Below are 55291 nucleotides of genomic sequence, written 5' to 3' on the forward strand. Positions count from 1 at the left end.
GCCGAGGATGTAGGCGTGCAGGAACTCGATGGACACCGCCTGCCCGCGCCCGTCGTTGTAGAACTCGCGCTGCCCGGTGCACGAGAAGCACGCGTTGACGAACATGACCAGGTCCTCACGGGCGACCTGCTCGGCACGTGCTCCCACGATGTCCATCGAAGGTTCACCCTTCCTGAGGCGGGAGCGCCGCTCGGGGAGGGCGGACACGATTAGCTAGTCAAGCTCCAAAGGCCCGGTTCGGAAATCGCATCACAGTCCCGCGAGCGGCACCCGCCACCGTAGCATGACGCAGCAGACGTCCGCGGACTGACACGCGCGAGGAGCCGGGTGGAGGGGGCGTTCAGCCGCGAATGCGCTTGCCGAATGGAGCGAACGCGACCATTCCGAGCTTGAGGTGCTGCAGCGCGAACGGAATGCCGATGATCGTCAGCGCCAGGCCGACGCCGATGACGACGTTGGTGAGGAAGATCCAGATTCCAGCGAAGAGTGCCCAGACGATGTTGAGCCCGAAGCTCATCGCGCCTGCGCTGGGAAGGTCCTCGATGTCCTTGCCGAAGGGCATCAGCGCGAGGCCGGCCATCTTGAAGCACTGCACGCCGAACGGGATGCCGACGAGGGTGAGGCAGAGCACCAGTCCACCCAACAGGTACTCGAGGCAGAGCACCAGCCCTCCGCCGAAGATGATCCACACCAGGTTCAGAAGCAGGTTCATGATCGGCTTATACGTTGGAGTCGTCAGTCGATGACATGCGCCTGCCTGAATTTCGCCAGGCCTCGATTTCAGGAGCCGCGCGCGCTGCTATCGCTTGAGCCAGGGCGCGGGGTGTTTGTCCATCCCCGAGCCCCGTCGTGGAGGCGTCCCGCCAACCGGCGCCTACTCCTCCGCGGCCTCCTGCGGCTCCTGGAAGTCCACGTCGAAGTTGACGCGCTGGCCGGGCTCGATGGTGAAGGTCTTCTGCCAGTGCGACGGGCCCACGGTGACGTTGAGTCGGTGGTAGCCCTCGAAGACGTCCAGCTCCTCCACGGGGACCGTGCCCACGGGCTTGCCGTCCACGGAGACGTTGGCGCCGGCGGGACCGCGCACGTTGATGAAGGCCTTGTTGAGGAAGAACTGGTAGGCGGAGCGGCCCGTGGGGGCCACCGTCACGGTGCGCGATACGGAGATGCCGAGCGCGCCGTTGGTGAAGGTCAGCAGGTGCTTGCCCGGCGGCAGCGACGCGGACAGCGGCGTGCGGCCCAGCAGCGCGTTGTTGAGCGTAACCTCCACGCGGGGCTCCACGGTGAGGTCCAGGATGCCCATCACGGGGCCCGCGTCCACACCGGCGTCCACGCCCGCGTCCTCGATGCCCGCGTCGAAGGGCTCCGCCACGACGATGGGCAGACCCGCGTCGAACGTCTCCACCGTCATCGTGCCCTGGAGCTGGCGCTGGACGATCACCGCGCCTGCGCCGAGCGTCAGCACGAGACCGCCCACCACGAACGGCACCCAGGAGCGTGAAGGCTTCTGCGCGGCCACCGCCTGCACCGTGGGGCTCGCCGCGCCACCGAAGATGGGGCCCGCGGGCCGCGTCTCCGTGGATGCAGTCGGAGCAGGGGAGGGCGTTACGGTCTGTGCCGTGGCCGGGATCGCGGTGCTCGGGGCAGCGCTCTGCACCGGGGCCGCAACAGGAGTGCTCTGTGCGGTCTGCACAGGCGCCGGAGTCTGCGCCACCGTCGCCACGGGCTGCACAGGCGCGGAAGCCTGCGGCGCGGCGGCCACTGCCTGCACGGGCGCCGGCTTGCTGCTCTCCGCCGAGGAGAACTCCGGCACCTTGCTCTTCACGGGCTCCGCGAGCCCCGCGCCGTTCGCGATGATCTCCGCGATCTGCGGCGTCGGCATGCCCGCCTTCGCCAGTGCCTCCGCGATGCCCTTCTCAATCGTCGCCCGCCGCGCCGCGCGAGCCTCGGCCTCCGGCGGGAACAGCTTCGCCAGGTGCTCCGCGAACTCCTCGTGCGTCGGCAGCTTGCCAATCGCATCCACCAGCGCCTCGCGGAACGCGAGCGCCGACGAATAGCGCTCCAACGCCCGCTTCGTCGTCGCACGCCGCACGACGGCATCCAGCTTCAGCGGCACGTCCGCCGGCATCGGGGGCAGGGCGCGGTTGAGCACCGCCTTGTCCGGATCCGCCGACTCCTTGAACGGCATCTTCCCCGTGAGGCACTCGTGCAGCGTGAGGCCCAGCAGGAACACGTCCGACTGCACGTTCACGGCCTCGCGCCCGCCCAACAGCTGCTCCGGGGACGTGTACGCGCGGCGGTTCTTCACGCGCTTGCCACCGCGCTCACGCGGCGCCACGGACAGCGCGCCGTAGCCCGTCACCTTCGTGTAGCCGCTGAAGGACACCATCAGCGTCTCGGGCCGGATGTCTCCGTGCACCAGCGGCGAACCGTCGTCGTTGCCCGCCACGTGCGCGTAGTGCAGCCCCATGGCCGCGTCCGCCACCACCAGCGCCGCGAAGCCCGGCGTCATGCGCGGGTTCGCTTCCAGCACGCGCCGCAGCGGCTCACCGTCCGCGAACTCGGTGACGCGCGCCAGGCCTCCGTCCAGCTTCTCCAGGCCGTGCACGCGCAGGATGTTCGGGTGCTCGAAGACGATGGCGCGGTTCGTCTCGCGCTCCAGGCGCGCCACCAGCTCCGGGTTCTGCGCGATTTCAGGCGGTGCCCAGATGAGCACCACGGGGCGGGGCGTGGCGCCTTCCTCAATCGACAGTCCGAGGAAGGCACGCGAGCCCTCTCCGGCAAGGAGGGGGCCGAGTGACTGATAGCGAGGCGAACTCATGGGAACGGCATGCTAGTGCCCTTCCCGTCGATCCTGGAATCCCCGGGTCGCGCCTAGATTCGCTGCCCGGCGAAAGGCAGCGTCAGGTGGTAGCCGTAGCGCCCGCGCCGCACGAGCAACAGCACGCTACGTCCCCGTCGCGCTGTCAGCAGGGCTTCACGGAAAGTGTCACCCGTTGGGACAGGCTGATTGTTCATCCGCAACAGCACGTCCCCCGGCTCCAGCCCAATCTCCGAGGCAGCCGACCCCTGCCGCACGGACGCAATCGCCATCCCGCCCTTGCTCTCCTTCACTCGTAGTCCCAGCTTCTCCCACGCCAGGTTCTCAAGCAGGCGAGCTGGAAATTCGACCGGCGTCACCTGCACCGTGCGGTTGCCGCCTGCTCGGAAGAGCACCAAGGGGAAGACCGAGCGGGCAGGGTAGCCGCGCACGCGCGAGTCGAAATCCTCCGCGTCCTGGATGCGCGAACCGCCCAGCTCCGCGACCACGTCTCCGCGCTGCACACCGGCCTGCGCGGCGGGGCTGTCCGGATCCACGTTCGTCACGATGACGCCGTACGTGCGGTCCCACCCGAGCCGCGCGGCCACCTGCGAGGGCAGGTCCGCCGTGTCCATGCCCACCCACGCGGGGCGCACCTTCCCGAAGCGCGTGAGCTCCTCCACGATGCGCCGCACCTTGTCCGCGGGGATGGCGAAGCCGATGCCCTGCCCGTTGGCGTAGATGGCCGTGTTGATGCCGATGATCTCTCCGTCCACGTTGAGCAGCGGCCCGCCGGAGTTGCCCGGGTTGATGGCCGCGTCCGTCTGGAGGAAGTCGTTGTAGACGCGGTCGTCCGCACGGAAGGTGCGGCCCGTGGCGGACACCACGCCCGCGGTCACCGTCTTGCTCAGGCCGAACGGGCTGCCGATGGCGACCACCGTCTCGCCAATCATCAAGTCACTGCTGGTGCCCAGCTTCGCGGTGGGCAGGGGCTCCTTCGCGTTGACCTTGAGGACCGCCAGGTCGTTGTTCGCGTCACTGCCCACCACCTCCGCGTCGAAGGTGCGCCCGTCCGCGAGCACCACGTGGATGGCGGAGGCGCCCCGGATGACGTGGTCGTTGGTGACGATGATGCCGGACGGGTCGATGATGGCGCCGCTGCCCAGGCCGGTGATGCGCTGGCGCGTCTCCGGCTGCGCCATCCCCTGGCCGAAGAACTCCTCCAGCGGTGAGCGGGGCCGGCCCCGGAAGCGCGACTCCACCTCCTGTTCGGTGCCGATGTAGACGACCGCCGGGGAGACCTTCTGTACGACCTCCACCACGTCGCTGCGGCGCCGGGACAGGTCCGCGTGCGCCGGGAGCGCCAGCACGAGCCCCCACAGCAAGAGCCCCCACCGGATGTGTGCTGCCCTCATGCCTTCCTCCGTACGTCGCCGGGAATTGTCTCCCGGAAGACAGTCTGAATGTCGGGAAGGCCTCAGCCATTCCCTGGGTGTCTGGAAGCGGCGTCCCGCTCTTCATAGACCAGATGGTGCGGCCGTGATCGAACGCACTTTCAGGCAGAACGTCCTTGCCCTGGGCCGATTGCGGCGTTGGGGGAGCAAGGGCAGCCCTGGGAGTCCCGGCGCGGCGTGTTGCTGGCTGCCCGCGGGGGCCTTGGGAGCGGTTGCGCATGAGTCTCGTCCTGGTCGCGGATGACGAACCCGCGGTGCTGGAAGTCCTGAGCCAGGTGATTGAGGACCTGGGGCACGACGTGGTGCGCGCGAGGGATGGCGAGGAGGCCCTGGCGCTCGCGAGAGTCCACCGGCCGCGGCTGGTGGTGACGGACCACATGATGCCGCGCATGAGCGGCATGGAGCTGTGCAGCCGGCTGAAGCAGGAGCCGGGCCTGCGCGAGGTGCCCATCATCCTCCTGAGCGCCGTGCTCCAGCAGGGCTCGCCGGATGCGTCCGCGTTCCTCAACAAGCCCTTTGAAATCACCGACTTCGAGGCGCTGGTCCACGACGTGCTGGAGAAGGCCCCCGCCGTGCCCCCGGGGCCCGCCACGCCCGTGGAGGCGCTGAGCCGGTGGGTGGCGCAGTCGCTCCAGGGCCCGCTGGAGGCCGCGAGGGATCAGCTGCGCACGCTTCGTGATTTGCCTCCACCGGGCAAGAGCGCGGTGGAGGCGCTGGGCGCGCAGCTCCAGTCGCTGGAGCGGATGGGACGCTACCTCCAGGACGCCGCCCGTCTGAGCTCCGGCAGCGTGACGTTGCGGCCGGTGGAGGGAGATCTGCGCCAGCCCCTGGAGGCCTCCGTCGCGCGGTGCCGCACCACGGGGCCGGGCGTGCCGGTGGAGGTGACGGTGCCCCCGGAGGCGGTGGGCCTGCGCTTCGACCCGGAGCGCCTGGAGCAGGTGTTCGACGTGCTCCTGTCGAACGCGGCAAGGCAGGGCGGGGTGCGCGTGGAATTGAAGGCGTCCCCGGAGCAGGTGCTGGTGCGCGTGAGCGACCCGGGGCCGGGCATCCCCGAAGCGGAGCTGCCCCGGCTGTTCCAGCCCTTCCCGGAGGGCCCCGCGCAGGGAGAAGCGCTGGGGCTCTACGTGGCCTCGGAGCTGGCGAAGCTGCACGGCGGCGCGCTCTCCGCCGAGTCGCGCCCCGGGCAGGGCGCGACGTTCAGCGTGTCACTGCCGCGCGTGGCCTGATGCCTCAGGCCTTCTGCGACTTCAGCATCCAGCCGATCATCTTGTAGAGCAGGCGGGCGCCTACGTTGGCGTCCCACTCGCTGCCCTCCGGGTCGGGGGCCACTTCGGTGAGGTCGAAGCCGACGATGGTGCGGCCCGAGCGCACGACGCCCGCGACGAGCGCGGTGGCCTCCGGGAAGGACAGGCCACCGGGGACGGGGGTGCCGGTGTTCGGGCACAGCACGGGGTCCAGGCCGTCGATGTCGAAGGACAGGTAGACCTGCTGCGGCAGCTTGTCGACGATCTGCTTCACCTGCTGGTTCCAGGGCAGTCCGTCGAAGCGGTTCTGCTGGAGGACGGCGTCGTAGAAGGCGTGGATGCGGCCGCCGGAGTCCTCGATGTAGCGGTGCTCGTTCTCACTCATGTCGCGCAGGCCCACCTGGACCAGCGTCTTCACGCCCGGGATGCGCTCGCACACGTTGTAGAAGATGGACGCGTGCGACCAGGTGAAGCCCTCGTACGCGACGCGCAGGTCGGCGTGCGCGTCCAGGTGCAGCACGCCCATGCCGGGGTACTTCTCCGCGTGGGCCTGGACGATGCCGAAGGAGATGGCGTGATCGCCACCCACGGCGGCCACGAGCTTGCCCTGCTCAAGCCACTGCTTCGCGGTGCGGTAGACGTGGTCGTTGAGCTTCTCGCTGAAGCCATTCACGTCCTTCGCGGCGGCGAGCAACTCGGCCTCGCCGGACTCGATGCCGCCCGCTTCGATGACGAGCAGGGCACGCTCCTTGGCGCGCTCGTTCCACGTGTGCAGTTCGGCGGGAGCCTCCAGCATGGCGATGCCGCGCTCGTAGGGCCGGCCGGTCTCCACGTCGAAGAGGTCCACCTGCTTGCTGGCCTCCAGCAGGGCGGCGGGGCCGTCGGACGTGCCGCCGCCGTAGCTGGTGGTGGCCTCGAAGGGCACGGGGATGACGACGACGTGGGCCTCGTCGGGAGAGTGGGGGAGGCCGAAGATGCCGGAGCCCGGCTGCGCGGCGGCGGCGGGGTCGAAGTGGGTAGCCATGGCGGCGCAGGATACGGTTCCGCTCCCGGGGCGCAATGGCTTCGGTGGCGCCTGGCTGCCCTCAGGGGGGAAAGGCCTTCATGAACTTGCGCGCATGGTCCGAGTTGGGCCCCTGGATTCCCAACCGCATGTAGAGGTCGTACTCCTTCCGCGCCTCCTTCACCCGTCCCAGGTTCTCGTAGGTGTTGGCCAGCGCGAACCGGCACGCACCCCTGTCCGGCTCCGCCTCCACGCAATCGCGAAACGAGGACAGGGCGTCCGCGGGCCGCCCCAGTTCGAGGAAGGCCCTGCCCTTGGAATAGGCCGCGTCCGCCACATCGGAGGATTGCTTGTGCTGCTCGCCCGAGCGCATGACCCACGTCAGCACCAGCACGCCGAGCAAGGCACCGCCTCCCATGATGATGCCGTTGCGCCAGTGGTGACTCCAGCGGGGCCTGGCCAGGACTTCAGGCGGCACGGGGGGAGGATTCTCCTCGGGCGCGTCTTGGGGAACCCGGGGCGGGCTTGGGGGAACCAGCTCCGCGGGGAGCACGGGCCACTCGTGCATCGCGGACGACGGCGGGGTGGACTCGGCGTCCACGATGGCGCGACTGGCCAGCAGCCGTTCGTCGCGCCAGGTCTGGAGCTGCCGGAGGAAGGTCTCTGGAATGGAGACGGGCCGGTGCTGGGTGGCCAGCTGTTCCTGGAAGCACCACGCCATGAACAGCTTCCGGGCATGGGTGGGGAGGCGCGGCGCATGCGAGCCCAGCCAATCCGACAGGGATTGCTGCAGCGCCTCCGCGCTCCGGTAGCGCTCGTCCGCAGAGGGCATGAGGGCCCGCTTCAGGATGGAGAGCAGGTCCTCATCCAGGCCCGGGTTGAGGCTGCGCGCTGGCGTGTGCCGGCCCTCGGTGGCGCGCTGGAAGATCTCCAGCTCGTTGCCGGTGATGGGCCGCTCGCCACAAAGCAGTTCGAACAGGACGACGCCCACCGCGTAGACATCCGCGCGCGCGTCCGCGGGCCACTGTTTGAGCTGCTCCGGTGCCAGGTAGGAGTACTTGCCCTTGACGACCCCGACCTCCGTCTCCGGCCGCCCCGCGAGCCGCGCCTTGGCGATGCCGAAGTCGGAGACCTTCACCTCGCCCTCGTAGCTCACGAGGACGTTGTCGGGAGAGATGTCCCGGTGCACGAGCCCCAGGGACTCGCCCTGTTCATCCGTGCGGGTATGGGCATGGTGCAGGCCGCGGCACAGCTCGATGACGGTGCTCACCGCGAGCGGCGCGGGCATCCAGGGCATTCCCCGGGCCTTGAGCTGCTTGAGCACGCGGGACAGCGGCTGGCCGTCCACGAACTCCATGGCCAGGAAGTACTCGCCCTCCACCTGGCCGAAGTCGAAGACCTGGACGATGTTGCCGTGGTTGAGCCCCACGGAGATGCGCGCCTCGTTGAGGAACATCTCGACGAAGGCGGGGTTGTCCGCGTACTCGCCCAGGACGCGCTTGATGACGACGGTCTTGGTGATGCCGGGGCCCGCCGTGTATTTCCCCCGGTAGACCATGGCCATTCCCCCGGCGCCCAGGCGCTCCAGGAGCTCGTAACGGCCAAAGGGGAGAGGCTGCGTCGCGCTCACCCGGGTCACGGTAGCAAAGGGAGACGAAGGCCGGAAACTCCGGCATCCCCAGCAGTCCAGGTGTCAACGTGACGGAAAGGACACACATGGCAACCCGGAAGAAGACGGTGGCGAAGCGCAAGGGCGGGCTCACGGTGGACGACGTGCGCGAAATGGCGCTGGCGTTGCCTTCGACGGAGGAGCGCCCCTCCTACGGAACGCCCGGGTTCCGGGTGAGCGACAAGCTCTTCGCGCGGGTGCTGGATGACGACTCCATCGTCATCAAGGTGGATTTCGACCACCGCGAGGCCCTGCTGGATTCCAAACCAGACATGTTCAAGGTGACGCCGCACTACCAGGACTGGCCCATGGTCATCGTGCGTCTGAGGACCGTGAATCGGCGCCTGCTGCATGTCCTGCTCCAGGAGGCCTGGCGCCGGTGCGCCTCCGCCAAGGTGCTCAAGGCGCTGGAGCCCGCCGCGGCTGCTCCCAAGCGAGCGGTGAAGAAGGCTCCCGCCCGCAAGCGAAGCGTGTAGCGGCTTCAGTCCCAGCGAACGACGATCTTGCCCACGGTGCTGTTGCCCGCCATCCGCTCCAACCCGGAGCGGAGCTCCGTCATGGGCAGCACCGCGTCCACCACGGCCTTCAGCGCGCCGGAGTCGAACAGGGGCAACAGCTGCCGCTCCGCCACCTGCGTGAGCAGCATCTTCTCCTCCGCGGGCCGGCTGCGGAGCACGGTCCCCTTGATCGTGAGCCGCTTGCGCATCACCGGACCCAGGTCCAACTCCGCGCGCGCGCCCGCCACCGAGCCCACCTGCATCAGCCGCCCTCGGGGCGCCATGGCCTTCACCGACTCCGGCAGGTAGGTGCCGCCGACCAGGTCCAGGCACACGTCCGCGCCCCGGCCCTCGGTCGCCGCGAGCACCGCGTCCGCGAACACCGGCGGGTTGCTCTCACACAGCACCGTCTGGCTCACGCCCCACTCGTTGGCCCGAGCCAGCTTCTCAGCGCTCCGGCCCGTGCCCACCACCCGCACGCCCATGGCCCGGCAGAGCAGCGCCGCGGCGGAACCCACGCCGCTCGCCACCGCGTGCACCAACACCGTCTCCCCGGGCCTCAGGTCCGCCTGAAGCACCAGCGCGTCATACGCCGTGAGATACGCCTCCGGCAGCGCCGCCGCGTCCGCGAAGTCCAGCCCGCGAGGCATGCGCAGCGCCTCGCGCTCGTGCGTGGTGATCACCTCGCTCCACGCGCCGCCGCCCACCAGCCCCATCACCCGGTCGCCCGGCTGGAACTTGCGTGCGCGCGGACCCACCGCCACCACTTCACCCGCGTACTCCAGGCCCGGCACGTCCTGGGGCACGTCCGGCGGCGGTGGATAGGCCCCGCGCACCTGGAGCAGGTCCGCCCGGTTCAGCGCGCTCGCCCGCACCCGCACCTGCACGTCGTAGGGCCCCGGCACCGGCTCCGGCCGCTCGTCGAACGCGAGGACCTCCGGACCGCCTGGCTTCGTGATGCGCACGACCTTCATGACCCGCCTCCTTCCGCGTGAAGACCCGCCACCGCTACAACAACAACCGCGTCACCAATCCGAAGTACGCCAGCAGCGTCACGTTGTCGGACACCGCCAGCACCAGCGGCGCCGACGCCAGGTGCGGATCCACCTTCAGCTTCTTGAAGAGGAACGGCAGCACGCCGCCCAGGCACGACGCCAACGTGGCGGACACCGTCACCGCCACGAACAGCGCCAGGGGAAAGCCGAACCCCGGCGAATAGATGCGCCCCAGGAGCGCCACCACCGCCGCCGCCATCAACCCGGCCAGGCTCGCGGCCAGCACCTCGCGCGCCACCACCTTCCGGTCCACCTCGCCATGCGTCACCATCGACGCGGCCACCGCCGTCGTCTGCACGCCCAGGCTTTCCGACAGCACCAGCACCATGGGGATGAAGGCGCTCACCACCACCAGCTCCGCCACCGTGCGCTCGAACAGCCGCGTCGTCGTGGCCGCCAGGAACCCGCCGGCGATGTTCACGAGCAGCCACGGGAAGCGCTTGAGCGCCATGCGCCCGGGCCGCGTCTCTCGCGCCTCGCCCTTGGGCAGGCCCACGAAGCGGTAGACCTCGTCGCGCACGCGGCCCTCCACCTCGTCGAAGAGCGTGTCGGAGAACGCGTCCACGAACTGGTTCATCTCCACCACGCCCACGATGCGCCCCTCCGCGTCCACCACCGGGAAGGCCAGGAAGCGGTAGGTGACGAAGAAGTCCTCCACCAGCGCGTCGGAGGCGTCCAGCGGCAGCTTCACCACCCGCGTGAACATCAGCGACGCGATGCGCTCGTCGGGCGTCGCGCGGATCAGCTTGCGGATGGGCACCACGCCCACCAGCCGGCCAGCTGGGTCGCACGCGTAGCAGTAGAAGATCTCCCCCGTGCCGGGGTGGGCGCGCAGCTTCTCCAGCGCCTGGGCGACCGTGTCCTCCACGCCCACCGAGGTGAAGTCCCGGGACAGCCGGTCGCCCTGCAACAGCGTGTGAGCAGTCTCCGGGGGCATCTGCACGAGTCGGGGCACGAAACGTCCTGGCCCGCCGGAGCGTCAAGGCTTATCTAGGACTCCATCCGCCATGCCACTCACGCCGTGTCCCATCTGTCAGAAGCCCGTGCCTCCGCGGCCGGAGAACACCTCCCATCCCTTCTGCTCCCGCCGCTGCCGCGCCGTCGACCTGGGCCGCTGGCTGGGTGAGGAGTACCGCGTGCCCGACCGTCAGGCCGAGCAGCAGGAGGACGAGCTCCCCTCCGACGGCGAGCCGCGCCGCCACGACGCCTGAGCCGTTGCCGCCGTCCACCGCTGGAAGATTCCCGGACCGCTTGAACGACAGGGCAGGGGAGCGTGCCACCGGAAGGCCCGCGCCCGTGCGCCCCGGAGGGCAGGGGATGGGCGTGCCGCTGGAGTCGCGGGGAGAGTGACGCTATACCCGCCTGCCGTGAAACGCGCCGTCAACCTCATCGCCAGCCTGCTCGTCACAGTTGCCTTCATGTGGTGGGCCTTCCGGGACACGGATGTGTCCACGCAGCTCGCCAGCCTCAAGGCGGCCAACTACGCGTGGATCCTCCCGTACTTCGTGTGCCTGTGCTTCATCCACGTCTTCCGGGCGCTGCGCTGGGGAGCGTTGCTGTCGGGCCTGGAGCACATCCCCTTCCGCAAGCTGAACGAAGCGTCCGGCATCGGCTTCATGATGCTGCTGGTGCTGCCGTTCCGGCTGGGTGAGTTCGCGCGGCCCTTCCTCATCGCCCAGCGCAGCTCCATCCGCCGCAGCGCGGCCATGACATCCGTGGTGCTGGAGCGCATCGTGGACGGCCTCTTCGTCGCGGCGATGTTCCGCGTGTTGCTCTTCTTCGTCTCTACGGAGACCCCCGAGGTCCGGTACGTGAAGCTGGGCGCGTGGCTGATGTTCGCCGTGTTCGGCGGCGGCTTGATGTTCCTCCTGCTGGGCCTGTGGCAGCAGGAGCGCACGGTGCGGCTGGTGCGCGCCACCGTGGGCCGCTTCTCGCCGGGCGTCGCGGACAAGGTGGCGGACGTCGTGGACACCTTCGTGGGGGCCATGCGCCAGCTCCCCGACCGCAAGCACATCGCCCTCTTCTTCCTCTACACGTTCGGTTACTGGGGCCTGAACGGCCTGGGCATGGCGCTGCTCGCGCGCGCCTTCGACTGCTCCGGCGCGGCGGCGGGCACGGCCTGCGAGCCCATGCACCTGTCGCTGTTCCAGTCCTACATCGTGATGTGCGTGCTGGTGGTGGGCGTGATGATCCCCGCCGCGCCCGGGATGATGGGCACCTTCCAGGCCGCCACCAAGGTGGGCCTGGGGCTGTTCATGCCCGCCGCGATGGTGAACGCGCACGGGCTCGCCTACGCGAACGTGTTGTGGCTGTGCCAGACGCTGCAGCAGATCGTCATCGGCCTCGTCCTGCTGTCCATCAGCCACATGTCCTTCCGCGAGCTGGCGGGGAACATGAAGAAGGACGACGACACCTCGGTCACCCGCTCGTCGGCGGCCTGAGGCCTTTTCGTCGCTACGGGGCAGGCTGGGTGGCCTGCCCTCCGTCGGTCGCTGGCGGGGACGCGGGAGGCACCTGCTGGGCGCGCACGCTGTTCTTCACCTGTTCGGTGACGGCGGCGGGATCCACGGTGCCCTTGAACGTCCCGAAGGGCGTCTCGATGCGCTGCTCGTGCTTGCCGTCGGTGCCCGGCGGGCCGCACCAGGCCTTGGTGGAGTCCTTCAGCGAGGCCACGGGCGTGTGCACCGCGGTGCGCGTCTCCGTGGTGGACTTGGCCACGAGCACGTGGTCGCGCATCAGCACGCAGTGGTCCTCGTCGAAATACCAGGCCGCCGAACCGTCCGCGAACTCCTGCGCCCGCGCCGGTCCCCTGCCCATGGTGTCCGCCACCTGGGCGGCCGTCATGCCGGGGTAGAGCTTCTCGAAGCCGGGGGTGGCGCAGCCGGTGGTGGCCAGCGCGAGCATCGCGGACAGCAGGGAGGGACGCATCAAGGGGCGCGGCTCCTGGAAGGAGAGGCGATCCACCCTAGCGTGTTCCTCCCGGACCGCTCCAGGTGGGCCTGGAGGCGATGACGGGAGGATTACAGCTCCTGCTCCAGCCAGCGCCACAGCCGCTCACTCAGCAGGCGGGCACGGCGGCGGAGCAGGGGGCCGCTCACGACTCGCCCTCTGTCTTGGCGGGGATGCGGCCGTACTTGGACAGCAGGTCCTCCACGGCCTCACGCAGGTACTCGCTCTGGTGGATGCGGGTGCGCCGCGCCAGCTCGCGCAGCTTGTGCACCTGCTCCTCGGGAACGAGGACATGGGTGGAGACGATGTCGGCCTCGGGGCTTCGGACCTCACCGGGTTCCACCGCGGGCGGGGACGACGGAGCGTCGGGGCTCAGCGGGCTGGCGCTTCCATCCTGCATCGGGCTTCCTCCAGGAATGCTGCTACAGGCCGCTACCGACCTGGCGTGGGCATTAGGGGGTCGGCCTCTCGTGCCGTCAAAAAAAGGAACACGCGACGGGCCGGGTTGACTTGGAACCCGGTGCGCTGTTACTCGCGCATCTACGTAAGGGGAGTAGTTCCCGCCCGGCAGACAGGGGCGGAGGGGCGCTCGACACACTGGCTGGTGACAGCCCGGGCCCCCATCTCGTGAAGCGCGCGAGACGAACGAGACCTTCGGACAGGGATAACGCTCCCTGGCCGAGGTCCGTCGTGCGCGCTCCTCCCTGAAGCGCTCCACCCCACGACATCCTCCGCGCCAGGAACTGGGATGGGGTGCCATCGTGTCGTTGGAAGCAATCGTCGGTTCATTCGTGCTCGTCGCCGCCAGTGAGATGGGGGACAAGACCCAGCTGCTGGCGTTCTCGCTGGCGTCCAGGTTCCGCAAGCCGTGGGTGGTGCTGGGCGGCATCTTCGTGGCCACGGTGGCCAACCACGCGCTGGCGTCATCGGTGGGCACGTGGGTGTCCACGCACGTCCCCGCGCGGGTGATGGCGCTGGTCCTGGCGGTGTTGTTCCTGGGCTTCGGTCTGTGGACGCTCAAGCCCGACACGCTGGATGACGACGGCGGAAAGCCCCCTCGCTTCGGCGCCTTCCTCACCACGGTGGCGCTCTTCTTCATGGCGGAGATGGGGGACAAGACGCAGCTGGCCACCATGGCGGTGGCGGCGCGCTACCAGGCGCCGGTGCTGGTGACGCTGGGGACGACGGCGGGGATGCTGGTGTCGGACGGCCTCGCGGTGTTCCTGGGCGATCGGCTGTCCGGGCGGGTGAACATGAAGTACGTGCGGTGGGTGACCGCCGCGCTCTTCTTCCTCTTCGGCCTCGTGTCGCTCTGGACGGCCTGGCGCGGCTGAGGCTTCGCGAAGGGCCCCGGCGTGCAGGGACGCCGGGGCTTCGCGGTGAGGACTACTTCAGGCTCGCCGTGTCGATGACGAAGCGGTAGCGCACGTCGTTCTTGAGCATGCGCTCGTAGGCTTCGTTGATCTTCTGGATGGGGATGACCTCCACGTCGGAGGCGACCTGGTGCCTGGCGCAGAAGTCGAGCATCTCCTGCGTCTCACGGATGCCGCCAATCATCGAGCCGCCCAGCTTGAGCCGGCGGGGGATGAGCGAGAAGGCCGCCAGCGGCGTGGGAGTCTCCGGCGCGCCGACGATGATCATCGTGCCGTCCGTCTTCAGCAGGCTCAGGTAGGCGTTGTAGTCATGCTGCGCGGAGACGGTGTCCAGGATGAAGTCGAAGGACCGCCGCAGCTTCTTGAACGTCGCCTTGTCGGACGTGGCCTCGAAATGCGTGGCGCCCAGGGCGAGCGCGTCGTCGCGCTTGGAAGGCGAGGTGCTCAGCACCGTCACCTCCGCGCCCATCGCCTTGGCCAGCTTCACGGCCATGTGGCCCAGGCCGCCCAGACCCACGACGGCCAGCTTGCTGCCGGCCTTCACGCCGTAATAGCGCAGCGGCGAGTACGTGGTGATGCCCGCGCACAGGAGCGGCGCGGCGCGGTCCAGGGGGATGCCCTCCGGGATGCGCACCACGTACTTCGCGTCCACGGTGATGTGCGTGGAGTAGCCGCCGTAGGTGGGCTGGCCGTCGTATTCACGGCTGTTGTAGGTGTTCACCGCGCCGCGCTCGCAGTACTGCTCGTCGCCCGCGAGGCACTGGGGGCACTCGCGGCACGAGTCCACGAAGCAGCCCACGCCCACGGCGTCACCGACCTTGAACGTGGTGACGGCGCTGCCCACCTGGGACACCTTGCCGACAATTTCGTGGCCCGGGACCATGGGGAAGAGGGCGCCGCCCCACTCGTCGCGAGCCTGGTGGATGTCGGAGTGGCACACGCCGCAGTACTGGATGTCGATGAGCACATCCTGGGGACGCGGCTCGCGGCGCTCCACGGTGAAGGGGCCGAGCGCGGCCTTCGCGCTGGGTGCGGCATAGGCAGGGGTCGAGGGCAAGGAAGGCTCCTGATGGGAAACGAAGTAGGGGCGGCAATTTAGCGACGCCGGGTCCACCGTGCCGGGTGAACGTCAGGACAAGTGGACCTGCCCGGGGAGCGTCGGAGAGACTCCGCGCCCATGAGCCAGGAACGTCTGCAGCAATCCCTGTCCGCGGGTCCCCATCACCTCCTCTCCCGTCTGGTCGGCACGTGGGAGGGCGTCGCGCGCACGTGGTTCCAGCCCGACAAGGTGGAGGATGAGTCGCCCATCACCGGCACCTTCCGGAGCGTGCTCGACGGCCGCTTCGTGGTGTACGAGTACACGTCCTCCTTTGGGGGCAAGCCGCTGTCCGGCATCGCGACGCTGGGCCATCACCTGGACGGGAAGCAGTTCACCATGTCGTGGGTGGACACCTTCCACGTCGGCACGGACATCATGGGCCTGCAGGGAGAGGCCGGGGTGAGCGACCGCTTCTCCGTTACCGGCAGCTACTCCACCGGTGAGCAGTCGCCCCGCTGGGGCTGGCGCGTGGACATCGAGTGGACCGGTCCGGATGCGCTGGTCATCACGCACTTCAACATCGAGCCGGGTGAAGCACCGCAGAAAGCCATTGAACTTCAGTACAAGCGCCGGAGCTGAAGGGCGCCCGAGGTGTCTGGGATGGGCCGGGCGGCTGATGTATCACTGCCCGGCGCCGCGCGCTTTCCGCCGGTGCTCACCCAGCGCCCACCCCATGCACCTGAAGACACTCTTCGCCAGCCTCGCCATCGGTACCCTCCTCGCAGCCTGTGGCGGAGTGGAGACGGAGGAGGGGACGAGCGAGCCGACGCCGTCGCTGGCCACCTCCGAGCAGGGACTCTGTGAGGGCTATGACGCCGGCGCGCGCCGCTGTTCCGTGCGGTGCACCGCCAACGGTCCCTGGTTCCTCTACGAGCCCGGCATCCTCTACTACGGCGAGTGCCAGGCGCATGGCGCGTCCTACTGCGGCCGCACGCCGTCCGCGACGTGCTGGAGCTTCTGAGCCAGAAGCCGCGCCTCGTGACGTCCGGCGTCCGTCCAGTCCTCGGTGGATGAGAGGGATTGGAGCCCCTGGAGCAGGGTGGGCAGTTCGCCCTCCTCCAGGAGGAAGCGCGCGGACGGGTGCGGATGGCGTTGCAGGTTGCGCCGGGTGGGCTGGGCGAAGACGAACAGCCCGCCCGGTGAGAGGATCTTCGGCACGGCGGCGAAGAGTGGCCGCCAGAGGTAGTTCAAGCACACGACCAGGTCGAACGGACCGGGCGGCAGTGCTTCGGTCTCCAGGTCCAAACGCAGGCGCGTGAGTGTCACGCCCGCGTCGCGCGCCAGTGCTTCCGCCTGCTCCAGCGCCACGTCGGAGATGTCCACCAGGGTGACGTCCAGCCCGCGCTTCGCGAGCCAGCACGCGTCGTGTCCCGCACCTCCGGCCAGGTCGAGCGCCCGGCCCGCGTGAGGCAGCCGGTCCTCGAGCGAGCGGAGGAAGGCGGATGGTTCCCGCTGCGCGGTGGCCTGCTGGTACTTGTCGTTCCAGCGCTGGCGATCCTCCTGGGACATGGCGCGGCTCCTACTTCCCGGTCATCAGCCCGTTGAGGGACGGGTAGCTGGCGGCGGCTTCGAACAGGCTCGCGGAGTGTCCCTCGCGGAGGAAGGTGGAGGCGAGCGCCCCGGCCCGGCCCCAGATGGCCTCCGGGATGGCGGAGCCCGCGCTGAGCCGCCGCACACCCAGCCGCTGCAGCTCCGCCGGAGCGGGGAGGTCCTGCCGCGCGAGCACGTTCACGGGCAGCGAGGTGCCCCGGGTGATGGCCTGGATCTCGGCCGCGTCCGTGACGCCTGCGGCGAAGAGGCCGTCCGCGCCGGCCTGCTGGTAGCGAGCGGCACGGGCCAGGGTCTCCTCGACGCGGCGCTCGGGCGACACGAGCTTGCGCAGGTAGACGTCCGTGCGCGCGTTGACGAAGACATCCACGCCCAGGCGCGCGCCGACCTGCTTCACGCGTTCAATCTTCGCGGCGAGCAGCTCCGGAGGACCGCTGCCGTCCTCCAGGTTGCAGCCCACGGCGCCCTCGGACAGGAGGCGGGCCACGTTCTCCGCGGCGGTGGCCGGATCGTCCGAGTAGCCCGCTTCGGCGTCCACGGTGAGGGGGACCTGGATGGCGCGGGCGATGGTGCGAACCGTGTGGATGAGCGCGTCCACGGGCAGCGCGTTGCCGTCCGGGTAGCCCAGCGCCCAGGCGATGCCGGCGCTGGTGGTGGCGATGGCCTTCGCACCCAGGCTCTCGAAGAGGCGGGCGCTGCCGGCGTCCCAGACGTTCGGAAGCACGAGCAGATCAGCGCCCTGGTGCAGTGCGCGGAACGTGGCGGCGGTGGCTGGACGGGTGGTCATGCGTGGGAGCTCCGGTGACGGGGTGAGAGGGATTCAGGCGTGGGTCTGCTCATGGTCGAGCAGCCAGCGTTTGCGTTCCAGGCCTCCTGCATAACCAGTGAGCGAGGCATTGGCACCGACAACGCGATGGCACGGGACGACGATGCTGATGGGATTTGCGCCATTGGCCAGGCCCACGGCGCGGATGGCCTTGGGGCGTCCGATGCGTTCGGCGAGCCGGCCGTAGGTGGTCGTCGTTCCCGCGGGAATCTCCCGGAGGGCGCGCCAGACCTCGCGCTGGAAGGGCGTGCCGCCGGTCTCCACGGGGAGGGCCGCGATGGCGCTCAGGTCTCCGCGCAGGTACGCCTGGAGCGCGGAGGTGCGGCCGGAAGGGTCGCGCGCGGGTTCGAGGACGCAGCCGTTCTCGCCGTAGTGCAGGCGCAGGAGCCGGTGCATACGGGCCTCGTAGCCCTCCCAGTCCAGCGCGCGCAGGCGGCCTTCCTCATCACAGACGAGGAGCGCCACGCCGGCGGGAGTGGGCGAGGAATCGATGAAGAAGCGCGGACGGTCAGGCATGGGCTTTCCGGCGGGGAGGAGCGGTGGGAAGGCGCCGCGCTCGGGTGTTGGTTCGAGAATCCGGCTTGGGCTCACGGGCCTGGAGGGCCACCGAGGTCCAGAGATGCTGGGCCGCGTATGCGCGCCAGGGGCTCCAGGCTTCGGCGCGTTGGAGGAGCGCTTCGGGCGTGGGGCGTGGGCCCCCTGCTTCCGTCGCGGCTCGAAGCAGGGCGACGTCGGAGGCGGGAAAGGCGTCCGTCTCCCGGACGGCACGGAGCGCGATGTACTGGGCGGTCCATTCGCCGATGCCGGGCAGGCGCGTGAAGCGGGCGACGGTGTCCGCGAGCGACGGGCCGGGCTGGAACAACGTCGGATCCGCCGCGACCGCCGCGGCGAACTGGGAGATCGCCCGGGCTCGCGCGGCCGGCATGCCCATGCCGGTGAGGTCCGCCGCGGCGAGGACTTCGGGCCGGGGGAAGGCGCGCTGGAGGCGGGTATCGCCGGTGAGTGCCGGGTCCAGGCTTTCGCCATGCGCGGCCATGAGCCGCTGTCCCAGCTGCCGCGCGGCGGTGGTTGTCACCTGCTGACCCAGGATGGCGCGGACCGCCAGCTCGAAGCCGTCCCAGCCACCCGGGGCGCGAAGGCCGGGACGCGCGGCGAGGAGCGGTGCGAGCAGGGCATCCGTCGACAGGTGCGCGCGGATGGCCTCCACGTCCGCGCCCACGTCGAAGACGCGCCGGACCTGGGCGACGACGGAGGGCAGCATCCGCACGTCGCTGACACGCAGGGTGGCGCGCAGGGCGTCGAGCCCCGGTGCGGGCGACACCTCCACGGCTCCCTGGCCCCAGGCGTTCGTGAACGTCCGCAGATAGCGGCCGGGCTCGACGTGCTCCATGCCAGTGAAGGCGCGGGCCGTCAGCCAGGCCACCATGGCGTCCCAGTCGTAGGGTGGCCGGTAGGGGATGAGGAGTGTCACCTCGGGGCCGGCGGATGGCACTGGAGCGGCCCGGGAACGGCGGAGGGCGCCTGGAGGCCGGCCGTAGAGCGACTGGAAGACGGCGTTGAAGCGCCGGACGCTGCCGAAGCCGGACGCGAGGGCAACCTCCGCCATGGGCAGGGCGGTCTCGTGGATGAGCTGACGGGCGAAGAGCACTCGGCGCGTCTGGGCCACGGCGACTGGTGAGGCGCCCAGGTGTTGGTGGAACAGCCGTCGCAGCTGCCGGTCCCCGACGCCGAGCCGGTCCGCCAGCACCTCGACGCTGGCCTCGTCGGCATCCAGCAGTCCGTCCGCGATGAGCGCCAGTGCGCGCGAGACGGTGACGGAGGTTCCCCGCCAGGGCGCCAGTGAGGGCGAGGTCTCGGGCCGGCAGCGGAGGCACGGCCGGAAGCCCGCTTCCTGGGCCGCGGCGGCGGTGGGGTAGAAGGTGCAGTTCTCGAAGCGGGGCGCGCGGGCCGGGCAGATGGGGCGGCAGTAGATGCGCGTCGTCTTCACGGCGGTGAAGAACCGCCCGTCGAAGCGGGAGTCCCGCGTCGTCAGCGCGCGGTAGCAGGCGGTGGGGTCCAGGCCGTCCATGAGGGGAACGTCCCACGGCGGGCCCTGGATGTCTGGCCGTTTTCGGACGTGGACGTTTCGCCCCTGGGACAGGCCTGCCGGCGGCCCGCCTACCACCTCACCGTCAGCGCGGTCGTCCCCCCTGAGTCGATGGTCGCGGTCGTCTCGTGGCGGCCCAGCGCGGCGTGCTCCAGCAGGACCTGGACCTTCGTTCCGTCGATGCGGACCGCCGGTGTCGGGGACATGCCTACGAATGCGCCGTTGATCCACACGCGGGCGCGCGGAATGGCGATGACCTTCACGCGCGTGGGTGTCTCCTCGAGCTCCCGCCATCCACCGCCGCCGCCTCCTCCTCCTCCTCCACCGTGGCAGTGATAGCCCCCCGTGGCCCGTACGTTGTGACAGCCGGAGCTGTTGGTCCGCCCCGGATGGGCCCACGCGAGATGTGAACACACCAACCCCGCGACGACACCCAGGCCCAGCGCCACCTTCCTGCCGAGTCTCATGGCTCCACCCGTCCCATCTGTGCTTCGACCAGCGTGTCGTCGTGCCATCCCAGCAGGGCCGTGTGCCGGCCCAGGCGCACCGTCACATGGGCCACGCCCTTGCCCGCATGCACGAGGTCCTTCGCGGCGAACTCCTGGCCCGTGAATCGCTTCGCGGCAATCTGGAGCGCCGCGGGCGACAGCCCCGCCTGACCATGGTCCGGCGCGGTGACATAGAGGCCACGGGTCATGCCCTGAGCAACGAACAGGTACGTGAGCGTCCCCGGGGGCGCGTCCACCACACGAAACACGTCCGAGCGCTGCATCTCCAGTCCGGAGGGGCCAAGCTGTGCCTGGGCGACCTCCACGGGTTCACCGAGGGGAAAGCGATTGCTCAGCAACGCCTCCCTGCGGCCGAGGATCGCGGCCCTCGCGGCGGTCATCTCAGCGTCGCTTCCGAGCACCGAGAGCAGGGCGCCCGCATCCTCGTCCGCGGTTCGCAGCTCGCGCAGCGAAGCGCCGAGCCCTCCTGAGTGGGCCGTGGCCGTTGCCATCCGGGTGAGCTCCGCGCCTCGGAAGGAGGCAAGGGCCGTCCGCGCCGTTTCACCCGTGTCGACCGCCACCGCGGCGTGGAGGGCCGTGGCGCGGCAGCGAACATCGCGGGCAGGGCATGCGTGTTCCTGCCGCAGGTGAGCCTGGGTGATCAGCGGCTCGGGACGTTCGGAGACGAGCGTCCGGGCCTGGATGCGTGACAGGACCTGGATGGCCTCGGCCAGGTCTCCCTTCTCCAGCGCGGCCTTGCCCTTCGCGATGCGGAAGTCCTCCAGCTTCGCGCGAAGTCCGTCCATGACGGAGGCTGGAGCACGCTCGGAGGACAGGGCCGTCAGCTCCGCCTCCACCGGTGCCTCCTCGCCTCGCTCCAGCGCGGAGCGCGCCCAGGCCTCGCGCAGCTTCACGCGTTCGGCCTCCAGCGGCCCGGTGCCTTGACCGGAGCCCGCGTAGTGGCGGATGAGCTTCACGGCGTCGCGATTGTCCATGCCCTGGAGGCGCGCGAGCACGAACGCGTTCCGTGCCCCGATGTACTCGGGGCTGGATTCACCGCGGGCCTCCAGCAGGTCGGCATGCAGCTCGGCTTGACGGAGCTGGCCAGTGGCCGTCAGGCGGACCAGCTCCGGGACCGAAGGACGGATGAAGAGGAAGCATCCGGCGAGGACGAGCGCGCAGAGTCCTGTCAGCCCGATGCCAATCCGGTCGTGCCATCGCGCGGGGGACTTCGCGCCACTGGCGCGTCGACGGCGCAGCGCGGTCGCGGCCCACCACCAGGTCCCGGGCCAGAGTCCGAAGATCGCCAACATGGCGAGCGCGCTCTGATCCGGCTCCGCGTAGAACGCGTGCCGTCCGATGAAGGCGGAGACCAGGAAGGGCATGCCGAAGAAGCCCGCCATGGCCACGCCCATCAGGGCCCCGACGCGCCGGTGGAAGGCGGAGGTGTCGCGGGCCTTGGTGGGTTGGAGGTCGCGTCCCAGCAGGTGGATGAAACCCGGCCTGCCCGCGAATTCGAAACAGACGGTCGCGGACGGCGCTTCAAAGACATCCAATGACTGGGAAAGGATTCTCCCGCGCAGTGGTTCGAACTCGGGCTCCAGCGAGGAGCGCGCGGCGATGAAGCCCGCGGACCGGGCCTCATCTCCCAGCGCGGAGCCGGGCAGGGGGCCTGCGTGCTCCGCGGAAGCCAGGGCACGCGCTCCCGGCCATTGGAGTGCTCGCTTCGAATCCTCCAACAGGCCCTTGTGCGCGGAGACGGCCTTCGCATCCGGCCACGCGCGCACCTGGGTGCGTTCGACGGTCGAGACCTTCAGCCACCGGCGGAGCGTCCCCGAGCCCCGGCAGGTGTGGCAGCCCACCATGCCCTTCGTGCAGCGGACGCACTTCTTCGTGCCCTTTCCCCGGCACTCCGTGCAGTTCACCATCCGGTAGCTCTTGCGCGCCCGGCTCATCCGCCGGCCGGATCCGCCGCAGCCGGAGCAGCTCGCGCGAAGGGAGCCACTGCACGTGGGGCACGTCACCGCTCCGGCGCCGTGGCAGTCCCCGCACACGGCAAGGTGGGATGACTTTTCGGCCAATGCCTCCGGAGACGCACTCCACAGGTCCAGTGTGTCGAGTGAGACTTGGGGCGTGGAGCGGGAGCTCCGGGCTGTGTTCGTGCCGCCCGCATAGGCCTCTTCTGCCCAGGTGCCGGTGCGGACGGCATACCGGGTGACGAGCCGCCCGTAGCGGAGCACGGACGCGTCAACCCGGGTGATGAGGTCCGCGAAACCAAGGGGGCCCAGCCGCCAGCGCGCCCAGCGGACGGCCGCGGCCCGGGCCTTCGAGTGGATTTCCTCGTCCAGCATCGTGCGGACTCCCCCCGGAGCGTGGGTGCTGCGCGTCGGGACAGGGGGAATCGGACCGTGCCGGGAGGGGCCCTGGCAATCCCCCGGAAGGGGGACGGGCGGGCATGGGGCATGAAAAAAGCCCCGAAATCACTTGGGAAAGTGACTTCGGGGCTGCTTGATGGCCAGGGTCAGACTTGAACTGACTACCTGCGGATTATGAGACCGCCGCTCTAACCAGGTGAGCTACCTGGCCGTGAAGCCCCGCCCGTATACCGGGCCAGGGCCGTGACCGCAAGAACTTCGGACGGGGGAGGAGGGACGTCCTGACAGCACGAGGTCTCCCTCCCAGCCCTGGCGCCGGCGCCTGCCCGGCCGAGGGGCGGCAGGCCCTGGCCCGGCGGCTCAAATGTCGTCGTCGCGCAGGGCCATAGAGGCGTCGTACTCGTTCTGCCAGACCTGCTCGGTGGGGAAGCGCTCCTCGAACTTGGTGGCGAACGCGTTGTCGCCACCGTTGATGGTCACCATTCCATCTGAGGCCCCTCGAACGAGTCACCGCTACTGGTAGCGCGCGACCCAGAGGTTGTCGCCATCCGCGGCGGTCTCAATCCACACCGCCGTTGCATGTCCATTCAGCTCCATGGCCCCCGTGATGGCGCCCACGACAGCTCCCGGCGCGGACCGCAGGGGTTCCGGCGGGCGGAAGTTGCCAGGGGCATATTGGTAGCTCGCCCAGGCTGTGTGGTCGGACTGTGCCCAGAGAGCGACCTGGTCACCGGCCGGGTCGGAGGCGAGCACTGGATATCCGCCAGTCACGGTGCCTCCGAGCCGAGGGTTGTTCGGGTCGACGCTGCGGTCGAAGCGCGGACGGATGTCCCAGGCCTCGTTCGCCGCGATGTACACGCGCCCCTCGGCGGCCCCGGTGAGGGGCGGAGGGTGGGGGATGTACAGCCAGCCGGCCAGTGCGTCGCCCGTGTTCGTCGCGACGACGATGGACGGGTTGAACATGCCTCCGTAGTCGGAGATGTGCGAATCGATGCGCTCGGCGGGCTGCCATGCGTTGCTCTTGCGGTCGTAGCGGCGTGCGTCGATTCCCTGCATCAGTTCGCCGCTCAGCGTCGAGAAGTGCTGTGGCCAGACGGCGAGCGCGTTGCCCGCCGCGTCCATGGCGATGGCGGGCGTCGTGGCCGCGCCGTAGTTCGTCCGGCTCAGGATGGCATCGCCACACCACTGGAACGTGTCGGCGTTGTACGTGCTGCCATGAATGGCCTGGGTCCCGCGGGTGTCCGCCTGCTGCCACTGCACGAGCGCGTTAGCGTTCGCGTCGAGGGCGGCGGCGGGCCAGAGAGACGGGGTGTCACGCGCCGAATTGAGGGGCACCGGCGGCTGGACCCACCGGTTGCTGGCCACCCCATAGCGCATGGCCATCACTCGGTGCTCGGCGGGCTTGCACAGCGTTTTGCAGAGGGTTGTCCAGACGAAGACTGCATCGCCCGTGGGAGACATGGCCAGGCGCATGGTGGGTGTGTCGTCAACGGGGAACGTGAGCTGTAGCGCGAGGCTCCATTGGCCTGTCGCCGCCGAAAAGTGGCTTGCGAAGAAGGTGTTGCCAGCCGGGGTCTGCTGAAGCCAGACAGCGAGCGCATTTCCCTGCTCATCCGCGGCCAGACTGCTCCGCAGAAGGTTGCCGGGTTGGGATTGGAGCGGCTGCTCGGGCGTCCATGTGTCGGACGTGGCGTCATAACGGCTGGCGTAGATCGCCGTGTAGTCGTGGGGCGCGTTCTGGGTCGTGACATGCGCGAAGACGGCGAAGGCGCTCCCGGAGGGGCCCGCCGCCACGCGCGTGTGCTCCCACGAAAGCGACGGCCCGGCGGAGAGCCGCTGGGGCTTGCTCCAGCGCATGATGCTCGAAGCCCCCGCGATCGGATTCCGCGGGGAGGGGGCCACCCCCAGGGGGCAGACCGCGCAGCCGAACTCACACAGGGCCAGTCCCATCACGAACAGCGAGGCGCAACGGAAATAGAATCTCATCTGGACAGCGCCTGGATCTACTCCCTGTCCCCCTGACGGGTCAGTGCCCGCGAGTCCCTTCCGTGAGAGCAGAATGCAACGGTTGACGCGGTGACCCGGTAGAGTCGGGGTGGTGGCTCCGTCCCCCCTCGGCTGGCCCGAGTCTTCTTTCTGACCCTCTGGAGATGAAGTGACGCTCGTACCTCTTCTTGTCGTCGTCCTCGCATCGACCGCGCCCGCGGGTGACGTGCCGCGCTCAGGCTATTTCGGTGCGGGAGTCAACCTGGAGCCCCTCTCACTGGGGCCCGTTCAGGCGTTCTCGGGCGGCCGGGTCGCGGTAGGCGTCAGCCTCCAGGCCGCGTTCCAGGTGGATCTCGGTTCCCGGTGGGCGTTCCGTCTGCCGCTGGAGGTGGGGGTCGGCGGCTCCGGGGATTCCACCTTCTCCGAGCTGGGCGTCACCCCGGGGCTGCTCTACCGCTGGCGCGGCGATGCGGACCAGCGATGGGTTCCGTACCTCGGTGCCGGGCTGAAGCTCGGAGCCGCGGGAGCGGGCAGGGAGTTTCTGGGGCTCCCTCTCGTCACCACCGTGCAATCGCTCGACCTCGACTTCGATGACGATGACGGGGAGTCGGATCCCAACTTCGAGTCGCGCCTGGGCGCTTTCCCGGAGGTCTGGGCCGGGGTGGAGTGGCACCCCAACCGATGGTTCTCGCTCAATGTGGCCGCTGCCTATACCTACGTGCGGGTGCTCGGCACGAGCGTTCATCTGCTGCATGAACGGGTGGGCGTGAGGTTCTCCCTTTAACGGGACTCTGACGGGGACGGGTGCCCCTGCTGTGGGGTGCCGCTTCCGCTCATGCAGCGCTGCATCCCTTCCGCCATGCGCTGGACCTCCTCGACCTGGCCGGGGTTCTTCGCGGTGAGCCGCAGAAGGGCCCCGGTCCGCGTCTGCTCCACCTTCACGTCCGCCATTCCGTGCATGGGGCAGTGCATTCCCGCTCCGCCCATGCCATGGCCCATCATCCCGCCGCCCATCATTCCGCAGGGACAGCCAGATTGCTGCTGCGCGGGCGCGTTCGTCTGTCGCTCCGGGTTGGGTGCCTGCCCAGTGCCTTGGGCTCCGGCGAGCGGTCCAAAGAGCAGTCCCGTGGTGAGGTGGTGAACCTCATGGACCGCGGGACATCGACACGGGTCCTCTTCCTGGCTGCCATCACAGCATGGCCACGAGGTCCCCCATGAGCACCCGAACGACTGAGTCCGCGCACGCTCCGGTTCGCGAGGAGGACGTCCCCGGAACCTCGGAGCGCAGGGCACCCCCTGGAAGCCTTCCTGAGGCGGGAGGAATGGGAACCCTGACCCGGCGAAGCATGCTGGCGACAGCGGGCGCTACCCTCACGGGTGGCGCGATGCTGCTGAGCGGCTCCGAGGCTCGCGCCCGGCCGGAAGCCCAGGGGACTCGCGGGCCGCGCCCCGGGATGCCCGGCCGGGACTACCAGCCCGTGGTGGTGCCCAATGGCTCCAAGCTGCCGTGGAAGGTGGTGGACGGCGTGAAGGTCTTCCACCTGGTGGCCGAGGAGGTGGAGCATGAGTTCGCGCCCGGGCTGAAGGCCTTCTGCTGGGGTTACAACGGCCGGGTCCATGGTCCCACCATCGAGGCGGTGGAGGGGGACCGGGTGCGCATCTACGTCACCAACCGGCTGCCCACGCCCACCACCGTGCACTGGCACGGCATCCTGTTGCCCAACGGCATGGACGGCGTGGGCGGCCTCAACCAGAAGTCCATCGCCCCCGGTGAGACGTTCCAGTACGAGTTCTCCCTGCGCCAGTCAGGGACGAACATGTATCACTCGCACCATGACGAGATGACGCAGATCGGCCTCGGCATGACGGGCATGTTCGTCATCCACCCGCGTCGGCCCATGGGGCCCCGCATCGACCGGGACTTCGTCATCCTGCTGCACGAGTGGCGCATCGACGTCGGCACCCGCCGGCCCAATCCGAATGAGATGACGGACTTCAACGTGCTCACCATGAACGCGAAGGCGTTCCCGGGCACGGAGCCGCTCGTCGTACGCCAGGGAGAGCGGGTGCGCATCCGGCTCGGCAACCTGAGCCCGCAGAACCACCACCCCATCCATCTGCATGGCTATCACTTCCGCATCACCGAGACGGACGGCGGGCCTGTTCCAGAGTCCGCGCGGCAGCCGGAGACGACGGTGCTCGTCCCAGTGGGCAGCGCACGCGCCATCGAGTTCGTGGCGGACGCGCCCGGCGACTGGGCCCTGCATTGCCATATGACGCACCACCTGATGAACCAGATGGGCCATGCCTTCCCCAACATGATTGGCGTGAAACCGGGTGGGCTGGACGCGAAGGTGCGCGCGCTGCTGCCCGGCTACATGACGATGGGCCAGACGGGCATGGCGGGGATGGGCGAGATGGGGATGCCTGTCCCGCCCAATTCCATCCCCATGGTGGGGCGCCAGGGCAAGCACGACTTCATCACCATGGGCGGCATGTTCACCGTGCTCAAGGTCCGTGCGCGACTGGACGGCTACAAGGACCCGGGTTGGTATGACAACCCGCCAGGCACGCTGGCCGAGGCGGCGGGCGCGGAGTCGCTGCGCCGGGACGGCATCGACGTGGATGCCCCGGCACCGGTGGAGCCCGGCTCACCGGCTTGACTGTTCAGCCGCTCAAGGATCGCTGTAGCGGTACTTCGAGGATGATCCCCGCCGGTCCCATCCGCCCGCTTGCGGAGAGGTCGACTATTCCCTCTGCAGGGAGCGCTCCTGGTGCTCGGTCTCCCCGGCCCCCTCCTTGCCAGCCTGCGCTTCGTACCGCTCATGCGCCGCGTTGCAGGCTTTGGACAGCCCGGCCCGCGCACCCAACTCCTCACGCTTCTCGATGCACTGGAAGAGGGTAACTCCTCGCCGGCCTCCGTCGTGACGGCAGACGGATGACGTGCGGAGGTGAGCGCTCGAATCGAAGCAGGAGGAGCGCGTGGACATGGAGTTGAAGGAGCTGGCAGCGAAGCTGAAGCAGGAGGTGGAGGCTGCGGTGGCGCAGGTCGGCGCGGTGCTGGGGCAGGTGCTCCTCGCAGGTGCTGTAGAGGCCCGCGCCACGCCGGGCGTGCGACCGCTGCCCCAACGGCTCCGGACTGCGATCCGCTTGGCCGACTCCGCTACGAACAGCTTGGGTGACCCGACTGCGATCCATTACCCCGGCCCGTCACAGCCGCTGCCTGGGCTGTAGTGCAGCGCGTCGGCGAGGCCGTCCTTGTTGGCGTCGGTGAAGGTGACGTGCAGCCCCTGGATGGAGGCGAGCTGTTGCCATTGAAACATTGAAACCGTGATGACCAGCCGAGGGTGGCTGACTCAGCAGGTCGGAGGAGGGTGCTAAGTCATTCCAAGCAGGCCGATTCGCTCATCAATTCTGGCGCGGCACACGGCGGAGCAGGGATAAATGGCGAGTGAACCTGCCCGACTTGCAAGGTTGGGGTTGAGGTACGGCCCCAATCAAGACGTTGCCAGAAATGAGAAGAGGGGCTGATGGAAGATCCCCATCAACCCCCCTCTGATAATCTGAAACGAGGAACGACCGGCCTCGACAGCTGGCCTCAAAATGCCTTACGACTAACGCGCCTTCGGGCCGCCGCGAACGTGGATCTTGATCTTCATGTCGTGCCTCCTTTCAAATTGAACGCTACGTGTACTCAAAGCTGGATGTCAAATCGAACCAAGGATTAATGTGCAACGCATTGCGGCGATGCGGACGAAGTCCCGCGTCGCATCGTGGCGCCTGTATTCATCCAATGGGGGCGTGAATCACAAAGCAGGGGCCGAGGTGTTGACACGGCGCGACCATTAAGGCGACTTTGGTTCGCGGACCATGGCATATCCCTTCGAGCGGACCCTTCGTTCCCTGAACTACGAGTCGGACACGCGCCTCGTGTTCGTCGCTCTGATGGTGTTGTGCGCTGGCGGGCTCATCGCCTGGTCGCTGTTCGCCAAGGTTCCGCTCGTCAAGGCCAGCTCACAGGCCCGGATCGAGCCACACAACGCCGTCCATCGCATCGAGCCGCCCAGCGCGGGCAGGGTCGTGCTCTCGCTGCTCAAACTCGACCAGGAGGTCAAGGAAGGCGACCTTCTCATCGAGTTCGACGCACGGGTCGAGCGCCTCGAGCTCGAGCGGAGTAAGGCGACGCTCTCCGCGACCGAGAAGGAGCTCGCCATCATCCGCCAGCAGATCACCAACAAGCGCGAAGAGGCGGCTTTGACGGCACGGGTGGACGAGGTCGCGGTCAAGGAGGCGCTGGGGAGGGAGCAGGAGCTCGCGCCCAGGCACCGGCTCGCGGTGGAACGCGAGCAGCTGGCCCTCAAGAGCCCGACGGGCTCGGTCTCGGAGATGGAGAAGCTCGAGCGCACGACCGATGTCGACGCGCTCCGCTTCGCTCAGACGGCGCAGGGCCTGGCGCTCACCCGACTGCGGCACGAGCAGAACGTGCGCCGTCAAGCCCTCGCCGCGCAGCTGCTGGCACTCGAGCGCGAGGAGCTGGGCGCCGAGGGGCGGATCCGGGACCTCCAGGGCACCATCGACCGCCTTGAGTACCAGATCGAGCGGAAGCTGTATCGGGCGCCGGCCACGGGCCACCTGGTCGACGTGGCGGAGCTCGGCGCGGGAGCGTTCATCGCCGACGGGCAGCGGGTCGGCACCATCGTCGCGAGCGATGCCGAGGTGCGGGTGCGCGCCCGTTTCCCGAAGGAGGTCGTCGGATTGATCCAGCCCGGTCAAACGGCGCGCCTCAAGCTCGACGGCTACCCGATGACCATCTACGGGACGGTCCCCGCCAGGGTGACGGCCGTCGGGACCGAGCCCGGCCAGACCGCCACGCCCGAGGCCATCCCCGGTACGGTGCGCGTCGAGCTCAAGTTCGCACCGCCGGACGATCCGCGCATCCAGCTGCGCCACGGCATGACCCTGGTGGTGGAGGTCGAGGTCGCGCGGGCGTCGCCTGTCGCGCTGCTGATGCGGGCGGTCGGCGAATGGAATCCGCAGCCTGAAGAACAGCCCACGACCGTGTTTCGGCCCGAAGCCGAGGCCCGCTGACCATGACTCCTCCCAGGCGCCGGCGCTCGATCATTCCCGAGGTGATCCAGATCTCGGCGACGGATTGCGGCCCCGCTTCACTCAAGAGCCTGTTCGCGGGGATGGGCGCCGAGCTCAACTATCGCGTCCTTCGCGAAGTGTGTCAGACGGACGTCGATGGCACCTCGATCGTCACCTTGGATGAAGTCGCGAACCAGCTCGGGCTCGACTCCGAGCAGGTGATGCTTCCGCTCGATCACGTGGTGGTCCCCGAAGCCAAGGCGCTTCCCGCCATCATCGTCACGCTCAGCGCGGGAGGACGGCCGCACTTCGTGGTGCTGTGGAATCGCGTCGGCCCGTTCATCCAGGTCATGGACCCGGCGGCGGGCCGTCACTGGACCCGGATTTCGACGCTGCTGAGCCACCTGTACCAGCACACCACGTCCGTCCCGGCGACCGGCTGGCGCGAATGGGCTGGGTCCGAGGAGGCGGTCGCGACGTTCGAGCGCCGCCTGCTGGAGCTGGGTGAGACGCAGGCGCGGGCGCTGGTTGCCCGGGCACTCGAGGACCCCGGGCATCTGTCGATCGCCAGGCTCGACGCCGCGTGCCGGGCGTCCGAAGCGATGATCCGCGCGGGCGCCGTCCGGCGAGGCCGGACGGCGGCGGGTCTGCTGCAATCCATGATGGCGAAGGACGATTCCGGCGAAGTGCCCATTCCCGCTGCCTATTGGTCCGTTCGCCCCAACCCCGAGGTGGAGGGCGAGCTGTCGATGACCGGCGCGGTGCTGATGCGGGTTCGCGGTTGGCGCGAGGCTTCGCGCGCAGGCGAAGACGCGCCGAGAGCCGTGCTCGCGAGCGACCTGGCGACGGAGCTCGTCGCCAAGCAGGTGAGCCCGGCGCGAACGCTGCTCCGCCTGCGAGGCGAAGATTCGTGGGTCGTTCCGGGCCTGATTGCGGTGGGACTGGTGTTCGCCACCTTCGGGCGGATCCTGCAAGCGCTGATGCTCCGTGGCGTGCTCGACCTGGGGCGCGACCTCGGCACGTTCGCGCAGCGTGCGACGGGCATGGCCGTTCTCGCGGGCGTCGCGCTCTGCTTCATGCTCATCCAAATCCCCATTTCATTGGGATTGCTCGGCATCGGCCGCCGGCTCGAGGTGCGGCTGCGGAAGGCGTATTTCGAGAAGCTCCCCGAGATGGAGGACCGCTATTTCCAGAGCCGGCTCGCCTCCGACATGGCGTCTCGCACGCACAACATCCAGGCGATGCGGTCGCTGCCGCTCCTGCTCTCGCAAGCCCTGGTCCTGTCGCTCGAAGTCGCGAGCATCACTGCCGCGCTCATCTGGGCCGCACCGCACGCATGGCACATCGTGCTCGCGCTCGCGGCGGTCACGCTGCTCGTGCCCCTGGTCGCGCAGAAGCTGCTCTTCGAGCCCGACCTGCGCGTGCAGATGCACTCAGGCGCGCTCAGCGGATTCACCCTGAACGCGCTCGTCGGGCTCACGCCGATCCGGATCCACGGCGCCGAGCGGTCGCTGCGCCGCGCGCAGGAGACCTTGCTCGTCAGCTGGAGCAAGGCGCGCTATTGGCTCCAGACGCTGTCGGTCGGGTTCGAAGGCGGGCTGATGCTGGTGAGCTACGGCCTCGTCATGCTGCTCGTCTATTCGTACCTCGAGGGCACCGATCGGGCTTCGCTGGTGTTGTTGGTCGTCTATTGGGCGCTGCGCTTCCCCATCCTCGGCCAGCGGCTGATGATGCTGAGCCGCGCGTTCCCGAATGCGATGAACCGGGTTCGCCGGCTCCTCGACGTCATCGGCGACATCAAGGATCCGCAGGCCCGGCCCGAGGCGCCAGTGCAGGAGCCTGTCGCGCCCGCGGGCGCCGCGAGCGGCGTTTCGATCGCGATGGAGAAGGTCCGCGTGAAAGGCGGCGGTCACACCATCCTCGACAAGGTTTCCTTGAGCATCGCCCCCGGCGAGCACGTGGCCGTGGTCGGTGTCTCTGGAGCAGGCAAGTCGACGCTGGTCGGCCTTTTGCTCGGCTGGCTCCGGCCGGCGCGCGGCGAGATCAAGATCGACGGGCAGGTGCTCGATCAGGCCGCTGTCGAGCGGCTGCGGCGCACCACGGCCTGGGTGGATCCGGCGATCAGTCTCTGGAACCAGAGCCTCATCGACAACCTCCGGTATGGCAACGACGGCGCGCACGGCTGGTCACTGTCGGGGGCGCTCAAGGGCGCCGAGATGCTCGACATCCTCGAGGCGCTTCCAGACGGGCTGCAGACGTCGTTGGGCGAAGGTGGAGGGCTGGTCTCGGGCGGCCAGGGTCAGCGCGTGCGCCTGGCGCGCGCGATGCTTCGCTCCGGCGTGCGCCTGGCCATCCTCGACGAGCCCTTTCGCGGTCTCGATCGCGACCGGCGCGCGCGGCTCCTCGCCGAGTCCCGGCGGCTCTGGGCAGACATCACGCTCCTCTGTGTCACCCACGACGTCGAGCACACCCAGGAGTTCGATCGCGTGCTCGTGATCGAGAACGGTCGGATCCTCGAGAACGGGCCGCCGAAGGAGCTGCTCGCGAACAAAGATTCGCGGTACGCCGTGCTCCTTCGCGCCGACCAGGAGAATCGCACGCTGCTCTGGGGCGGTGGGAGCTGGCGCCATTGGTGGCTTTCGCACGGCCAGCTGGTGGAGAGGCCGGCGCCGAAGCCGGTGGAGACGCCGGTCGCGGAGCCCGTCGCAGGCAAGTTGGAGCTGGCGGGATGACGCGCTCGCACTCCGACCTGTTGTGGCCGGTCGAGCGACTGCCCGACGCGCTGGAGCAGCTGGCGCAGAGGCAAGGCTATGGCAGGGCCGCGGGCGAGATCGCTCCGCCCGCGGCGGCCGTCGAGCCGAGCCGGGTCTGGATGTTCGCGCTCGGAGATCGACTCGGCGTGGAGCTCGAGCCGATCACGCCGCTCTACCACGAGCTGCCCGACGTCCTCGAACGCGCCGCGCCCTGCATCCTCCAGGTCCGGCGAGACGGCGTCCCGTCCTATCTCGTGCTGCTGGGGACGCGGCGCGGGAAACTGCGCCTGCTCGCGCGCGACGCCACGGCGGTTTCGGTCCAGACGAAGAGCGTGCTCGCGCTCCTGCGCGAAGAGCAGGAAGCCACCGTCGCCGAGGTGGACCAGCTGCTCGGCGGCGTGGAGATGTCGCCCCGTGCGCGCGAGCACGCCCGCTCACAGATGCTGCTGCAGCGGCTCGGCCAGGCGCAGCTGCGCACCGGCTGGATCATGCGCCCCAGGCGCACTGCGAGCCGGCGGACGCTGCTCGGCGACATCCCGTCGCTCGCCGCCGGCATCCTCGTGAGCCACACGCTCCTCTCGCTGGTGCTGGCTGGCTCGTTCTGGTTGCTCGGTCGCGCCGCGCTCCAGGCCCACCTCGAGACCGGCTGGTTCCTGGGGTGGATCGCCGTGATCGCGTGCGCGATTCCGTTGCGCATGCTCGAGGTGTGGTGGCAGGGCGTGTTCTCGATCCGGCTCGGAACGCTGCTGAAGCAGCAGCTCCTCGCGGGAACCCTCAAGCTGACCCCCGACGAGGTGCGGCTCGACGGCATCGGCCGCCATTTCGGCCGCGTCGCCGAGGCCGAGGTCGTCGAGCAGCTTGCGGTCGGCGGCGCCCTGCTCGCGGTGTTGTCGCTCGTCGACTTGATCCTGGCGGGCGTCATCCTTGTGCTCGGGGCGGGAGGGTGGCCCCAGGCGATGGTGCTCGTCCTGTGGGTCGTGGTCGCGTTCGTCCTCGCGCGCCGCCACTACGGCGTCCAGCGGGCGTGGTCGAGCGCGCGCGTCGAGATCACCCACGACCTGCTCGAGCGCATGCTCGGCCATCGAACGCGGCTGGCGCAGCTTCCACTCGAGCGCTGGCATGATGGCGAAGACGTCCGCTTGAGCTCCTACTCCGAGATCTCGAAGGTCATGGATCGCCGGACCATGCAGCTGACCGCGCTCCTGCGCGACGGCTGGTTGGTGCTCGCCCTGCTGACCTTGCTGCCGGCGTTCAGCAGCGGTACGGCCAATCCCAGCGCGCTGGCGGTGTCCGTGGGCGGCATCTTGCTCGCGCTGCGAGCCTTCGACGAGGTCGCCGTCTACTTCCAGCAGGTCTCCCAGGCGGCGGTGTCGTTCGAGCAGATCCGCGACTTGTTGCTCGCGGTGGGCCGCCCCGAGCTCGAATCGAAAGTCCCTCTCGAAATGGAGGGAGGCAAGCCCACCGACGCCGCCGGTGGAACCCTCATCGAGGCACGGGGCGTGACCTTCCGGCACGACGCGCGCACCCGGCCGGTGCTCGAGAACTGCTCGTTCCAGATCGCGCAGGGCGACCGCATCCTGCTGGAGGGCCCATCGGGCGGTGGCAAGTCGACGCTGGTGTCGCTGTTGACGGGCCTGAGGACGCCGCAGGGCGGTGTGATGCTGCTGCACGCGTTGGACCGCGCGACGTTCGGCTCCTCGGGCTGGCGCAAGCGCATCACCGCCGCGCCGCAGTTCCACGAGAACCACGTCCTGTCCGGCAGCTTCGCGTACAATCTCCTGCTCGGGCGCGAGTGGCCGACCTCGCCCGAGCTGCGGACCAAGGCCGCCGCGCTGTGCAAGGAGCTCGGGCTGGACGAGCTGATCGCCAAGATGCCCGCCGGCCTCGAGGAGATGATCGGCGAGACCGGCTGGCAACTCTCGCACGGCGAGAAGAGCCGGCTCTACATCGCGCGCACGCTGCTGCAGGGGGTCGAGCTGGTCATCCTCGACGAGAGCTTCGCCTCCCTCGATCCCGAGACCATGCGGGTCGCGCAGCGCTGCGTCCTCAACCACGCGAAAGCCCTCGTGGTCGTCAGCCACCCATGAGACTTCGATTCACGCTCGCCCTCCTCGCGACGCTCTGCTCCGGTTGCGAGCTGATCCGTCCCGTCGTCGTCGAACCGCCTCTAGCGCCGAGCAGCTACTCGACCGCCGTCGATCCGCGCACCGAGCCGCCCCAACCGTCCAGCGCACCCGAGGGCGGGGTTCCAAGCCCGCAGCCGTCGGAGGAGGGCGTGCCCGCGCAGCCAGCCGAGCCCGTTACCCAGGACTCAGTCTGGTGGACGGCGTTCGCCGATCCGGCTCTCGACACGGCCATCCAGGAGTGCTTCGGCGACAACCTGGCCCTGCGCGACGCGCGGGAGCTGATCTACGAGAACCAGCTCGACCCCGCCGTGCCGCAAGGTTGGTGGTACCCGCTCCAGATCGGCATCCTGAACCCGGCGGGGCTGAGTCATGTCGTCGCCAACGTTCCGCCCGCGCCGCCAACCCGGACCGAGTACAGCGTCGCCACCGTCGGTGTCGGCGTGGCCTACCAGGTCGACCTGTTTGGAGCCCTCGATGCGCAGCGGCGCGCGGGATTGAACTTCGCCGAGCAGCAGCGGCAGCTCACCGAGGGCCGCGTCCAGGACCTCGCGGTGCGGATCACCCAGATCTGGTTCGACATCCTCGAGGCCCGCGCGCTCCGGGACCTCACGCTGCGGCAGATCGACTACAACAAGGAGCTGCTCCAGCTGATTCGAGCGCGGTTCGAGCAGCACCTCACGCCCCGGCTCGTGGTGCTGCAGCAGGAGCAGCTGCTGTTGAACCTCGAATCGCAGGTGCCGCTGATCGCCACCCGGAACGCGCTCTTGAATTCGGAGCTGAAGGCGCTGCTGGGCCGGGTACCCAGCCCCGCCGACGACGTCATTCCACTCGATCGACAGCTTCCCGATCTCCCGCCCCCACCGAAACTCGGAACGCCGGGCGACCTGAACGTGAACACGCCCGAGATGCGGCTCGCGGAGCTGCGCGTCGCCGAGGTCGAGCACCGCATCAACGCGAACCTGGCGAGCTGGCTTCCGACGATCCAACTGGTGGGCAACGTGGGCGCTTCGAAGTACGGCCTCTCGGAGCCGGTCCTGGGCGAGTCCGTCGTCGGGGTGGGCCTGACCTGGGCCCTGTTCGATGGAAGGCGAGTCACCGAGTACTTGCGACTGCCGATCCAGCTCCAGCGTCGCCACGTCCAATACCAGCTCGCGCTGCACACCGCGATCGGACGGGTGCAAGATGCCGTGGTCCAGGAGGAGAACGAGGCGACGAGCCTGCGCAGCCTGCGCGCGCAGGTCCAGCTCGGGCGGCAGCTCCTGGACGAGGCGAGGCGGATCTTCGAGCAGGGGCAATCGGACTATCTGACGGTGCTCTCCGCCCTGACGAATCTGGTCGGGCTCGAGCGCGCAAGTCTGCAAGCGCAACGGCTGCTGCTCAACCATCGCGTCGAGGTCTATCGCTCGCTCGGCGGCACCTGGTCGCGCGACGTCACACTGGAGCGGGAGTGAGAAGCCATGGCACAGCTGCAAGCGGATGAGATGCTCTACATTCCCAATCGAAAGCGGCTCACGCACGACCGGCTCGACGCAGGGAATGGCCAGCAGGTCCTGCACCTCTTCTATGGCGAGGTGGAGCTCATCTTCGACGAGCCGGACATCGCGCCCCTGGGCGAGAAGCTGCTCCAGGTCGAGCAATTTCAAGCCTCCGACGCCATGGCGTGGTCGGACGGCGCGCCCCATTCCTGGGACAAGATCCGGGACCTGCTCGAAGCATTGATCGAACAGCGGGTGTTGAGGCGGGTCTCGGATGCGCCCACGGGCCGCACCGCGGTGTCCTACCCTGAGCGGTTGGGTGAGGTGCCAGCCGGGCGTGAGCCGCTCACGTTCAGCGCCCGCGACAATCGTTGCCCCTTTCTGACCGAACAGGCGTTCGGACGGGCGTTCGAGCTCTCGAACCTCGAGGTGGTCGTGCCGGTCTACCGCGTGGCGCATCCGGCGCTCGACGGTGACGGCCGGCAAGTGGGCGAGAACAACGTCGCACCGCGCACCTTGTTCCTCGATCTCCCCACCGTGCGCAAGCAGTGCCAATACGCCGGGAGCCGGTACCAGAACGAACTCCCGATGAACGTGACCGCGATGAAGGCCATGGCGCGTCAGTGGCCGGACCTGCTCTCGCTGACCGAGCAGTTCCGCAAGGCCTTCCTCGCGCGCATGCCGCCCCGGACCCCGGGCGTGCTCACTGCGGGCGAGCTCCACATGATGGTCGTCTGCACGCTCGCGTCGGTCGGGTACGTGCTGGTGCGGGGCACCCATCCGGTGCCGAACGGAGAGCTCGACAGCGGGCTCGCTGCCATGTTCCGGCTGATCGACGGAGTCCGACTGGTCACCAACGACCTGGTGCGCGACGCCCCCGAGCAGCCCGTCACCGCGCAAACGATCGTGGACTATGCCGAGCGTCACGCGGTCTTCCATGGTCCGCACGGCGTGTGCGCCGGGCCGCCGGCGCTGATCAACGAATATCTGCAGGTGTTGACCGGCTCGGCCCCGGCACCCATCGAGGCCCAGCCCGACATCGCAGCGCGCCTCGGCGATCTCGACGCCGCGATCGATTACGGCCTGCTCGGGCAGCGCGTCGAATCGGTGGTCCGCTTCCTCGGCGCGACCCAGGGGCTGCTCCACGAACGGCTCCGGGCGGCGTTCGCCGGACACCTCCCGCGCACCGCGCTGCAAGAGTGCGTGGAGGCGCCCATCGATGTCGCGCATTACCCGTTGCTCCGGGACGATTTCCCACTCGCCGAGACATACCAGCGCGAGATCAAGCTCAGCCGCTGGTTGTTCGCGCGCATCGGCGAGGCGTTCCCCGGCACGCCACAGGGCACCTCGCTGGACGAGCTGGCGAAGCTGGATCCCGCCGAGCAGGCCACGAGCCAGCGGCGACTGGCCGAGCTCTTCGCGCATGGGCTGCCGGGAGACAAGGTCGTGGCGGAGCCCCTCTGCGGTGAGCTCGCTGGCGTCGCTGCCAGCGCGTTCGCCCTCGAGCGCCGGTGCCTGCGCGTCGTCGAGCGCGAGCAAGCGATGCTGAACCAGCGGCTCCGGCGCCCGGATCACCCCCTGACCGGCACGGACCTGGCTGTGTTCACGCGGCCGCGCAATGGCCCCCCGTTGGCGGAGACCCTCGCGCGCGGCCTGGGCGTCTCGGTCGCCAGCGACTCTGCCTCGACCGTGCTGGGCTACGGTGAGAGCAGCCTCACGTTGAAGGACTAGAGGGTCCGATGCATCCAGAGCTCGTCCGCCGCTTCCACGAACCGATTCGCGATGAGGCTGCGCGCCGGTATGGCCTGTCGCCCGAGCAGCTCACCGAACTCACGGCCTTCGAGAACTTCGTCTACGAGGCGGAGAACGACGACGGCGAGGGCCTGATCTTGCGCATCTCGCACAGTACGCGGCGAACGATCGACTACACGCTGGGTGAGGTCGAGTTCGTTCGCTATCTGGCCGCCGCGCGCATTCCCATCGCCTCGCCGGTCCTCTCCGATTCGGGGCAGTTCGTGGAGCGGATTGAAGACCGCGAGCCCGGCAGCTACTTCGTCGCCACCGCGTTCGAGCGCGCGCCGGGCATCGTCTTCGACGACGCGCCTCCGCTCAAGGAGCGCTACTGGAAGCCCCCCCTGTTCCGCGACCTGGGCCGGCTGTTCGCGCGGCTCCATAACCGCGCCCAGACCTACGCGCCTTCGAGCCCCAGACTCAAGCGCCAGGAATGGCATGAGTACGACGTGGTCGACATCGACCGGTTCGCGCCTCCCGAGGAGAAGCTCGTTCGCGAGCGCACCGCGGCGATCATCGCGCGATTGAACCAGCTACCGCGAACACCGGAGAGCTACGGGCTGATCCACGCCGATCTCCACATGCACAACTTCTGCTTCGCCGAAGGGAAGATCACCGCGTTCGACTTCGACAACTGCGAGTACGCGTGGTTCGTCAAGGACATCGCGGTACTCCTCTTCTACATCGCGCGAGGCGAGGCTCGAGAGGCGCGCGACGAAGCGGCCACTGCGTTCCTGGGGCCGTTCCTCGAAGGGTATCGGGAGCTCCGACGGATGGAGCGCGAGTGGCTCGCGGCCGTGCCGGACCTGCTCGCGCTCCAGCGCTCGATGAATTACGCGCTGTTCCACCAGTATCGCGACCCGGCCGTGCTCGACGAGAGCACGCTCGACCGGTGGGGGCGGTTCCGGCGCGACATCGAAGCGGACACACCCGTCCTGCAGATTGATTTCACGAGCTTCTAGCGCATGAGCTGCGCGTGCGGTGGCTGCGGCCCCACTGCCGCCATCGCCTGCGGCTACAGTGGATGAAATGACGCTGAGCGTCACCCGCTTCCGTGGACACCCCCAATGTGATGGAAGGGTGTTCGATGTCGGAGAGCAAGAAGCCGCAGAGGCGGCATGCGCCGCAGTGGTTCCGAGGACTCGAAGCTGCTCCGCTGCTCCGTCCGGGGGCTCAGCGTGAACCCTCCGTGGCCTCGCGGTCACGCTGGCGGAGCAGGGCCGCGGCCCGGGTCCGGACGCTGGCCATGGGGTGCTCTCGGGCAGCCTCCTCCAGTGAGGGCACCGCGGCCTCGCCCAGGTCCTTGCGGAGGAAGTCCTGGCAGGTGCCGTGGAACCGGTCACTGACGAGGCAACCAATGGCGTTCTGGATGACGATCGGCGCGTTGCGGTACGCGGCGTCATTGCGCAGCGCCGCCCGGTAGGCCGCCACGCCATCCACCCAGCGGAGGTTGTCGAAGTCGACGTTCCCCTCCAGGTAGCGGACATAGGCGCTTGTCGGGTACTTCGCCGCCAGCTTCTTCAACGCCGCCAGGGCCGCGTCCCGTCGCTGTGCCTTGATCAGCCGGTGGACCTCGTCGATGCCCGGGAGCTGCTCCACGACGGGCTGCCAGGCCGTGGCGCCCGTCGGAGCCTCCGCCGGTGCTTCCTCACTCGCGGGGGGCTTGGGCGACGGGCTTTCAGCGGACACAGGCGCCGGGCTCGCGGACCTCGAGGCCAACGCCCATCCGCCAAGGCCCACCGCGGCCAGGGAGAGCACGACCGCGCCTCCCACCACCCGGCGCGAGCGGCTCCGGGCGGGCGGGGGCGTCGTGGGGCCAGACCGGATCGTGGCCTCGGACTCCGCGGGAGCCACCGGCAGGGGCTCCGGAGCGCGGGCTTCGGCCTGAAGGTCCACCGGCGTCGCGCGGGGCTGCGCCCGGCCGTTCCGGGTCGCGAGCACTTCCTCCCTGGGACGTGACGGCGTGGGCGCGGAGGAGCGTGGCTCCCCCGAGGCATCGCCTGCCACGGGAGCCACGGACCGCACCGCCGGACCGGCCCCGGCCCCTTCGAGCGCGGCCAGGAACTCCGTGGCGGACTGGAAGCGAGCCCCCGGGGCCTTCTCCATCGCTTTCGCCAGCGTCGCTTCGAGCTCCGCGGAGAAGCCCGCGTCAGGTGCGGCGTCGCGCAACCAGGGCGGAGTCACCTCGCGCTGCATGCGCAGCAGCTCCGCGTTGCTGGTGGCGTTGAAGGGTTTCTTCCCGGTGAGAAGCTCGTAGAGCAGCACGCCGGTGGCGTACAGGTCCGTGGGCGGACCCACCGGCTCGCCGTGGATCTGCTCTGGGGCCATGTAGGACGGAGTCCCGAGCATCATCCCCGACGTGATGCCCGTCACCTCGTCGCGCAGCTTGGCGAGCCCGAAGTCGAGGATGCGCACCTGCTCCCCGAGTCCGACGGCGTGGGTGACGATGATGTTCTCGGGCTTGATGTCGCGGTGGATGATGCCCTGGTCGTGCGCATGGGCCAGCCCCGCGAGCACCTGCCGCACGGCGCTCAGGGCCCGGGCCGGCTGCAGTGGGCCGTCGCGCAGCAGCGCCCGCAGCGTCTCGCCGGTGACGAAGTCCATCACCATGTACGGCGACTCCTGATCCACGCCGAAGTCGATGACCGACACGCAGCACGGATGGGTGAGGCGGCTCATCGCGCGCGCCTCCACCTGGAAGCGCTTGCGGAAGTCGTCATCCCGCGCCGCCCACGCGTGCAGGAACTTGATGGCGACGGACTTGCCCACCTCCAGCCGTTCGCCCCGGTACACCATGCCCATGCCACCGGCGGCGAGCCGCTCGATGATGCGGTAGCGCTCCTGCAACACCGAGCCGATGCGAGGATCCGTCACGGCCGTGGGCTCATTCATGGGCGCGCAAGATAACAAGTAGCGGCGCGAATCTTCAGCTGACCTGTCGTCGGTTCCTTCACGCACGCGCGGTGGAACGCCCGGGCTACTCGAAGGCGGTGAAGGAGAAGGTCGTCTGGAAATCGACGTCGGCTCCCTTGCTCATGAACGTGGGGGCCGCGGAGCCGCGCAGCACCACGTTGAACTTGCCATCGAGGAAGCGGGTGTAGTCGGCATCCGGAAGCGCTTCGGAGTTGAACTCCACCTCCATCGCTACAGGGCCGCTTCCGCTCGGCTCCGCAAGGTGGCCAGCGGCATAGGTGTTTTTGGACTCATTCATGAGGAAGAGCACCTCCACCCGGCCGTTGAACACCTCGGAGAGCGAGGTCACGCCTACGCTCCCGGCACCCAGCGTCAGGGTGAGGCTCTTCAACTCAACGCGCGAGGGCGACTGGCCATCCAGTTCCCGGCGAGCATCATCCACAAAGACCTTGAAGGGGTTGCCGGACTCGCTCTCGATACTCTTCTGCGAGGTGACGGTGCCGCTGGCGGTGTCCGAGGACTTGGCCTTGAGGTTGATGCCAACGGGGGCCGAAATGGACACCGGATCCCCGCAGCCAATCAGCGGGAGGGTGCACAGCATCAGCAGGAGAAAGCGGTTCACTTCGAGGGCTCTCTTTCAACGGCACGAGCGCTCCCGGCCCAGAGCGCCACGGGTTGCCGATTGTGTAGAGAGGACCCTCTGGCGGAGTCGCCGGCCACATGCGCGGGTGGAGAGTTCTCCGAACCAGTGGCTTGGACAGCCCAATCGGGTTCGCTCCCCTCTAGGATGTTGGACATGCCCTCCATCACCTTCCGCAACGCCCGTGCCACGGACCTGCCCACGATCATCCAGCTGCTCGCGAATGACGACATCGCGCGCTCGCGCACCGGCTACGCCGAGGAGGTCACTCCCGCCGTCGATGCCGCGTTCAAGGAGATCACCGCCGACCCGAACAATGAGATCCTCGTGGGCGAGCAGGACGGGCAGGTCGTCGCCACGCTTCAGGTGACATACATCCCGGGCCTGGGCCGAGGCGGTATCCGGCGCGCACTGGTGGAGGAGGTGCGCGTGCGCTCGGACCTGCGAGGGCAGCGCATTGGAGAGGCGCTGATGAACGAAGCGATGGAGCACGCTCGGGCCAGAGGGTGCGCCCTGATGCAGCTCACCACCGACAAGCGGCGCCACGAAGCCCAGCGCTTCTATGCGCGGCTGGGATTCGTGGCGAGCCACGAGGGCATGAAGCGCACGCTCTGAACGACTACTTCAAGGCGGCGGGGTCCATCCAGAAGGACTCCCACTGGTGGCCGTCCAGGTCCTCGAAGCTGCGCTGGTACATGAAGCCCTGGTCCATCTTCTCCTTGGTCTCCTTCGCGCCCGCCGCCAGCGCCTTCTCCAGCAGCGCGTCGACCGCGGCACGGCTCTCCGCCGTCAGGGCGATGATGGCCGCGGTGGACGTCTTCGTGTCCGCGATCTCCTTCTTGATGAAGCCCTTGAAGAACGGCTTCACCAGCAGCATCGCGTAGATGTCCTCGCTGATGATCATGCAGGTGGCGTTGGCGTCGGTGAACTGGGGGTTGAACGTGTAGCCCAGCTTCGTGAAGAAACCGACCGCGCGGTCCAGCGACTCGACGGGGAGGTTGACGAAGATCTTGGTGCCCATGGTGCGTCTCCTGGCGGAAGAAAGTGGATGAGGTGAACGTCGCCTTCATCCACGCGACGAACCTGCTCCGGTGGGATCGACACCGGATTTATTATTTCCCCGCGCCGCCGCCAACCCGCTGGAATCACAGCACTTTGCCGGGGTTGAGCAGTCCCAGCGGGTCGAGCGCGCTCTTGATCGCCTGGTGCAGGCGCAGTGTCTCCGGCCCCAGCTGCGCGCCCAGGAAACCGCGCTTGAGGGACCCCACGCCGTGCTCGCCCGTGATGGTGCCTCCCAGGGCCAGCGCCGCGTGTAGGATGTCGTCGAACGCTTCCTTCGCCCGGGCCAGCGCCTCCGGATCCTTCCGGTCGAAGACGACGGTGGGGTGCATGTTCCCGTCGCCCGCGTGCCCGAACGTCCCGATGAGCACCCCATGCTTTTCCGCGATGCGCTCCACCGCCGCGAGCAGCTCCGGGATGCGCACGACGGGCACGCCCACGTCATCCAGCAGCGTGGCACCGCGCTGCTCCAGCGCCGGGAAGGCGAAGCGCCGTGCACCCATGAGCAGCTCGCCCTCGGCCTCGTCGGCGGTGCTCAGCACGGAGGTCGCTCCGGCCCGCTCGCAGGCCGCGACCATCAGCGCCAGCTCCTCTTCCCCCTGCACGCCTCCGGCGTCGGAGCGCGCAATGAGCAGGGCCTCGGCCTCGACGTCCAGGCCCATGGGCTTCCAGGACTCCACGGCGCGCACGGTGGTGCGGTCCATCAGCTCCAGCACGGACGGGCGTGAACGCTCCATGATGTCGCAGACGGCCGTGCCCGCGCTCACGAGCGTGGGGAACGCGGCCACCAGCGTCGTCGCCTTCGACGGTCGGGGCCGCAGCCGCAGCGTCGCCTCGGTGAGGACGCCCAGCGTGCCCTCCGAGCCGACGAAGAGCCGCGTCAGGTCGTAGCCCGCCACGTTCTTCACCGTCCGCCCGCCAGTGCGCACCACGGTGCCGTCCGCGAGCACCGCTTCCAGTCCCAGCACCGCGTCACCCGTCACGCCGTACTTCACGCAGCACAGGCCTCCCGCGTTGGTGGCCAGGTTGCCGCCGATGGAGGAGAACTCCCAGCTCGCGGGATCCGGCGCGTACCAGAGGCCCTGCTCCGCGGCGGCCGCCTTCACCGCGCCGTTGAGCGCACCGGGCTGGACGACGGCCAGCATGCCGCGCCGGTCCACCTCCAGGATGCGGTTCATCCGCATGAGCGAAAGGACGATGCAGCCGTCGCTCGCGTTCGCGCCACCCGACAGGCCCGAGCCCGCGCCCCGAGGCACCACCGGCACGCGCAGCGCCGTGGCCACGCGGAGCACGGCCTGCACTTCGGACGTGGACGCGGGCCGCACCAGCACCCTCGGCATGCCCGAAGGCGCCCACTCCGCCTGGTCGCGCCGGTGCGCCGCGAGCACATCCGGATCCGTGATGACCGCCTCCGCTGGCAACACCTCCGCCAGCGCTCGCTCCACATCGACCGTCATGAAGGCCTCCCAGGCTCTGGAACGTGAACGTCGGGCCGGCCACCCGTCATCCGTTCCCTGGCTCCCCAGCTTGCCTTGGAGCCGGAGCCGCTTCACCCACAAGGTCCCCCGTAACGGATGGATTCAGGGGAAGATGGGGCCTGGATGACGACCCGAACAGCCGAGGCGGACCTCATCCAGACCCTGAAGTCCTTCGAAGGCCCGCTGCCCACGCGGCTGGCGAATCCCTTCCATCCAGCGCCTCCCGGCCCCTGGGGGCTGCGTGCGGCGGAGATGCTCCAGCAGCGGCTGCGACAGGAACCCGCGTACACCGAAGCCTTGTGGCGGCCGAGCGGCGGCAAGATGTTCGGCGTGCTGGTGGTCGCGGCGCCCGACGGACGGGTGGGGTTCCTCAGCGCATTCTCCGGGATGCCGAAAGGTGCGTGGAACGTGGAGGGTTTCGTGCCGCCGCTGTTCGACCCGGTGGCCCGCGACGCGTTCTGGCCCGAGGGAGAGGCGGATCTGGCCGCGCTGGGACATCAGCATGCTGCGCTGTCCCGGGAGGCCGAGATGCTGCGCGCGCAGGGGCACGCTCCTTCGCTGCGCGACGTGGAGGCGCTCCTGGCGGAAGTGGAGCACGTGCGCGCCGAACGTTCGCGGGCCCTGTGGCGGCAGGTGACCCAGGGATATGTCATTCCCAATGCGCGCGGTGAAACACAGACATTGGCCTCGCTGTTCCTGCCCAAGCCTCCACCCGGTGGCGCCGGTGACTGCGCGGCGCCCAAGTTGCTGGCGTATGCCTTTCGCAACGGATTGAAGCCCCTGGAGCTCGCGGAGTTCTGGTGGGGCGCGCCACCGCTCGATGGCCGCAGGGAGTCCGGTGCGTATTACCCGGCGTGTGACAACAAATGCGGCACGGTGCTGCCGTACATGTTGCAGGGATTGGACGTGGAGCTGCCGCCTCCCACCGCACCAGCGGTACCCGAACCGTGCGTCCTCCATGAGGACCCCTGGCTCCTCGTGGTGGACAAGCCCGAGGGACTGCCCACGCTCCCCGGACGCCATGCGCCCGCGCGCGACTCGGTGCTCGTCCGCCTCCAGCCCCGGCTCCCGGAACTGACCTCCGCCAACTTCCTCCACGAACTGGACCCCGAGTCCTCTGGCCTCCTCGTCATCGCCCGGGACGCGGAGACCCGCGCCTCGCTCCAGCGCCAGTTCTCCCAGCGCGAGGCGGAGCACCGCCACGTCGCCTGGGTGGACGGCCGCGTGGAGGGAGACTCGGGCGTCATCGACCTGCCGCTGCGCCCGGTGGCCCACGCTTCCGTGGAGGCCTGCGTGGACGCCCGCCACGGCAAGCGGACCCGGAGCGCGTGGAAGGTCCTCCAGCGCGAGGCGGCCCGGACCCGGGTGGAATTCGTTCCCACGACCCATCCGCTCCACACGTTGCGTATCCATGCAGCGCATCGCCTGGGGCTGGGACTGCCCATCGCCGGGGACGCGCGCTTTGGACGAGAGGACGTGCGGCTGATGCTCCATGCCGACGCGCTGGCCTTCGTGCATCCACGCACGGGAGAGCGTCTGTCATTCACCTCGCCCGCGCCGTTTTGAAGTCTGGCGGCGTGAATTGTTTGATCAATTCAAAGGCTTGCGGCGACCAAGGGAACGGGAAGGGCGGGAAGGCCCTTCATGAACAGACACCCCTACCTTGGAGAGGAATCCCATGACCTACGCACGCAAGAACTCCGGCTCGAAGTCCATCATCGCGGGCCTGCTGCTGGCCGCGACGGCGCTCACCGGCTGCGGAGAGGACGACATCCAGCGCAAGTACCAGGGGACGTACGAACTGGACCTCCAGCTCGACACCGGCGCGAAGGTGGCCGAGGGCGACCTGGACGTGGGCTTCAACGTCTACAACGACGATGAAGCCATCATCTCGATGAACAAGCTGCTGTGCACCCTCTCAGCCACCTACAACGGCAAGGTCGCTGGGCCCGGTGCGGAAGGCGGCGAGGTGGAGTTCGAGCTGCTGCGCGACGTGCGCCCGGATCAGATCCTCGCGTGCCCCGTGCCCGCGGAGTTGGGAGAGAACCTCTGGCTGCAGTTCCGCTTGGGCACGGGTCGCGTGGAGAACCAGCAGCTGACCATCGGCTACTCCGGAACGGTGCAGCAGGGCACCCTGGAGGAGCTCGCGGCGGGCGGCGGCACGCGCGTGGGGTCCTTCGGCTACACGTTCCTGGGCAATGAGGTGGCGCTGCCCTGATGCACTCCCGTCGTCCACCGCGCGACACCGGGTGTGGCGGGCCCCAGCGGCTTTCCACATCCGGTCCTCGTCGCGGCGGACGTCGGATGCCATGCATTGACCCCTCCCGTCAGGTGCTTGCGCGATTCCTGCGTTGCGCGCATACCCTGGCTTTCGCGAAGGGGGGCAGGGGTCGTGCTCGAACTCAACCTGGAAGCCGAAGCCTGGATGCCTTTGTCGGGCGATGCGGAGCGCCACGCGCTGGACCATCCGTGGCCCTCCTCGGAAGAGGGCAGCGTGCGCTTCGTCGTGGGCGAGGACTTCTTCCGCCTGGAGCACGACGTCCGCCTGGAGCTCTACCGCGAGCTGGCGGAGCGGATGCTCGGCGTGTTCCGCGAGCTCACCCCGCTCGGCGGCTGGCTCTACGCGTTGGATCCGCAGCACCCCTGCTACCGCCTCCACCCGCACGTCCGCTTCGAGGCCGGCGCGACGCTGGAGGAGATGACCGGGCTCTACACGCGCGAACACATGGAGCGCGTGGAGCGCGGCATCCACCCGCCGTCGTTCGAACCGCGCTGGGCCATGGACGTCCACCCAGCGGGAGACCCGGAGCACCTCTTCGCGCCGCCGGACTTCCACTTCGTCTTCGCCTCGCGCTACCGCGTGGGCAACTTCGACGGGCTGGAGGCCCCGGGCCGAGGCCCCATCGAGACGGAGACCTACGAGCTGCTGGGACACCGCCTCATCGCCGCCGTGGAGCGGAACCCGCCGGCGCTCTTTCAGCGCGCGCGCAGGTTGGGTCCTGACGACTGAGGGGAATCCGGAACGTCAGGCCGGCCGGGACACGGTGCGCGGGCGGGGCTCACCCTCGTAGTAGAGGTTGGCGCGCCCCTCGCCGTAGACGACCAGCACCCGGTCGTTCTCCTCCAGGAGCCCCGACGTCTTCTGCGTGACCTTGCGGACCAGCGTGTCGAGCTGTGCCGGACCCTGCTTGCTGCTGGCCCGGACCGTGACGACTGGCATTCGGTGTTCCGCTCCTGGTGACCTCCCGCGACGGCAGGAAGGGCGTTGCGTGTCATAGCCAAGGGAACACTTCGTTGACAAGTGCGCGCTGCCACGGTGGATAGAGGTCATGCTCCACCTCGCTCGCGCATTGCTGGTTGTTTCGCTTGCCCTGGCCTCCACCACCGCCGCCGCGCAGTCGCGCGAAGCCCTGGACCTGCGGGGCCACGTGTCGCCCACGCCCGCCTGGCTGCCCCGGGGCGTGTTCCTGGGCACTCAAATCAACAACGGCGCAATCATCCCCAACCTGCGCATCCAGTGGGAGTTCACCATCTTCCAGGACCGCAAGGACGCGTGGATCGCCGTCCTGGAGGGTGGGGTGGGGTGGGCGGCGTCGTTGCCCGACAGCGCGCTGGCGGACCGGAACCTCTACCTGCCGGTGTCCTCCTACTACGAGCACACGGCGCAGCTGGGCTTCGGCTACCGCAACCACCTGCCGGGCAAGGCCCACTGGGGCTTCCAGGTGACGGGCGGCCCCACCTTCTACGGCGCCCACTTCACCACCCAGCCCCCGGACCGCCGCGTCGCGGGCACCGTCCAGGGCCGCGTCCAGATTGGCTACCAGCTGCCGCGCGACGTGGGCGTGGGCCTGGCCCTGAGCTACGCGGAGCCCTTCGGCCTGAAGAACCGCAGCTTCGCGCGTGACTTCGTGGGTGGCGTGAACATCGGAATTTTCGCGGATTGGCGGTAGGGGCGCGGTACACTCCATGAGCGAGAGCGGCCCCGCCTGCTGGTGCGGGTAGGGCGCCGCTTCCACGTCCATGGCCGAGCTGCTCAGTGCCCACGTCGCGCGCTACCTGCGCAACCGCGAGGAGTTCGAACGGGGACTCCCGGCGGGTCTCCTCCTCTTCACGCCTCCCCTGGGCGCGGTGACCCCTTCCGACCTGGAGGAGTACCCCGTGCGGACGGTGACCAACGCCGGTCCGCCGACGCTCGGTCAGGACGAACCCATCGTCTTCCCGCTGCTCAAGTCCCAGGGCAACGCCTTCGGCCGGGGCATCACCGTGGGGCGCACCAGCAACAACGACGTCGTCCTGGATGACGGCAGTGTGTCCCGGTTTCACGCGTGGTTTTCCCGGGACGCGGGGGATACCGGTTTTCGGCTGACGGATGCGGGCTCGAAGAACGGCTCGTACGTGGTCGGGAGCCGGCTGTTGGCTCGCAAGCCCAGGGCGTTGGAGGACGGGATGCGGCTGCGCTTCGGCCAGGTGGAGGTCAGCTTCTACACGGCCGGAGGCTTCGCGCGCCTGCTGTCGGTGCGGCTGCAATCCTGAAGCCTTGCCACGTCTTCGGCGGCCTGCGTAACGTGCGGAGTCACCCTCTAGGCATGGATGGGAGCGTTCGCGGTGGCCTTGACCACAGAAGCCTTCGGGCTGACCGATGTCGGCCGGAAACGGCAACACAACGAAGACGCGATGATGGTGGACGCGTCGCTCGGCCTGTTCATGGTCGCCGATGGCATGGGCGGACACGCCGCGGGTGAAGTCGCCAGCGCGCGGGCCACGGAGGTCGTCAAGCAGCACATCGCGGCCAACCGGCACCTGCTCAAGGACCTGGCGCAGAACCCCACGGCGGACAGCCGCTCCGCCGCGGCCGCGCTCGTGGAGGTGGCGGTGCAGCGCGCGTGCGCGGACATCTACCGCACGGCGATGACGGACGCCTCCAAGCGAGGCATGGGCACCACGTTCGTGTGCCTGGCCGTGGGCGGCAACAAGGGCGTCATCGGCCACGTGGGCGACAGCCGCGTGTACCTGGTGCGGCACGGGCAGTGTCACCGGCTCACCGAGGACCACACGCTCGTCGCGGCCCAGCTCAAGGCCGGCACCATCACCAAGGAGCAGGCCGCCACCTCGCAGTACCGCAACGTCATCACCCGCGCGGTGGGCATCCAGGAGTCCGTCCAGGTCGACACGCTCATCGTGGACCTGATGCCGGGCGACGTGTTCCTCCTCTGTTCGGACGGCCTGCACGGCTACGTCGAGGACGAGGAGATCCTCCCCCTGGTCGCGGGGCTGCAGCCCGGGGACCTGCCGCGCAAGTTCGTGGAGATCGCCAACGAGCGCGGCGGCAAGGACAATATCACCGCGGTGGTGGTGAAGGTGGCCGGCGACAGCGCGGCGCTCGCCAGCGAGGAGACGAGCGAGGCGCAGTCGCGCATGGAGGCGCTGCGGAAGATCCCGCTCTTCCGCCACCTCACGTACAAGGAGCAGACGGCGGTGTTGTCCATCGCCACCACGCGCACCTACCCGGCGGGTCGGGAGATTGTGGTGGAGGGGCAGCCGGGCGAGGAGCTCTTCGTCGTCATCCGGGGCCGGGTGGCCATCGAGAAGAACGGCGTGGAGATCGCGGAGCTGCGCTCGGGCGGGCACTTCGGCGAGATGGGCCTCATCGACAACGCGCCCCGCTCCGCCACCGTGCGCGCCACGGAGCCCACGCGGACCATGGTCATCGCCCGCTCGGACCTGATGGGGCTGATGAAGCGCGAGGCCATTCTCGCGGTGAAGATGCTCTGGAGCTTCGTGCAGGTGCTGAGCGACCGGCTGCGCGCCACCAACTCGGAGTTGAGCGAGGCCCGGCAGGAGCTGGCGGTGGCGCAGGCCATCCAGCCGTTCGCGGAGGACTGAGCGGGAACTCCACCGGCCCCCGGGGCGTCTTCAAGAGGACGCTCTGGAATTTCCCGGGGGAAACCGTCGTTGGGGGGCCGGCCTGGGAGTAAGGTCCCGGCCGCGTACACATGCGCAAATGGGTCTTCATCGCGGTGGCTGCCGTGCTGGCGCTCGCCGCAATCGTGCTGGGGCCCCGGTGGGGTACTCCGGCCGCGCGCCCCGTCTCGCCCGTCTCCGCCAGTTCCATCCGCCAGGGGATGCCCGCCTTCAACGCGGTGGCGGTGTCGTCTGGTTCGCAGGAGGGGCTGACGCTCACCGGGCGAGTGCTGGACGGCAACGGCCGGCCGGTGGCGGACGCGGAGGTGTCGCTCGCGGCTTCGGCGGAGCGGACGCTGGCGGACGTGCGCTGCGACGAGTGCGGACTGGCGCTGCTGGCCTGCACCGCGCACGAGACGGCGCTGCACACGCGGGCCTTCTTCGAACAGCAGCAGGGCTTCCTCACGGCGCGCGCCACGGTGCGTACGGACGCGGAGGGGAAGTTCCGCTTCGAGCACCTGGCGGGCGTGTCCTTCACGGTGTGGGCGCGCTCGGCGGGACTGGGCGTGGCGCTCAAGGACCGCGCCGCGCCGGGGGAGGCGGTGGAGCTGTACCTGCCGCCCTTGCGGAGCATCACCGGCACGGTGGTGGATGACTCCGGCCATGCGAGGCCCGGGGCGCGCGTGCGCGCGGTGTCGCGCAAGGTGCCGTTGCCCTTCGAGGCCGTGGCGGGCGCGGGCGGGGCCTTCACGTTGTCGGGCCTGGGCGAGGGCCCCTTCTACGTGCTCGCGGACGCGGAGGGCTTCCAGCCCGCGGTGGCGCAGCACGTGGAGGCGGACTCGCAGCCTCTGCGCCTGAAGCTGACGCCTTCGCGCACGCTGGAGGTGCGCGTGCTGCGCGACGGGGCGCCCGCGGCGGCGACGGTGCGCTTGCGTGGCGACCACCTGACGCGCGAGGAGCACACGGAGGCGCAGGGCGGGCCGGTGCGCTTCAACGGCCTGTACCCGGACGAGGTGGTGGTGACGGCGGAGGCGCCGGGCTTCGGCTCCGCGCCCCAGACGCTCACGCTGTCGCAGCGGGTGACACAGGTGACGCTGGTGCTGGAGGCCGCGGGCCGGTTGCTCGTCACGATTGTCGACGAGGAGGGCCAGCCGGTGCCCAACCCGCAGCTGCTGCTGCGCACGGTTGCGGGCGACCTCATCCGCCGCGACGCGGTGCCCACCGGTGCCCTGGCGGAGCTGGGGCCGCTGGCGCCGGGCGAGTACGTGCTGGAGGGGCAGGCGGAGGGCTTCACCGCGGCGCAGTTGCCCGCGCGCGTGGCGCCGGGCGAGACGCCACTGGAGTTGGAGCTGGCGAAGGCCACGGTCATCAGCGGACAGGTCATCGACGAGTACGGCCGGCCCGCGGCGGGCGTGTCCGTGCTGGTGCAGCCCACGGGCGGCGTGGTGAACGCGGGCGAGGACGGCCACTTCACGGCGCAGGTGCCCATGCCGGGGCTCTACACACTGCACGCGCACCACTCCGAGTGGGGTGGCGGCAGCGTGCAAGCGTCAGCGCCCGCGACGGACGTGACGCTGTCGCTGGAGGCGAAGGCGGGCGCGGACGTGACGGTGACCAGCGGAGGCCGGCGGGTCGAGGGCGCGGACGTGACGATGTGGGCGGATCCGGAGAACATCTTCCGCAGCGACCGTCCTTCCGGTCCGGACGGCGTGGTGCCCATGCGGGGCCTGCCGCCGGGCACGTACCAGCTGGTGGCGTCGCATCCGGAGTACCTGCCATCGAGCCCCAAGTCGGTGACGGTGCAGGACGGTGGGAAGCAGCAGGTGACGGTGGAGTTGGAGGCCGGCGCGCAGCTGACGGGCGACGTGGTGGACGAGGATGGCCAGCCGGTGGTGGGCGCGGCGATGAGCGTGGCGCCGCGCGTGGCGGAGCCGACGCAGTCGGATTCGAGCGGCCACTTCGAGTTCCGCGCGCTGAGGCCGGACCGCACCTACGTGGTGGAGGCACGCCACGCAAGCTACGAGCCGATGGAGCGGCCGCAGGGCAAGCCGGGAGGGCCGCCGGTGCGGGTGAAGATGCGCCGGCGCACGACGTTTCGGGGCCGCGTGGTGGATGACTCGGGCCAGCCGGTGCGCCGCTTCCGGATGGACGAACACGACGTGAACAGCCCGGATGGCCGCTTCGAATTGCCGCTGTCCACGGCGGGGGACCGGCTCATCGTGGCGGTGGATGCGGCGGGGTACGAGCCGCAGGTGGTGGACCGCCCCGCGACGCCGCAGGACATGGGCGACATCGTGCTGGTGAAGGCGCCGTCAGTGTCCGGGCGGGTGCGGGATGCGTCGGGCGGCGCGGTGCCGGACGCGGTGGTGACGTGCGACGTATGCGACGGGTCGGTGCTGTCCGGGCCGGACGGCAACTTCACGCTGGCGAGTCCGCCCTTCGTGCCGCGCTTCACGCTGTCCGCGCGCAAGGGCAAGGTGAGCGGCACGCAGGAGGTACCGCGAGGCAACACGGCGCCGGTGGAGCTGACCCTCAAGCCCGCGACGCACCTGAAGGGCCGGGTGTACCTGGCGGATGGGAAGCCCGCGGCGGGTGCGCAGGTGGAGGGGCTCAACGCGGACCGCAGCGAGTCGGTGTCGCTCATCACCGGCGCGGATGGCAGCTACAGCGCGGACCTGTCGCCGGGCAACTACCGCTTCGTGGTGGGCGGGCGTGGTGCGGGCCAGCCGGCGGTGGTGGTGCAGGTGGCGGGCACGGACATGACGCTGGACCTGGGCCCGGTGCCGGGGACGGGCTCCGTGACGGTGTTGATCCAGCCGGAGCGGGGCAAGGCGCTGTGGGTGGTGCCAGGGGAGGTGGGCTCGGTGGGCAATCCGCCCACGGAGCTGTTGCGCTCGAGCTTCGCGCAGCTGGTGTACCAGCCCATGTCGGAGCGGGTGGTGGTGCAGGGGCTGCGGCCGGGCAGGTACACGCTGGTGTGGGGCTACTTCCACGCGGAGATGCCCGGGTCGGGCCCGGTGGTGCGCTCGGTGGACGTTCCCACCCAGGGCGAGGTGTCCCTGCGGTAGTCGTGTTGCGACCGGGCTGGCTGGCGCGTAATGAAGCCGCATGGACGCATCCGCATTGAAGGGTCGCCGGATCATCGTCGGCGTGGGTGGCGGTATCGCGGCGTACAAGGCCTGCGAGCTGGTGCGTGAATTGGGCCGCGCAGGAGCGGACGTGCGGGTGGCCATGACAGAGGCCGCACGCCAGTTCGTCACCCCGCTGACCTTCCAGGCGCTCGTGGGGCACCCGCCGCTCACGGACTACTTCGACCCGGCGCAGGAGGGGAACTTCGGCCACCTGGACCTGGCCCGCTGGGGCGAGCTCTACGTGGTGGCGCCCGCGACGGCGGACCTGATCGCGAAGATTCGCGCGGGCTTCGCCGGGGACGCGGTGACGACGTCGCTGCTGGCGTTCAAGGGGCCAGTGGTGCTGGCACCCGCGATGAACGTGGCCATGTGGGAGAACACCCGGACGCAGGAGAACGTGGAGTCACTGCTGAAGGAAGCGCGCTTCAGCACGGTGGGGCCGGGCGCGGGGATGCTGGCGTGTGGAGACGTGGGCGCGGGGCGGTTGGCGGACGTGGGCGCCATCGTGTCCGCGGTGGCCGCGCGGCTGGGAGGCGGTCCTCTCACGGGCAAGACGGTGCTGGTGACGGCGGGCCCCACGCGCGAGTACCTGGATCCGGTGCGGTTCATCTCCAATCCGTCCACGGGGAAGATGGGCCTGGCGCTGGCGCACGAGGCGCGAGCGTTGGGCGCGAAGGTGACGGTGGTGTTGGGCCCGGTGGGCGCGGTGGACCGCACGGGCCTGGAGGTGGTGGACGTGGTGAGCGCGGAGGACATGGCGCGCGAGGTGCTATCGCGCGTGGAGTCCGCGGACGTGTTCATTGCTACCGCGGCGGTGAGTGACTGGAGGCCGGAGACGCGCGCGCCGCAGAAGGTGAAGAAGGGCGAGGGCCCGGAGAACCTGAAGCTGGTGCGCACGCCGGATGTGCTGCTGGAGGCGTCTCGCAAGGTGGCGGGGAAGGCGAAGCGGCCGGTGCTGGTGGGCTTCGCGGCGGAGACGGAGCGGGTGGTGGAGCACGCGCGCGAGAAGCTGGAGCGCAAGGGGCTGGACGCCATCGTCGCCAACGACGTCACCGCGGAGGGCGCGGGGTTCGGGACGGATACGAACCGGGTGACGGTGATTTCGCGCAGTGGCCCGGACCGGGTGCTGCAGGGAAGCAAGCGCGCGGTGGCGGGGGAGATCCTGTCGCTGTTGCTCGTGTCACCGCGCGGCTGAGCGCTTCGGCGTCATCAGCCGCAGCATGAGACGCGCGAAGGCGTTGGGCGGCTGGATGCGGGTGTTCTGGAAGGCGGTGAAGAACCAGACGCCCTCACGCTTCACGGCGACCATGGTCTGGATGGAGCGGCGTCCCTTGGGCGCCTTGCGCTGCCAGCGCAGCTTGATGACGCCTTCGGCGTGGATGAGCGCCACGTCCGGGGCGAGGAATCGCACGGACTTCACCTCACCGTCGAGCGTGGAGCCACGGAGGACACCGTCGAAGAGGGACTGATGGGCTTCGGCGTTGGCCTGTCGACCCTTGATGTGGCTGCCATCGAAGGCGACGTAGTCCACGTCCTCCGTGAAGCAGGCGGCATATGCCTGGGCGTCGCCCTGATTCCAGCACTCGTAGAGCCGCTGCATGCGCTCACGGATGGCTGCGGCTTCGGTGGGGGATGACATGGGGCCTCGCTTTCGGCGCCCATGACTACGGCCTCTGGGGCTCTCTCCACCAGTGATGGTCCATGATGGTTAGAATCACGGGTGTGAATCTCTCCGCCATCGACCTCAACCTGTTTCTCGTGCTGCATGCGGTGCTCGAGTCCGGCAGTGCGACCGGTGCGGCGAGGGAACTCCACGTCACGCAGTCCGCGGTGAGCAATGCGCTGGCCCGGCTGCGTGATGTGTTGGGCGACCCGCTGGTGGTGCGCAGCGGGCGGGGGCTGGTGCCGACGCCACGATGTGAGGAATTGAGGCCGTTCATTGCGTCCGCCGTGGGACAGCTTCAGTTGGCGTTGGAAGGAGGCCAGGGCTTCAAGCCTGAGACGTGCACTCGGACCTTCACCGTAGCGGGCGCGGACCACCACGGTGTCTCCGATGTGCCGAAGCTAGCGGCACTGTTCGCCAAGCGCCTTCCTGCCGCGCTCCTGCGCGTCGTGAGCATCGACTACCTCGTGGAGCGGGATGGCCTCACCACAGGATTGGTGGATGTGGCGCTCGGGCCACCCGAGGCCACGGGGCCTGGGTGCCACGCCGAACCGCTGTACACGGATGACGCCGTGCTGCTCGTGCGCCGTGATCATCCGCGCATCCGGGGCAAGACGCTGACGAAGGCGCTCTACAACACGTCGAAACACATCGACCTGCACCTCGCGGAAGGCCGTCCGGGCATCGGGCACCAGCAGCACGCGCGCATCCTCAAGGAGCACGGGCTCACGCGGGAGGTAGGGCTCGCTGTCCCGCACTTCTTCGCGGCGGCGATGGCGGCGGCCCGCTCCGACTTGATCGCGGGAGTGCCCCGCCGCGTCGCC

The 55291-nt window shown here is 69.3% G+C and carries 52 protein-coding genes and 1 tRNA gene (2 of these 53 cut by a window edge); 25 read left to right on the forward strand and 28 right to left on the reverse strand.

Translation table 11 applies throughout. The features are described from left to right. The 4 genes from GTZ93_RS32070 to GTZ93_RS32085 all read right to left on the reverse strand — a co-directional run. Positions 1-156, reverse strand: partial view of a hypothetical protein gene (locus GTZ93_RS32070; protein WP_257979181.1) — the 5' portion only. 1347 nt of this gene lie to the left of the window's left edge; 156 of the gene's 1503 nt are visible here — the first part of the coding sequence; it begins with the start codon at positions 154-156; its stop codon lies beyond the left edge, outside the window. 184 nt (positions 157-340) lie between these two features. Continuing rightward, positions 341-712 carry a YccF domain-containing protein gene (locus GTZ93_RS32075; protein WP_139918645.1) on the reverse strand — a complete coding sequence of 124 codons (372 nt, stop codon included), beginning with the start codon at positions 710-712 and terminating at the stop codon, positions 341-343. Positions 713-874: 162 nt separating this feature from the next. Next, a complete protein-coding gene (locus tag GTZ93_RS32080) occupies positions 875-2818 on the reverse strand; it encodes a protein kinase domain-containing protein (RefSeq protein ID WP_139918646.1) in 1944 nt (647 codons plus the stop codon). A 53-nt stretch (positions 2819-2871) separates the two neighbouring features. After that, positions 2872-4212: a trypsin-like peptidase domain-containing protein gene (locus tag GTZ93_RS32085; protein ID WP_121751329.1), complete on the reverse strand. Its 1341-nt coding sequence runs from the start codon at positions 4210-4212 to the stop codon at positions 2872-2874. Positions 4213-4469: 257 nt separating this feature from the next. On the opposite strand from GTZ93_RS32085, the gene GTZ93_RS32090 reads away from it, so the two are divergent. Beyond that, a complete protein-coding gene (locus tag GTZ93_RS32090) occupies positions 4470-5477 on the forward strand; it encodes a hybrid sensor histidine kinase/response regulator (RefSeq protein WP_139918648.1) in 1008 nt (335 codons plus the stop codon). A 4-nt stretch (positions 5478-5481) separates the two neighbouring features. On the opposite strand, the gene GTZ93_RS32095 is transcribed toward GTZ93_RS32090, so the two are convergent. Both GTZ93_RS32095 and GTZ93_RS32100 read right to left on the reverse strand, forming a co-directional pair. Further along, the gene (locus tag GTZ93_RS32095) at positions 5482-6519 is read right to left on the reverse strand and encodes an agmatinase family protein (RefSeq protein ID WP_139918649.1); all 1038 of its coding nucleotides are present in this window, start codon (positions 6517-6519) and stop codon (positions 5482-5484) included. Between the two features lie 61 nt (positions 6520-6580). Continuing rightward, positions 6581-8128: a serine/threonine protein kinase gene (locus GTZ93_RS32100; RefSeq protein WP_161663183.1), complete on the reverse strand. Its 1548-nt coding sequence runs from the start codon at positions 8126-8128 to the stop codon at positions 6581-6583. A gap of 86 nt (positions 8129-8214) precedes the next feature. Here GTZ93_RS32100 and GTZ93_RS32105 point away from each other — a divergent pair, with 86 nt between their 5' ends. Continuing rightward, entirely contained in the window at positions 8215-8643 is a 429-nt protein-coding gene (locus tag GTZ93_RS32105) for an MmcQ/YjbR family DNA-binding protein (protein WP_139920551.1), read from the forward strand. A gap of 5 nt (positions 8644-8648) precedes the next feature. Here the strand turns inward: GTZ93_RS32105 and GTZ93_RS32110 are convergent, their stop codons facing one another. Both GTZ93_RS32110 and GTZ93_RS32115 read right to left on the reverse strand, forming a co-directional pair. Next, on the reverse strand, positions 8649-9638 hold the full coding sequence (locus tag GTZ93_RS32110; protein WP_139920553.1) for an NAD(P)H-quinone oxidoreductase: 990 nt from the start codon (positions 9636-9638) through the stop codon (positions 8649-8651). A 34-nt stretch (positions 9639-9672) separates the two neighbouring features. Then, complete coding sequence (locus GTZ93_RS32115; RefSeq protein WP_139920555.1) at positions 9673-10674, reverse strand: magnesium transporter; 1002 nt, start codon at positions 10672-10674, stop codon at positions 9673-9675. Between the two features lie 52 nt (positions 10675-10726). Between GTZ93_RS32115 and GTZ93_RS32120 the strand changes: the two genes are divergently transcribed. Beyond that, a complete protein-coding gene (locus tag GTZ93_RS32120; protein WP_120576956.1) occupies positions 10727-10930 on the forward strand; it encodes a DNA gyrase inhibitor YacG in 204 nt (67 codons plus the stop codon). A 156-nt stretch (positions 10931-11086) separates the two neighbouring features. Continuing rightward, positions 11087-12160, forward strand: coding sequence for a lysylphosphatidylglycerol synthase transmembrane domain-containing protein (locus tag GTZ93_RS32125; protein ID WP_139920557.1), 1074 nt, complete (start codon positions 11087-11089; stop codon positions 12158-12160). 13 nt (positions 12161-12173) lie between these two features. On the opposite strand, the gene GTZ93_RS32130 is transcribed toward GTZ93_RS32125, so the two are convergent. After that, complete coding sequence (locus GTZ93_RS32130; RefSeq protein ID WP_139920577.1) at positions 12174-12647, reverse strand: hypothetical protein; 474 nt, start codon at positions 12645-12647, stop codon at positions 12174-12176. 166 nt (positions 12648-12813) lie between these two features. Beyond that, complete coding sequence (locus tag GTZ93_RS32135; RefSeq protein ID WP_120576958.1) at positions 12814-13068, reverse strand: ribbon-helix-helix domain-containing protein; 255 nt, start codon at positions 13066-13068, stop codon at positions 12814-12816. A 367-nt stretch (positions 13069-13435) separates the two neighbouring features. Here GTZ93_RS32135 and GTZ93_RS32140 point away from each other — a divergent pair, with 367 nt between their 5' ends. After that, positions 13436-14002 carry a TMEM165/GDT1 family protein gene (locus GTZ93_RS32140; protein WP_120576971.1) on the forward strand — a complete coding sequence of 189 codons (567 nt, stop codon included), beginning with the start codon at positions 13436-13438 and terminating at the stop codon, positions 14000-14002. 52 nt (positions 14003-14054) lie between these two features. Here the strand turns inward: GTZ93_RS32140 and GTZ93_RS32145 are convergent, their stop codons facing one another. Next, positions 14055-15098, reverse strand: coding sequence for an NAD(P)-dependent alcohol dehydrogenase (locus tag GTZ93_RS32145; protein ID WP_139920559.1), 1044 nt, complete (start codon positions 15096-15098; stop codon positions 14055-14057). Between the two features lie 120 nt (positions 15099-15218). On the opposite strand from GTZ93_RS32145, the gene GTZ93_RS32150 reads away from it, so the two are divergent. Together GTZ93_RS32150 and GTZ93_RS32155 are read left to right on the forward strand one after the other, a co-directional pair. Then, a complete protein-coding gene (locus tag GTZ93_RS32150; protein WP_139920561.1) occupies positions 15219-15719 on the forward strand; it encodes a DUF1579 domain-containing protein in 501 nt (166 codons plus the stop codon). 94 nt (positions 15720-15813) lie between these two features. After that, positions 15814-16101, forward strand: a complete 288-nt coding sequence (locus GTZ93_RS32155) for a hypothetical protein (protein ID WP_139920563.1) — start codon at positions 15814-15816, stop codon at positions 16099-16101. Here the strand turns inward: GTZ93_RS32155 and GTZ93_RS32160 are convergent. The 9 genes from GTZ93_RS32160 to GTZ93_RS32195 all read right to left on the reverse strand — a co-directional run bounded on the left by GTZ93_RS32160 (position 16059) and on the right by GTZ93_RS32195 (position 24449). After that, on the reverse strand, positions 16059-16649 hold the full coding sequence (locus GTZ93_RS32160) for a class I SAM-dependent methyltransferase (RefSeq protein ID WP_139920565.1): 591 nt from the start codon (positions 16647-16649) through the stop codon (positions 16059-16061). The genes GTZ93_RS32155 and GTZ93_RS32160 overlap by 43 nt on opposite strands. 10 nt (positions 16650-16659) lie before the next feature. Next, positions 16660-17475, reverse strand: a complete 816-nt coding sequence (locus tag GTZ93_RS32165; protein WP_139920567.1) for an isocitrate lyase/PEP mutase family protein — start codon at positions 17473-17475, stop codon at positions 16660-16662. Between the two features lie 33 nt (positions 17476-17508). Then, complete coding sequence (gene ogt, locus GTZ93_RS32170; protein WP_167548523.1) at positions 17509-18030, reverse strand: methylated-DNA--[protein]-cysteine S-methyltransferase; 522 nt, start codon at positions 18028-18030, stop codon at positions 17509-17511. Further along, positions 18023-19582, reverse strand: coding sequence for an AlkA N-terminal domain-containing protein (locus GTZ93_RS32175; RefSeq protein ID WP_139920569.1), 1560 nt, complete (start codon positions 19580-19582; stop codon positions 18023-18025). The genes ogt and GTZ93_RS32175 overlap by 8 nt, the downstream gene beginning before the upstream one ends. An 89-nt stretch (positions 19583-19671) precedes the next feature. Continuing rightward, positions 19672-20067 carry a YHYH domain-containing protein gene (locus GTZ93_RS32180; RefSeq protein WP_161663184.1) on the reverse strand — a complete coding sequence of 132 codons (396 nt, stop codon included), beginning with the start codon at positions 20065-20067 and terminating at the stop codon, positions 19672-19674. After that, positions 20064-22439 carry a DnaJ-like cysteine-rich domain-containing protein gene (locus GTZ93_RS32185; RefSeq protein ID WP_139920573.1) on the reverse strand — a complete coding sequence of 792 codons (2376 nt, stop codon included), beginning with the start codon at positions 22437-22439 and terminating at the stop codon, positions 20064-20066. Before GTZ93_RS32185 ends, GTZ93_RS32180 begins: the two co-directional genes overlap by 4 nt. Positions 22440-22600: 161 nt before the next feature. Next, a tRNA-Ile gene (locus GTZ93_RS32190) sits at positions 22601-22674 on the reverse strand. A 149-nt stretch (positions 22675-22823) separates the two neighbouring features. Next, a complete protein-coding gene (locus GTZ93_RS43020) occupies positions 22824-22946 on the reverse strand; it encodes a hypothetical protein (protein WP_255424682.1) in 123 nt (40 codons plus the stop codon). Positions 22947-22976: 30 nt separating this feature from the next. After that, entirely contained in the window at positions 22977-24449 is a 1473-nt protein-coding gene (locus GTZ93_RS32195; protein WP_126934362.1) for a hypothetical protein, read from the reverse strand. Positions 24450-24618: 169 nt separating this feature from the next. Here GTZ93_RS32195 and GTZ93_RS32200 point away from each other — a divergent pair, with 169 nt between their 5' ends. Further along, the gene (locus GTZ93_RS32200) at positions 24619-25233 is read left to right on the forward strand and encodes a hypothetical protein (protein WP_120580030.1); all 615 of its coding nucleotides are present in this window, start codon (positions 24619-24621) and stop codon (positions 25231-25233) included. On the opposite strand, the gene GTZ93_RS32205 is transcribed toward GTZ93_RS32200, so the two are convergent. Then, positions 25230-25409 (reverse strand): hypothetical protein, encoded by a 180-nt coding sequence (locus GTZ93_RS32205; RefSeq protein ID WP_139920047.1) that lies wholly within the window; start codon positions 25407-25409, stop codon positions 25230-25232. The genes GTZ93_RS32200 and GTZ93_RS32205 overlap by 4 nt on opposite strands. Positions 25410-25771: 362 nt before the next feature. On the opposite strand from GTZ93_RS32205, the gene GTZ93_RS32210 reads away from it, so the two are divergent. Next, a complete protein-coding gene (locus GTZ93_RS32210; RefSeq protein ID WP_249344947.1) occupies positions 25772-27112 on the forward strand; it encodes a multicopper oxidase family protein in 1341 nt (446 codons plus the stop codon). A 534-nt stretch (positions 27113-27646) separates the two neighbouring features. Here GTZ93_RS32210 and GTZ93_RS43025 read toward each other — a convergent pair. Further along, the gene (locus GTZ93_RS43025; RefSeq protein ID WP_255424681.1) at positions 27647-27772 is read right to left on the reverse strand and encodes a hypothetical protein; all 126 of its coding nucleotides are present in this window, start codon (positions 27770-27772) and stop codon (positions 27647-27649) included. Between the two features lie 607 nt (positions 27773-28379). Between GTZ93_RS43025 and GTZ93_RS32215 the strand changes: the two genes are divergently transcribed. The 6 genes from GTZ93_RS32215 to GTZ93_RS32240 are packed head-to-tail and all read left to right on the forward strand — an operon-like array spanning position 28380 to position 38644. Next, complete coding sequence (locus GTZ93_RS32215) at positions 28380-29537, forward strand: HlyD family secretion protein (RefSeq protein WP_257979329.1); 1158 nt, start codon at positions 28380-28382, stop codon at positions 29535-29537. Positions 29538-29539: 2 nt separating this feature from the next. After that, entirely contained in the window at positions 29540-32269 is a 2730-nt protein-coding gene (locus GTZ93_RS32220; RefSeq protein ID WP_139920053.1) for an ATP-binding cassette domain-containing protein, read from the forward strand. Continuing rightward, entirely contained in the window at positions 32266-34377 is a 2112-nt protein-coding gene (locus tag GTZ93_RS32225; RefSeq protein ID WP_139920055.1) for an ATP-binding cassette domain-containing protein, read from the forward strand. Before GTZ93_RS32220 ends, GTZ93_RS32225 begins: the two co-directional genes overlap by 4 nt. Next, on the forward strand, positions 34374-35867 hold the full coding sequence (locus GTZ93_RS32230) for a TolC family protein (RefSeq protein WP_139920056.1): 1494 nt from the start codon (positions 34374-34376) through the stop codon (positions 35865-35867). The genes GTZ93_RS32225 and GTZ93_RS32230 overlap by 4 nt, the downstream gene beginning before the upstream one ends. A 6-nt stretch (positions 35868-35873) precedes the next feature. Next, positions 35874-37622, forward strand: coding sequence for a hypothetical protein (locus tag GTZ93_RS32235; protein WP_139920058.1), 1749 nt, complete (start codon positions 35874-35876; stop codon positions 37620-37622). Between the two features lie 8 nt (positions 37623-37630). Further along, positions 37631-38644: a phosphotransferase enzyme family protein gene (locus GTZ93_RS32240; protein ID WP_120598909.1), complete on the forward strand. Its 1014-nt coding sequence runs from the start codon at positions 37631-37633 to the stop codon at positions 38642-38644. Between the two features lie 211 nt (positions 38645-38855). Here the strand turns inward: GTZ93_RS32240 and GTZ93_RS32245 are convergent, their stop codons facing one another. Together GTZ93_RS32245 and GTZ93_RS32250 are read right to left on the reverse strand one after the other, a co-directional pair. Then, on the reverse strand, positions 38856-40574 hold the full coding sequence (locus GTZ93_RS32245; protein WP_161663185.1) for a serine/threonine-protein kinase: 1719 nt from the start codon (positions 40572-40574) through the stop codon (positions 38856-38858). Positions 40575-40659: 85 nt separating this feature from the next. Then, complete coding sequence (locus GTZ93_RS32250; protein WP_139922956.1) at positions 40660-41217, reverse strand: hypothetical protein; 558 nt, start codon at positions 41215-41217, stop codon at positions 40660-40662. A gap of 174 nt (positions 41218-41391) precedes the next feature. On the opposite strand from GTZ93_RS32250, the gene GTZ93_RS32255 reads away from it, so the two are divergent. After that, entirely contained in the window at positions 41392-41850 is a 459-nt protein-coding gene (locus tag GTZ93_RS32255) for a GNAT family N-acetyltransferase (RefSeq protein WP_139922958.1), read from the forward strand. Positions 41851-41854: 4 nt separating this feature from the next. Here the strand turns inward: GTZ93_RS32255 and GTZ93_RS32260 are convergent, their stop codons facing one another. Next, complete coding sequence (locus tag GTZ93_RS32260) at positions 41855-42256, reverse strand: VOC family protein (RefSeq protein ID WP_139922960.1); 402 nt, start codon at positions 42254-42256, stop codon at positions 41855-41857. 124 nt (positions 42257-42380) lie between these two features. Further along, positions 42381-43751: an FAD-binding oxidoreductase gene (locus GTZ93_RS32265; protein ID WP_139922962.1), complete on the reverse strand. Its 1371-nt coding sequence runs from the start codon at positions 43749-43751 to the stop codon at positions 42381-42383. A gap of 144 nt (positions 43752-43895) precedes the next feature. Between GTZ93_RS32265 and GTZ93_RS32270 the strand changes: the two genes are divergently transcribed. From GTZ93_RS32270 to GTZ93_RS32280, 3 genes are all read left to right on the forward strand, one after another. Beyond that, positions 43896-45338, forward strand: coding sequence for an RluA family pseudouridine synthase (locus GTZ93_RS32270; protein WP_139922964.1), 1443 nt, complete (start codon positions 43896-43898; stop codon positions 45336-45338). Positions 45339-45450: 112 nt separating this feature from the next. After that, positions 45451-45990, forward strand: a complete 540-nt coding sequence (locus GTZ93_RS32275) for a hypothetical protein (protein WP_139922966.1) — start codon at positions 45451-45453, stop codon at positions 45988-45990. A gap of 174 nt (positions 45991-46164) precedes the next feature. After that, entirely contained in the window at positions 46165-46782 is a 618-nt protein-coding gene (locus GTZ93_RS32280; RefSeq protein ID WP_139922968.1) for a DUF2716 domain-containing protein, read from the forward strand. A 15-nt stretch (positions 46783-46797) separates the two neighbouring features. On the opposite strand, the gene GTZ93_RS32285 is transcribed toward GTZ93_RS32280, so the two are convergent. Next, positions 46798-46992, reverse strand: a complete 195-nt coding sequence (locus GTZ93_RS32285) for a hypothetical protein (RefSeq protein WP_139922970.1) — start codon at positions 46990-46992, stop codon at positions 46798-46800. A gap of 109 nt (positions 46993-47101) precedes the next feature. Here GTZ93_RS32285 and GTZ93_RS32290 point away from each other — a divergent pair, with 109 nt between their 5' ends. From GTZ93_RS32290 to coaBC, 5 genes are all read left to right on the forward strand, one after another. Next, complete coding sequence (locus GTZ93_RS32290) at positions 47102-47722, forward strand: hypothetical protein (RefSeq protein ID WP_161663186.1); 621 nt, start codon at positions 47102-47104, stop codon at positions 47720-47722. A gap of 70 nt (positions 47723-47792) precedes the next feature. Then, on the forward strand, positions 47793-48305 hold the full coding sequence (locus GTZ93_RS32295; protein WP_139920807.1) for an FHA domain-containing protein: 513 nt from the start codon (positions 47793-47795) through the stop codon (positions 48303-48305). A gap of 57 nt (positions 48306-48362) precedes the next feature. Further along, complete coding sequence (locus GTZ93_RS32300; RefSeq protein ID WP_120562662.1) at positions 48363-49655, forward strand: Stp1/IreP family PP2C-type Ser/Thr phosphatase; 1293 nt, start codon at positions 48363-48365, stop codon at positions 49653-49655. Between the two features lie 110 nt (positions 49656-49765). After that, positions 49766-52741, forward strand: a complete 2976-nt coding sequence (locus GTZ93_RS32305) for a carboxypeptidase regulatory-like domain-containing protein (RefSeq protein WP_139920809.1) — start codon at positions 49766-49768, stop codon at positions 52739-52741. Between the two features lie 40 nt (positions 52742-52781). Beyond that, the gene (coaBC, locus tag GTZ93_RS32310) at positions 52782-53999 is read left to right on the forward strand and encodes a bifunctional phosphopantothenoylcysteine decarboxylase/phosphopantothenate--cysteine ligase CoaBC (protein WP_139920811.1); all 1218 of its coding nucleotides are present in this window, start codon (positions 52782-52784) and stop codon (positions 53997-53999) included. Here the strand turns inward: coaBC and GTZ93_RS32315 are convergent. Further along, a complete protein-coding gene (locus GTZ93_RS32315) occupies positions 53985-54443 on the reverse strand; it encodes an SgcJ/EcaC family oxidoreductase (RefSeq protein ID WP_139920812.1) in 459 nt (152 codons plus the stop codon). The two genes, coaBC and GTZ93_RS32315, sit on opposite strands and share 15 nt — an antisense overlap. Positions 54444-54505: 62 nt before the next feature. Between GTZ93_RS32315 and GTZ93_RS32320 the strand changes: the two genes are divergently transcribed. After that, on the forward strand, positions 54506-55291 hold the 5' portion of the coding sequence (locus tag GTZ93_RS32320) for a LysR family transcriptional regulator (protein WP_139920814.1). 153 nt of this gene lie beyond the right edge of the window; the window shows 786 of its 939 coding nt (coding positions 1-786); it begins with the start codon at positions 54506-54508; its stop codon lies beyond the right edge, outside the window.

The sequence above is a fragment of the Corallococcus exiguus genome (assembly GCF_009909105.1).
In the GTDB taxonomy this organism is placed as follows: Bacteria; Myxococcota; Myxococcia; order Myxococcales; family Myxococcaceae; genus Corallococcus; species Corallococcus exiguus.

Bases quoted from the DNA above. Each gene is read 5' to 3' on its own strand.
- GTZ93_RS32075 (WP_139918645.1), bottom strand. From the start codon at position 712: ATGAACCTGCTTCTGAACCTGGTGTGGATCATCTTCGGCGGAGGGCTG.
- GTZ93_RS32080 (WP_139918646.1), bottom strand. From the start codon at position 2,818: ATGAGTTCGCCTCGCTATCAGTCACTCGGCCCCCTCCTTGCCGGAGAG.
- GTZ93_RS32085 (WP_121751329.1), bottom strand. From the start codon at position 4,212: ATGAGGGCAGCACACATCCGGTGGGGGCTCTTGCTGTGGGGGCTCGTG.
- GTZ93_RS32090 (WP_139918648.1), top strand. From the start codon at position 4,470: ATGAGTCTCGTCCTGGTCGCGGATGACGAACCCGCGGTGCTGGAAGTC.
- GTZ93_RS32095 (WP_139918649.1), bottom strand. From the start codon at position 6,519: ATGGCTACCCACTTCGACCCCGCCGCCGCCGCGCAGCCGGGCTCCGGC.
- GTZ93_RS32105 (WP_139920551.1), top strand. From the start codon at position 8,215: ATGGCAACCCGGAAGAAGACGGTGGCGAAGCGCAAGGGCGGGCTCACG.
- GTZ93_RS32110 (WP_139920553.1), bottom strand. From the start codon at position 9,638: ATGAAGGTCGTGCGCATCACGAAGCCAGGCGGTCCGGAGGTCCTCGCG.
- GTZ93_RS32120 (WP_120576956.1), top strand. From the start codon at position 10,727: ATGCCACTCACGCCGTGTCCCATCTGTCAGAAGCCCGTGCCTCCGCGG.
- GTZ93_RS32130 (WP_139920577.1), bottom strand. From the start codon at position 12,647: ATGCGTCCCTCCCTGCTGTCCGCGATGCTCGCGCTGGCCACCACCGGC.
- GTZ93_RS32135 (WP_120576958.1), bottom strand. From the start codon at position 13,068: ATGCAGGATGGAAGCGCCAGCCCGCTGAGCCCCGACGCTCCGTCGTCC.
- GTZ93_RS32150 (WP_139920561.1), top strand. From the start codon at position 15,219: ATGAGCCAGGAACGTCTGCAGCAATCCCTGTCCGCGGGTCCCCATCAC.
- GTZ93_RS32155 (WP_139920563.1), top strand. From the start codon at position 15,814: ATGCACCTGAAGACACTCTTCGCCAGCCTCGCCATCGGTACCCTCCTC.
- GTZ93_RS32160 (WP_139920565.1), bottom strand. From the start codon at position 16,649: ATGTCCCAGGAGGATCGCCAGCGCTGGAACGACAAGTACCAGCAGGCC.
- GTZ93_RS32165 (WP_139920567.1), bottom strand. From the start codon at position 17,475: ATGACCACCCGTCCAGCCACCGCCGCCACGTTCCGCGCACTGCACCAG.
- ogt (WP_167548523.1), bottom strand. From the start codon at position 18,030: ATGCCTGACCGTCCGCGCTTCTTCATCGATTCCTCGCCCACTCCCGCC.
- GTZ93_RS32175 (WP_139920569.1), bottom strand. From the start codon at position 19,582: ATGGACGGCCTGGACCCCACCGCCTGCTACCGCGCGCTGACGACGCGG.
- GTZ93_RS32180 (WP_161663184.1), bottom strand. From the start codon at position 20,067: ATGAGACTCGGCAGGAAGGTGGCGCTGGGCCTGGGTGTCGTCGCGGGG.
- GTZ93_RS32185 (WP_139920573.1), bottom strand. From the start codon at position 22,439: ATGCTGGACGAGGAAATCCACTCGAAGGCCCGGGCCGCGGCCGTCCGC.
- GTZ93_RS43020 (WP_255424682.1), bottom strand. From the start codon at position 22,946: ATGGTGACCATCAACGGTGGCGACAACGCGTTCGCCACCAAGTTCGAG.
- GTZ93_RS32195 (WP_126934362.1), bottom strand. From the start codon at position 24,449: ATGAGATTCTATTTCCGTTGCGCCTCGCTGTTCGTGATGGGACTGGCC.
- GTZ93_RS32205 (WP_139920047.1), bottom strand. From the start codon at position 25,409: ATGCACGGAATGGCGGACGTGAAGGTGGAGCAGACGCGGACCGGGGCC.
- GTZ93_RS32210 (WP_249344947.1), top strand. From the start codon at position 25,772: ATGGGAACCCTGACCCGGCGAAGCATGCTGGCGACAGCGGGCGCTACC.
- GTZ93_RS43025 (WP_255424681.1), bottom strand. From the start codon at position 27,772: ATGTTTCAATGGCAACAGCTCGCCTCCATCCAGGGGCTGCACGTCACC.
- GTZ93_RS32220 (WP_139920053.1), top strand. From the start codon at position 29,540: ATGACTCCTCCCAGGCGCCGGCGCTCGATCATTCCCGAGGTGATCCAG.
- GTZ93_RS32225 (WP_139920055.1), top strand. From the start codon at position 32,266: ATGACGCGCTCGCACTCCGACCTGTTGTGGCCGGTCGAGCGACTGCCC.
- GTZ93_RS32230 (WP_139920056.1), top strand. From the start codon at position 34,374: ATGAGACTTCGATTCACGCTCGCCCTCCTCGCGACGCTCTGCTCCGGT.
- GTZ93_RS32235 (WP_139920058.1), top strand. From the start codon at position 35,874: ATGGCACAGCTGCAAGCGGATGAGATGCTCTACATTCCCAATCGAAAG.
- GTZ93_RS32240 (WP_120598909.1), top strand. From the start codon at position 37,631: ATGCATCCAGAGCTCGTCCGCCGCTTCCACGAACCGATTCGCGATGAG.
- GTZ93_RS32245 (WP_161663185.1), bottom strand. From the start codon at position 40,574: ATGAATGAGCCCACGGCCGTGACGGATCCTCGCATCGGCTCGGTGTTG.
- GTZ93_RS32255 (WP_139922958.1), top strand. From the start codon at position 41,392: ATGCCCTCCATCACCTTCCGCAACGCCCGTGCCACGGACCTGCCCACG.
- GTZ93_RS32260 (WP_139922960.1), bottom strand. From the start codon at position 42,256: ATGGGCACCAAGATCTTCGTCAACCTCCCCGTCGAGTCGCTGGACCGC.
- GTZ93_RS32265 (WP_139922962.1), bottom strand. From the start codon at position 43,751: ATGACGGTCGATGTGGAGCGAGCGCTGGCGGAGGTGTTGCCAGCGGAG.
- GTZ93_RS32270 (WP_139922964.1), top strand. From the start codon at position 43,896: ATGACGACCCGAACAGCCGAGGCGGACCTCATCCAGACCCTGAAGTCC.
- GTZ93_RS32275 (WP_139922966.1), top strand. From the start codon at position 45,451: ATGACCTACGCACGCAAGAACTCCGGCTCGAAGTCCATCATCGCGGGC.
- GTZ93_RS32285 (WP_139922970.1), bottom strand. From the start codon at position 46,992: ATGCCAGTCGTCACGGTCCGGGCCAGCAGCAAGCAGGGTCCGGCACAG.
- GTZ93_RS32290 (WP_161663186.1), top strand. From the start codon at position 47,102: ATGCTCCACCTCGCTCGCGCATTGCTGGTTGTTTCGCTTGCCCTGGCC.
- GTZ93_RS32295 (WP_139920807.1), top strand. From the start codon at position 47,793: ATGGCCGAGCTGCTCAGTGCCCACGTCGCGCGCTACCTGCGCAACCGC.
- GTZ93_RS32300 (WP_120562662.1), top strand. From the start codon at position 48,363: ATGGGAGCGTTCGCGGTGGCCTTGACCACAGAAGCCTTCGGGCTGACC.
- GTZ93_RS32305 (WP_139920809.1), top strand. From the start codon at position 49,766: ATGCGCAAATGGGTCTTCATCGCGGTGGCTGCCGTGCTGGCGCTCGCC.
- coaBC (WP_139920811.1), top strand. From the start codon at position 52,782: ATGGACGCATCCGCATTGAAGGGTCGCCGGATCATCGTCGGCGTGGGT.
- GTZ93_RS32315 (WP_139920812.1), bottom strand. From the start codon at position 54,443: ATGTCATCCCCCACCGAAGCCGCAGCCATCCGTGAGCGCATGCAGCGG.